Annotated in this window: 47 protein-coding genes and 1 pseudogene (1 of these 48 running past the window's edge); 28 read left to right on the forward strand and 20 right to left on the reverse strand. The window is 61.9% G+C overall.

The annotated features are described in order from the left end of the window. On the reverse strand, window positions 1–945 hold a 945-nt coding region (locus DWV00_RS12615; protein ID WP_342766979.1), incomplete at its 3' end, for a tyrosine-type recombinase/integrase. 178 nt (window positions 946–1,123) lie between these two features. Between DWV00_RS12615 and DWV00_RS34900 the strand changes: the two genes are divergently transcribed. Next, a complete protein-coding gene (locus tag DWV00_RS34900; protein WP_281272626.1) occupies window positions 1,124–1,255 on the forward strand; it encodes a hypothetical protein in 132 nt (43 codons plus the stop codon). A 194-nt stretch (window positions 1,256–1,449) separates the two neighbouring features. Beyond that, window positions 1,450–1,758: pseudogene (locus DWV00_RS12620) on the forward strand (IS3 family transposase); the annotation flags it as partial. A gap of 250 nt (window positions 1,759–2,008) precedes the next feature. On the opposite strand, the gene DWV00_RS12625 reads toward DWV00_RS12620, so the two are convergent. Next, window positions 2,009–2,908: a WYL domain-containing protein gene (locus DWV00_RS12625; protein WP_115533939.1), complete on the reverse strand. Its 900-nt coding sequence runs from the start codon at window positions 2,906–2,908 to the stop codon at window positions 2,009–2,011. Between the two features lie 161 nt (window positions 2,909–3,069). Between DWV00_RS12625 and DWV00_RS12630 the strand changes: the two genes are divergently transcribed. The 18 genes from DWV00_RS12630 (at window position 3,070) to DWV00_RS12710 (ending at window position 22,769) form a co-directional block, all read left to right on the forward strand. Beyond that, the gene (locus DWV00_RS12630; RefSeq protein ID WP_342766980.1) at window positions 3,070–4,515 is read left to right on the forward strand and encodes a DUF3375 domain-containing protein; all 1,446 of its coding nucleotides are present in this window, start codon (window positions 3,070–3,072) and stop codon (window positions 4,513–4,515) included. After that, window positions 4,499–5,236, forward strand: a complete 738-nt coding sequence (locus DWV00_RS12635) for a DUF4194 domain-containing protein (protein ID WP_115533940.1) — start codon at window positions 4,499–4,501, stop codon at window positions 5,234–5,236. Before DWV00_RS12630 ends, DWV00_RS12635 begins: the two co-directional genes overlap by 17 nt. After that, on the forward strand, window positions 5,233–8,586 hold the full coding sequence (locus DWV00_RS12640; RefSeq protein WP_115533941.1) for an ATP-binding protein: 3,354 nt from the start codon (window positions 5,233–5,235) through the stop codon (window positions 8,584–8,586). The genes DWV00_RS12635 and DWV00_RS12640 overlap by 4 nt, the downstream gene beginning before the upstream one ends. Next, window positions 8,561–9,817 (forward strand): Wadjet anti-phage system protein JetD domain-containing protein, encoded by a 1,257-nt coding sequence (locus tag DWV00_RS12645; RefSeq protein WP_115533942.1) that lies wholly within the window; start codon window positions 8,561–8,563, stop codon window positions 9,815–9,817. Before DWV00_RS12640 ends, DWV00_RS12645 begins: the two co-directional genes overlap by 26 nt. 165 nt (window positions 9,818–9,982) lie before the next feature. Continuing rightward, window positions 9,983–10,156 carry a hypothetical protein gene (locus DWV00_RS34010; RefSeq protein ID WP_181885441.1) on the forward strand — a complete coding sequence of 58 codons (174 nt, stop codon included), beginning with the start codon at window positions 9,983–9,985 and terminating at the stop codon, window positions 10,154–10,156. Between the two features lie 123 nt (window positions 10,157–10,279). Then, window positions 10,280–10,729 carry a hypothetical protein gene (locus tag DWV00_RS12650; RefSeq protein ID WP_245964853.1) on the forward strand — a complete coding sequence of 150 codons (450 nt, stop codon included), beginning with the start codon at window positions 10,280–10,282 and terminating at the stop codon, window positions 10,727–10,729. 87 nt (window positions 10,730–10,816) lie between these two features. Continuing rightward, window positions 10,817–11,542 (forward strand): GntR family transcriptional regulator, encoded by a 726-nt coding sequence (locus tag DWV00_RS12655; RefSeq protein WP_115533943.1) that lies wholly within the window; start codon window positions 10,817–10,819, stop codon window positions 11,540–11,542. Between the two features lie 169 nt (window positions 11,543–11,711). Further along, on the forward strand, window positions 11,712–12,695 hold the full coding sequence (locus tag DWV00_RS12660) for a substrate-binding domain-containing protein (RefSeq protein WP_115533944.1): 984 nt from the start codon (window positions 11,712–11,714) through the stop codon (window positions 12,693–12,695). A gap of 69 nt (window positions 12,696–12,764) precedes the next feature. Further along, entirely contained in the window at window positions 12,765–13,145 is a 381-nt protein-coding gene (locus tag DWV00_RS12665; protein ID WP_115533945.1) for a VOC family protein, read from the forward strand. Window positions 13,146–13,230: 85 nt separating this feature from the next. Further along, entirely contained in the window at window positions 13,231–13,773 is a 543-nt protein-coding gene (locus tag DWV00_RS12670; protein ID WP_115534296.1) for a tripartite tricarboxylate transporter TctB family protein, read from the forward strand. 12 nt (window positions 13,774–13,785) lie between these two features. Next, window positions 13,786–15,330 (forward strand): tripartite tricarboxylate transporter permease, encoded by a 1,545-nt coding sequence (locus tag DWV00_RS12675; protein WP_115533946.1) that lies wholly within the window; start codon window positions 13,786–13,788, stop codon window positions 15,328–15,330. 30 nt (window positions 15,331–15,360) lie between these two features. Then, window positions 15,361–15,933, forward strand: a complete 573-nt coding sequence (locus DWV00_RS12680; RefSeq protein ID WP_115533947.1) for a chromate transporter — start codon at window positions 15,361–15,363, stop codon at window positions 15,931–15,933. Continuing rightward, window positions 15,923–16,456: a chromate transporter gene (locus tag DWV00_RS12685; protein WP_115534297.1), complete on the forward strand. Its 534-nt coding sequence runs from the start codon at window positions 15,923–15,925 to the stop codon at window positions 16,454–16,456. Before DWV00_RS12680 ends, DWV00_RS12685 begins: the two co-directional genes overlap by 11 nt. A gap of 46 nt (window positions 16,457–16,502) precedes the next feature. After that, window positions 16,503–17,504, forward strand: a complete 1,002-nt coding sequence (locus tag DWV00_RS12690) for a tripartite tricarboxylate transporter substrate binding protein (protein WP_115533948.1) — start codon at window positions 16,503–16,505, stop codon at window positions 17,502–17,504. Window positions 17,505–17,699: 195 nt separating this feature from the next. Continuing rightward, entirely contained in the window at window positions 17,700–18,716 is a 1,017-nt protein-coding gene (locus tag DWV00_RS12695) for a YncE family protein (protein ID WP_115533949.1), read from the forward strand. A 74-nt stretch (window positions 18,717–18,790) separates the two neighbouring features. After that, entirely contained in the window at window positions 18,791–19,945 is a 1,155-nt protein-coding gene (locus DWV00_RS12700; RefSeq protein ID WP_115533950.1) for a porin, read from the forward strand. A gap of 831 nt (window positions 19,946–20,776) precedes the next feature. Then, window positions 20,777–21,676, forward strand: a complete 900-nt coding sequence (locus DWV00_RS12705; protein ID WP_115533951.1) for a hypothetical protein — start codon at window positions 20,777–20,779, stop codon at window positions 21,674–21,676. Window positions 21,677–21,818: 142 nt separating this feature from the next. Then, the gene (locus tag DWV00_RS12710; RefSeq protein ID WP_115533952.1) at window positions 21,819–22,769 is read left to right on the forward strand and encodes a hypothetical protein; all 951 of its coding nucleotides are present in this window, start codon (window positions 21,819–21,821) and stop codon (window positions 22,767–22,769) included. Between the two features lie 163 nt (window positions 22,770–22,932). On the opposite strand, the gene DWV00_RS12715 is transcribed toward DWV00_RS12710, so the two are convergent. Then, window positions 22,933–24,117, reverse strand: a complete 1,185-nt coding sequence (locus DWV00_RS12715) for an HAF repeat-containing protein (protein ID WP_115533953.1) — start codon at window positions 24,115–24,117, stop codon at window positions 22,933–22,935. A 485-nt stretch (window positions 24,118–24,602) separates the two neighbouring features. On the opposite strand from DWV00_RS12715, the gene DWV00_RS12720 reads away from it, so the two are divergent. Next, a complete protein-coding gene (locus tag DWV00_RS12720; protein WP_115533954.1) occupies window positions 24,603–25,286 on the forward strand; it encodes a heavy metal response regulator transcription factor in 684 nt (227 codons plus the stop codon). Continuing rightward, a complete protein-coding gene (locus DWV00_RS12725) occupies window positions 25,286–26,743 on the forward strand; it encodes a heavy metal sensor histidine kinase (RefSeq protein WP_115533955.1) in 1,458 nt (485 codons plus the stop codon). The genes DWV00_RS12720 and DWV00_RS12725 overlap by 1 nt, the downstream gene beginning before the upstream one ends. Here the strand turns inward: DWV00_RS12725 and DWV00_RS12730 are convergent. Genes DWV00_RS12730 through DWV00_RS12740 form a run of 3 tightly spaced genes read right to left on the reverse strand, consistent with a single transcriptional unit; the run spans window position 26,682 to window position 32,708 of the window. After that, window positions 26,682–28,160 (reverse strand): efflux transporter outer membrane subunit, encoded by a 1,479-nt coding sequence (locus DWV00_RS12730; RefSeq protein WP_115533956.1) that lies wholly within the window; start codon window positions 28,158–28,160, stop codon window positions 26,682–26,684. The two genes, DWV00_RS12725 and DWV00_RS12730, sit on opposite strands and share 62 nt — an antisense overlap. A 21-nt stretch (window positions 28,161–28,181) precedes the next feature. Beyond that, window positions 28,182–29,402 (reverse strand): efflux RND transporter periplasmic adaptor subunit, encoded by a 1,221-nt coding sequence (locus DWV00_RS12735; protein ID WP_115533957.1) that lies wholly within the window; start codon window positions 29,400–29,402, stop codon window positions 28,182–28,184. Window positions 29,403–29,432: 30 nt separating this feature from the next. Next, window positions 29,433–32,708 carry an efflux RND transporter permease subunit gene (locus DWV00_RS12740; RefSeq protein WP_115533958.1) on the reverse strand — a complete coding sequence of 1,092 codons (3,276 nt, stop codon included), beginning with the start codon at window positions 32,706–32,708 and terminating at the stop codon, window positions 29,433–29,435. 269 nt (window positions 32,709–32,977) lie between these two features. Here DWV00_RS12740 and DWV00_RS12745 point away from each other — a divergent pair, with 269 nt between their 5' ends. After that, window positions 32,978–33,295: a DUF4148 domain-containing protein gene (locus tag DWV00_RS12745; RefSeq protein WP_115533959.1), complete on the forward strand. Its 318-nt coding sequence runs from the start codon at window positions 32,978–32,980 to the stop codon at window positions 33,293–33,295. 90 nt (window positions 33,296–33,385) lie between these two features. On the opposite strand, the gene DWV00_RS12750 is transcribed toward DWV00_RS12745, so the two are convergent. The 9 genes from DWV00_RS12750 to DWV00_RS12790 all read right to left on the reverse strand — a co-directional run bounded on the left by DWV00_RS12750 (window position 33,386) and on the right by DWV00_RS12790 (window position 42,887). Then, on the reverse strand, window positions 33,386–33,859 hold the full coding sequence (locus DWV00_RS12750; protein ID WP_115533960.1) for an ExbD/TolR family protein: 474 nt from the start codon (window positions 33,857–33,859) through the stop codon (window positions 33,386–33,388). Beyond that, window positions 33,856–34,605 carry a MotA/TolQ/ExbB proton channel family protein gene (locus DWV00_RS12755; protein ID WP_115533961.1) on the reverse strand — a complete coding sequence of 250 codons (750 nt, stop codon included), beginning with the start codon at window positions 34,603–34,605 and terminating at the stop codon, window positions 33,856–33,858. Before DWV00_RS12755 ends, DWV00_RS12750 begins: the two co-directional genes overlap by 4 nt. Before the next feature lie 4 nt (window positions 34,606–34,609). Continuing rightward, window positions 34,610–35,785 (reverse strand): pyrroloquinoline quinone biosynthesis protein PqqE, encoded by a 1,176-nt coding sequence (gene pqqE, locus DWV00_RS12760; protein ID WP_245964877.1) that lies wholly within the window; start codon window positions 35,783–35,785, stop codon window positions 34,610–34,612. A gap of 1 nt (window position 35,786) precedes the next feature. Next, the gene (pqqD, locus tag DWV00_RS12765; protein WP_115533963.1) at window positions 35,787–36,068 is read right to left on the reverse strand and encodes a pyrroloquinoline quinone biosynthesis peptide chaperone PqqD; all 282 of its coding nucleotides are present in this window, start codon (window positions 36,066–36,068) and stop codon (window positions 35,787–35,789) included. Then, complete coding sequence (pqqC, locus tag DWV00_RS12770) at window positions 36,065–36,784, reverse strand: pyrroloquinoline-quinone synthase PqqC (protein ID WP_115534298.1); 720 nt, start codon at window positions 36,782–36,784, stop codon at window positions 36,065–36,067. Before pqqC ends, pqqD begins: the two co-directional genes overlap by 4 nt. A gap of 14 nt (window positions 36,785–36,798) precedes the next feature. Further along, window positions 36,799–37,728 (reverse strand): pyrroloquinoline quinone biosynthesis protein PqqB, encoded by a 930-nt coding sequence (pqqB, locus tag DWV00_RS12775; protein ID WP_115533964.1) that lies wholly within the window; start codon window positions 37,726–37,728, stop codon window positions 36,799–36,801. Between the two features lie 68 nt (window positions 37,729–37,796). Beyond that, window positions 37,797–37,871, reverse strand: coding sequence for a pyrroloquinoline quinone precursor peptide PqqA (gene pqqA, locus DWV00_RS12780; protein ID WP_006410019.1), 75 nt, complete (start codon window positions 37,869–37,871; stop codon window positions 37,797–37,799). A 387-nt stretch (window positions 37,872–38,258) separates the two neighbouring features. Then, a complete protein-coding gene (locus DWV00_RS12785) occupies window positions 38,259–40,310 on the reverse strand; it encodes a sigma-54-dependent Fis family transcriptional regulator (protein ID WP_115534299.1) in 2,052 nt (683 codons plus the stop codon). Between the two features lie 213 nt (window positions 40,311–40,523). Continuing rightward, window positions 40,524–42,887: a TonB-dependent receptor gene (locus tag DWV00_RS12790; protein ID WP_115534300.1), complete on the reverse strand. Its 2,364-nt coding sequence runs from the start codon at window positions 42,885–42,887 to the stop codon at window positions 40,524–40,526. Between the two features lie 836 nt (window positions 42,888–43,723). Here DWV00_RS12790 and DWV00_RS12800 point away from each other — a divergent pair. From DWV00_RS12800 to DWV00_RS12820, 5 genes are all read left to right on the forward strand, one after another. Further along, window positions 43,724–45,451, forward strand: a complete 1,728-nt coding sequence (locus tag DWV00_RS12800) for a methanol/ethanol family PQQ-dependent dehydrogenase (RefSeq protein ID WP_115533966.1) — start codon at window positions 43,724–43,726, stop codon at window positions 45,449–45,451. Window positions 45,452–45,580: 129 nt separating this feature from the next. After that, window positions 45,581–46,852, forward strand: coding sequence for a c-type cytochrome (locus DWV00_RS12805; RefSeq protein WP_115533967.1), 1,272 nt, complete (start codon window positions 45,581–45,583; stop codon window positions 46,850–46,852). 11 nt (window positions 46,853–46,863) lie between these two features. Then, the gene (locus tag DWV00_RS12810) at window positions 46,864–48,249 is read left to right on the forward strand and encodes an RNA polymerase sigma factor RpoD/SigA (protein WP_115533968.1); all 1,386 of its coding nucleotides are present in this window, start codon (window positions 46,864–46,866) and stop codon (window positions 48,247–48,249) included. A gap of 541 nt (window positions 48,250–48,790) precedes the next feature. Beyond that, a complete protein-coding gene (locus DWV00_RS34580) occupies window positions 48,791–49,156 on the forward strand; it encodes an energy transducer TonB (RefSeq protein WP_245964856.1) in 366 nt (121 codons plus the stop codon). Window positions 49,157–49,393: 237 nt separating this feature from the next. Then, window positions 49,394–50,920, forward strand: a complete 1,527-nt coding sequence (locus DWV00_RS12820; RefSeq protein WP_115533970.1) for an aldehyde dehydrogenase family protein — start codon at window positions 49,394–49,396, stop codon at window positions 50,918–50,920. A 124-nt stretch (window positions 50,921–51,044) separates the two neighbouring features. Here DWV00_RS12820 and DWV00_RS12825 read toward each other — a convergent pair whose 3' ends face one another. From DWV00_RS12825 to DWV00_RS12845, 5 genes are all read right to left on the reverse strand, one after another. Continuing rightward, complete coding sequence (locus tag DWV00_RS12825; protein ID WP_115533971.1) at window positions 51,045–52,118, reverse strand: porin; 1,074 nt, start codon at window positions 52,116–52,118, stop codon at window positions 51,045–51,047. A 178-nt stretch (window positions 52,119–52,296) separates the two neighbouring features. After that, complete coding sequence (gene acs, locus DWV00_RS12830; RefSeq protein ID WP_425452760.1) at window positions 52,297–54,270, reverse strand: acetate--CoA ligase; 1,974 nt, start codon at window positions 54,268–54,270, stop codon at window positions 52,297–52,299. Between the two features lie 152 nt (window positions 54,271–54,422). Continuing rightward, window positions 54,423–54,647: a hypothetical protein gene (locus DWV00_RS12835; RefSeq protein WP_115533973.1), complete on the reverse strand. Its 225-nt coding sequence runs from the start codon at window positions 54,645–54,647 to the stop codon at window positions 54,423–54,425. A 275-nt stretch (window positions 54,648–54,922) separates the two neighbouring features. Next, entirely contained in the window at window positions 54,923–56,821 is a 1,899-nt protein-coding gene (locus tag DWV00_RS12840) for an ABC transporter ATP-binding protein/permease (RefSeq protein ID WP_115533974.1), read from the reverse strand. Further along, on the reverse strand, window positions 56,818–57,671 hold the 3' portion of the coding sequence (locus tag DWV00_RS12845) for an extracellular solute-binding protein (RefSeq protein ID WP_115533975.1). Its footprint extends 22 nt past the window's final position; the window shows 854 of its 876 coding nt (coding positions 23–876); the start codon falls outside the window, past its right edge; its stop codon occupies window positions 56,818–56,820. Before DWV00_RS12845 ends, DWV00_RS12840 begins: the two co-directional genes overlap by 4 nt.

Consider the following 57,671-nt stretch of genomic DNA (forward strand, 5'->3'; position numbering starts at 1 on the left):
CCCCCCGCGGCCCGAGGCCCTTAGCAAAGCCTCCCGCAGCCCCTGATCGGAAACGTGCGTGTAGATCTCAGTCGTAGAGATGCTCTGATGGCCAAGGAGCTTCTGCACGTATCGAATATCCAGCCCCGCCTCGAGCCATTGGGTCGCACACGTGTGTCTGAGCATATGAGGTGTTACGTGGCGAGCGATGCCAGCCGTGTGGCTCAGCGCGTTCAGCTCTTTACGTACCGTCGCTGTGCTGAGAGGCGCACCGGAGCCCGAAACAAAGAGGCGGTCGTTCGTTGACGCCACACGATGCCGATAGGCCAAATACTTTTGCAATTTCCGGTACAGCGGCTTTTCTAAGAGATAAACGAGACGCTGCCGATTTCCCTTGCCATGGATGAGTATGGATGAGCTAGACAGGGAGACGTCTTTGAGCGAGATTGCGACGAGTTCTCCGACTCGAATGCCTGTGTCAAGCAGGAGGTGGGTCATCGTCTTAGTGCGACATTCGTCGAAGTCGGACGTAGGACCTATGGCTAACTGTCGACGAAGCGCCTGGCTATCGCTTCGGTCGAGCGCTCGCGGAAGTCGCCGCGGCAGGCGTATGCGCTCGTTTAGCGATTCGAATGGGTCATTGGCGAGCAAGTGTTCTCGGTTGGCCCATTTGAAGAATAGCTTGAGGCTTGCGAGGCGGCGCTTGATCGTTGTTTCTTTCAAGTTTCGATGCTCGCGCATCTCCGCTAGGTAGCCCCGCAGGTGATCGGTCTTGATGCTCTTCATTCCCCTTCGTTGGCCGAGATAACCTAGCATGTCATCTATGTCGCCACCGTACGCTCGTAGAGTGTTTTCGGACAAATTGATCGCTAGTCCGCAGTGGCGTAAAAATTTTATTTTGGATTCCGTAAGGGTCATGAGTGCCTCGTGATAGGGCGAAGTTGATAAAAGGTTTCCCCCCAGCATGTTAGTGCTCTGCTTGCGTGCATCCAGCCGATCGTGATCGTCGTGTTACCGAAGACTCCTTTCGTCGAGTGGGTGAGTCGAGTCGCTCGCCTTGGGCGAGCCGTCGGGCTTATTTGCCCAAGTGGGCGTGATGTAGTTCACCGATACACCGTGGAACTTCGTCGCGTTCCGATCGCTCGTGCCGCATCTCGAGTGGTCCAAAGACTTTCCCGATACGTCGCTCGCCGTGCTCGGTACGACCGTCTGGCTGTATCTGCTGTTCTCGCAGGCGGAGCAGGAAGTCGAGGCGTTGCATGAAAGCATTGCGTAGCGGCCGGACGCCGGGACCGAGGCGATCCGTGAGCCACCTGCGCAAGACACTTAAGTGGGTATTCCGCTCCAACGTGACCGAGCATTCCGATTGGTCGTGACCAGTCATTCCGGGCGAGCGCAATCGATTTCCGGAGCTTTCCGAAATCCGCGGTCAGGATGCCGGAATTGGAGGTCACGTTCACCGGAGTGCGCAAATACGGCAGCATTCGCTGCGGCGAGCGGCTGGCCGACGCCGGCATCGAGCCGTCGGTCGGCAGCCGAGGCGACAGCTACGATAGCGCGCTGGCCGAAATGATCAGCGGTTTGTACAAAGCGGAACTGATTCATCGCCGAGCGCCGTGGAGACCGCGTGGGTCCTCCGTACTGGCAGCGCTCGAATGGGTCGCCTGGTTTAATCATCGTCGGCTAATGGAATCGCTCGGCTACACCTCACCCGCTGAAGCTGAAGCAAACTACGACCGGCAACTCTGCAATACGGTTGCAATGCCGGCATCAACCTAAATCAACTAGCCTCCACGATTCTCGGGGCGATTCAGGGTGCTTACGTCGTTCGTCGGCTAGCCGATGTCGCGGAGGCTTATCGTGGTCGTGCACCAGAGGAGAGGCCGGCCCCGTAGTGCCAGTTATGCGTGCGAATGAGGAACAGCGCGTCGCAGGCAAAGCTACCGCAGAGGACTGGCGTCCAGCTTCGCCGCCTCTACCGATGAAGAAGTCCATCCGGTTTCTGCAAAGAGACTCACATCATTTAGGCTTAGCTCAACATGTACTTCTCGACCTCCGCCCGGTTCTTTAGAACGATCTGCTGAACTTCCGGTTTGGCTATGCCTTCGAGGTCTAGGCGCAGGTGTCGCAGAGCGTAGAAGAGGAACGCTTGTCTGCAATAGAACTCGACTTGCCCGCTCTTCATTCCAAAGTCAAGTTCAATGGCAAGCCTGTGCGACTTGCTCAGTTCGGGATGCGGAATCAATACCAGCGGCACTATCGTCCGCCACTTCACATCGTCGTCCCGGCTTGCGGCAGCCGGCTCAAAGCCATCAACCTCCAGCATACGCGCAACAACGAAATCAAGAAATTGATTGCGCGTGTGACAGAAGGCGCGCGCGTGCCAGCGAAAGCCATCGTGAGCAAGGGCATGCGGAGAAATCGTACGCGGGATCGGTTGTGGTCGCGTCATCGACTGGTACAACACGCGTATCGCACAGCGTTCGCGAATGGCTCGAAGAAGCGCGATTAATACATCGATGCGGAATGTTCGACCTGGATGTGGCACTGTTGCGACCGGAGGAGCCCAAGTAATGAAACTGCTTTGGTCGGAGTCCAGTCCGGACGCGTGCGACAACAACTCGTTGAGATAGCGACTGGAGTCGCTTGAAGGATACAGCGGCTTGAAGTCGGCAGACGCGATGTAGACCCGGGAGCTGCGGTCGTAATTCAAGTTAGTCGACGCCAGCTCCGTATATTTAGCGATGTCGAGCGACGCTTGAGGCACTGAAATGCCAAAGAAGTCGGTAAGGTCACTGCGGTTGAGACGGCCATCCCACTGAAGTCGAAAGTCAATGAATTCCAGGCGGCGGTCCTGGCTCCAACGACCAGGGGCGCGGCTACTGGATGACCCTGTTGGGGCCGACGTGGTGGGCAAGCTTTCAGGCATGTCGGGATTCTCTCATGAGTAGGAAAAAACGTGAGAATAAAAACTAGACGCATATAAAAAGTAGTCGTATAGTGGATCCAGCAGCTAGCCTTGGAGGTCCGGATGGATAGCGTTACTGGTTATCGTTTCATCGGGAGATGGGCGTGAAGGCGCTTCGGGGCGTGGCAGCCCTGCGCAATCTGCGCGACCAACCCCTTTGGCGCCTGCTGGCGGCCACGAAGGCACCGGTGGTAATTGCTTTGCTCCAGTCGCTTTTCACGGACACCGACAAGGCGTTACCGAGTTCGGTGCTGCATGAGCGCCTGGGTCGTGACATCGAATCGCTTCGCTCAACTGGCGAAGACCTCCCCCAGACTCCTCAAGCGTATGTCTCCGAGTGGCTCAATCAAGGCTGGTTGACGCGCCGGTTTCCCATCGGGGCTCCCGAAGAAGAGTACGAATTGTCGGCGGAAGCACTTACCTCGGTGCGTTTTGTCACGGGACTTTTGAAGCCAAGAACGACCGCCACTGAAAGTCGGCTTTCAGTGGTCATTCACCAACTGTCGCGACTGGCTGAAGAGACAAATACCAACCCTGAAGCACGCTTGGCAGCCCTGCGCGCTGAACGCGAGCGGCTCGACAAGGCGATCGCTGATGTCGAGCGCGGCGGCGTCAGGATTCTGCCACCTGACCGCGCAATCGAGAGTGCACGCGAGATCATCGCTTTGGCTCAAGAGCTTGCGGCCGACTTCCGGAGCGTTCGTGACGAGTTCGAGCGATTGAACCGGGGGCTGCGGCAGAGCTTGATGGAGAACGAAGGTAGCCGCGGCGATGTACTTGAACAGCTCTTTGCTGGCGTTGACCTTATTGGCGAGAGCGATGCAGGTCGCACTTTCAACGCATTTTGGCGTTTACTGACCGACAGCGAGCAAGCAGCCATCCTTCGAGAGTCGTTGGACGAAGTGACGAGCCGCCCCTTTGCGCGGCAGTTGGAATCGCACGAACGCAAATTCTTGCATGGGCTGACGGGCGCTTTGTTGAACGAAGGCCGAGGGGTGCACGATGTGTTGCAGCACTTTGCACGAAGCCTCAAGAGCTTCGTGCAGAGCCGCGAGTTTCTTGAGCATCGGCGCCTGCACGGTCTACTGAAAGAAGCGACGCAAGCAGCACTCCACGCTAAGAATGCGGTGCGCCCCAATGAGCTGATTGGTTTCGAGCTCATGCAGTCCAGCGGTCGCATCCGGTCAGTATCGCAGTGGGCGCTCTATGACCCCGCGCAACGAGTGACCGATTCGTCGATGCCGATTGCAGAGCCCTCTGAGCTGGACCTGGAAACGGTGAGCGAGCTAGTGCGGCTGTCTGAAATCGACTTTCGAACTCTCAAAGCCCACTTGCGGACCATTCTCGAACTCCAGTCGCAAGTCACCATTGGTCAAACACTCACTGAGTTTCCGTCGGAACAAGGCCTCGGGAGCGTCGTTGGCTATATCGCCTTGGGTGCCAAGCACGGCGAGGTCACTGACGGCACCGAGGTCGTCTCATGGGAGGGCGGCGACGCGACCCAGCGTCGCGCCAAGATTCCGACCATCTACTTCATGAGGGAGCGCTATCTTGAACTCCTTGACTGACTCTACCAATGAAAACATCGGTGATGAACCCACGCTCGATACTTCTGTTGCTGAGACTGCGACGTTCCAAGGCGACACCGGAGCGCTTCCAATTGATACCAGGCGGGTACTGGTGCAGCTGCTTCTGGGTCCTTCCGTGGACGCTCGGCGTCAATCAAAACTCTGGCCAGTGCTGCTTCGCGATGAAGCCGTCATCCGTTCTCGCATGCATGACCTCTTTCTTGAGGTCGTTATTGACCACGAGCAGAGAGTCGCGTTCACGCGACAGGTCGTCTCTGAGGGCATCGAGGTCCCCATCCTTCTTCGCAAGGCGTCGCTCGCCTTCTTGGATACGGCGTTGCTGCTCTTCTTACGACAGCGGTTAACGCAGGCCGATGCTCAAGGTGAACGGGCTGTTGTGTCGCGTGATGACATGCAAGAACACTTGTCCGTGTTCGAACGGGTGAGCAACCTCGATCACGCAAAATTCGAAAGGCAAATTGTCAACGCCATCGACAAGGCAAAGAAGCTCAGCCTGCTGCAGTTCATTCGCGGCTCCGGTGAAAGGTACGAAGTCTCACCGACGCTCAAGCTGCTCTTCTCTGCCGAAGAAATTCAAGACCTGACGCGAACCTACGCAGCTCTGGCGTCCTCGCATCACAAGATGAACGCGGACGATAGCAATACCACCGACGACGATACATCGGCCAACAATGCCGAAAACGAGGAGGACTCGCTGTGAACTTTGACCAGCCCGTGTTGTTAGATGGCAGCGGTGACCAGTTCCGTCTTACTCGGATACAGACGTTCAACTGGGGAACCTTCTCCAACGTATTCGATTTCTCCATCCCGAAGGAGGGCTATCTCTTCGTGGGACCGTCTGGTTCAGGGAAGTCCACGGTGCTGGACGCTCACGCGGCGCTGTTAACGCCGCCAAAGTGGTTGGACTTCAACGTTGCCGCGCGTGAAGGTGAGCGGCATGGGCGTGACCGCAACGGCATGACCTACCTGAGGGGCGCGTGGGCGCAGCAAACAGGAGACGGCGGCGAGTACGTTTCACAATACTTGCGTGGCGGCACGACCTGGTCCGCCATCGCCGAGACCTATCGCGATGGGCAGGGCCGGGTAGTCGTGCTCGCCCTAGTCCTGTGGGTCAAGGGTAACTCTACGGCGTCAGGCGATGCCAAACGGCTGTACCTCACCCTCGAACGTGAGTTCGAGATTCAGGAGCTAGAGTTCTTCGCTAAGAATGAGTTCGACACTCGTCGTTTCAAGCGCGACTTGATCGATGCAAAGGTGCACACCGAATTCAGCGCGTATCAGGAACGCTTTCGCCGTCTGCTGGACATCGACAGCGAGCGCGCCCTCCGTCTTCTGCATAAGACGCAGTCTGCGAAGAATCTCGGTGACCTCAACGTGTTCCTGCGGGACTTTATGCTGGATGACCCGGAGGCGTTCAGCATCGCCACTAGCCTAATCAACGAGTTCGGGGAACTGAACGAGGCGCACCAGGAGGTGGTGGCTGCCCGTAAGCAAATCCAAGTGCTAAAGCCGGCGCGGGAAGATCACCTCGAGCTTGAGCGTGGAAACAACGACTGCAACGGGCTGCAGGCAGTCCAGACCGCCATTGACCAGTACCGAGAGTACCGTCGCAAGGTTCTGGTAGACGAGCGGATTGCAGAGCTGGAGGTCGAAAGGGAAGCATCGCGGCAGGAAATCCAACGGCTCTCGCAGATCGCCGATGACGAGCTCGCCAAGCTGACGGACCTACAACGTCAAAAGCTAAACATGGGGTCCGATGTCCTGCTCCGTCTCGAAGACAATATCAAGGCGACTGAGGCGGAGAAACTCGTCAGGCTGAGTAGACGAGACCAAGCCGCAGCCGCATGCAACGTCATGGGATGGTCGGTGCCCGACAGCGTGGTCTGGTTTGTCCAGCGAGTCGAGGCTGCCAAGCAGCGTGTTCTCAAGGCTCATGACCTCAAGAAGGAGGTAGAGGAGCGTAAGGACCAGCTCAAGGCGGACTATCGGCAGGCTAGCGAAGAATTCACCATGGCGGTAGCAGAGGTCAAAGCTTTGGAGCGTCAGAGGTCCAACCTCCCGGCACGGCTTGTCGATTTGCGTGAGCGCATGGCCCGCGACCTTTCGATACCTGAGACGAAGCTTCCGTTCGCGGGTGAACTCGTGGAGGTACGTTCTGATTCTACCGAGTGGCGGGGCGCCATTGAGCGCGTTCTCGGTGGTTTCGCGCGCTCCATCCTCGTTGACGACAAGCTCTACCCCGCGGTCTCTGCTTACCTGAACGAGCGCAACATTGGCGAACGACTGGTGTACTTTCGGACAGTCCCGCAGACATCCGGACGCACGCCCGGTCCCGACTCTCTGGTGCGCAAGCTCAACTTCGCGCAGGGGGATTTTGGTGAATGGGTGCGCGAAGAACTGAAGCGCTCGTACGACCTTGAGTGTACCGACACCTTGCCGGCCTTCCGTAATGCCGCTCGCGCCTTTACTCGTGAGGGCTTGGTCAAGCACAACACGGTGCGGCACGAGAAGAACGACCGCCACTCGGTCGGCGACCGCAGCCAGTGGGTGCTGGGCTTTGACAACAAGGACAAGCTCGCTCTGTACAGAAGCAAGGCAGCGGAGCTTGGCGGACGCATCACTGAACTGCAACTGGCTCTAGACAAGATTGGAGATGAAGAGCTCCTCCAGCAAGAGCAGCTCTTGCACTGCCAGAACCTGTCGAACCTGACCTGGAGTGAGGTCGATGTCGGAGCGCTTCTCGTCCGCATCGACGACTTGACGACACGCCTGAAGGCGGAGCGGGACGCTAGGCCGGACCTTGCTATCCTAGATGACCGTATCAAGACACAGGAGGGTGTTCACTCTAAGGCTGCTGGCACGAAGAGCGAAGAGGATGCCAACGGTCGCTCCATCAAATCCGAAATCGACAAGCTAAATGTCAAGCTGGTCGAACTGGCTCGTTTGTGGCCGACTTCTGGCAGACAACCGGCGTTCGCTACCCAAATTGCAGCTAGGTATGCGGCCACCGGCAAGGAGGTTAATCTCGACAGTCTTGACCATGTGACCGGGCAAGTGGATCGGGGCCTCAGCAACGAATTGCGCGCGATTGAAACTCGCTTGGGCGAGTTGCGCAATGCCATCGTCCAGCGCTTCGTGGACTTCAATCGCTTATGGCCTGCGGTTGCCGGTGGTCTGGACGCTACGCTGGCCAGCGCTGACGACTATTTTGCAAAGCTCAAGCGTCTGGAAGACGACAACCTTCCAGCGTTCGAGGACCGATTCTTTGGGTTGCTACGCGAGCAGAGTGACCAAAACCTCACTCTGCTGGCCACCAAGCTCGACGAGGAGCGCTCGGCGATTCGCTCGCGCATGGAGCTGGTTAATGAGAGCCTGGAGACGGCGCCGTTCAACCCAGGTACGCACCTTGTCATCGAAACAACCGACAAGTCTCTCGAGGAGGTGCGGCTCTTCCGCGCAAGCTTGAAGGAGTCGCTCAGCCACTCGTTCTCGACCGACCGGGATCTAGCCGAAGAGCGCTTCAAAACGTTGGCTGCGTTGGTCAAGCGCCTCGCCAGCCAAGAAACTGTTGACAAGAACTGGCGAAATCTGGTGCTGGACGTCAGGCAGCACGTGGAATTCGTTGCTCGCGAGCTTGACGAGGGCGACGTCGAAGTGGATGTCTACCGCAGTGGTGCCGGCAAGTCGGGTGGGCAGCGCCAGAAGCTGGCCGCTACCTGTCTGGCTGCGGCGCTGCGCTATCAGCTTGGCGGTCAGGACCGAGCGCTTCCGAGCTACTCCACCGTGGTGCTCGATGAAGCTTTTGATAAAGCAGATGCGGAGTTTACTGCGATTGCGATGAACATCTTTAAGGCGTTCGGATTCCAGATGGTAGTGGCCACCCCTTTGAAATCCGTGATGGCACTGGAACCCTTCATCGGGGGAGCATGCTTTGTGCATATAAAGGACCGCAAGAAGTCTGCAGTCATACCCATCGAGTACGACAGTGAGTCTCATCGCTTAAAATTGACTCAGGACGTGCGCAATGCCGAAGAAACTACTGTCTCCTGAATCGGCACACGACTTCCTTGCTCGTCGCTTCAATAACCAGCACCAGAACTGGCTCGCAGGGGAGGGAGCTTGGCCGCTGGTCGTCGCGCTGGGTGCACCTACTGACACGGACATCGCCGAGGATGCTTCGGCGGTTAGAACGTGGGCCTTTGCTTGGCAGTCGAGAAGCGGTCCGGGCGAGGTTATCTTTGAGGAGCGCCAATTCGCTCGGTTTGGCAGGCACCGCTTTCCTGTCAGACTGAGCTTCGCGGATGCGACTGCCGTTGCGACTGCAGTCGGTCAGACCAGACGTTGGGAAACGGCAACGGGGCGCTACCAGCAGATGCTAAGTCGCTGGCCCACGCTCGCACAAAGCAAAGTCTTGGCGTCGAAGTTCGATGTGTTAGCCGACTACTTGCCAGAAGACTTCGAGCGATTGGTGACCCTCTTGACATGGCTACAAGCGAATCCCGATTCCGGACTCTACCTTCGGCAGCTTCCCGTGAAGGGGCTCGACACAAAATGGTTGGAGAAGCGAGCGGGCTTAGTGGCAGGGCTTCTTCGGTCGTTGCGCGAAGTCAGTGTGGATGAAAGCGACTTCCATGCGCTGTTCGGCCTGAGGAAGCCTGCGCACAGGGTCCGAATCCGACTTTTGTGTCCGGCATTGCGCGAACGCGTCGGCGGCCTCTGTGACATCGAGGCACCTATAGGTGAACTTGCGGCGCTGCCCATTAAGCCCAAGGCAGTGGTTATCGTCGAGAATCTGGAGACGGGTGTGGCACTCCCTGACGTTTCGGGTACGGTGGTAATCATGCGCCTCGGTAACGCGGTGAGCGCGTTGCATGTCCTAGGATGGCTGCAAGGGTCGCAGGTTGTCTACTGGGGCGACATCGACACCCACGGTTTCGCAATCCTAGACCGCGCGCGGAGGGTCCTGCCACAGCTCCGGTCGGTGCTTATGGACGAAGCGACACTGGTTGCGCATCAGCCGCTTTGGGTGCAGGAACCCTCGCTGTGTGCTAACGCCGCGTTTGCTGAACTGACGGTCGAAGAGCGCCGTGTATACGACAACCTGCGTGCTGATTGCTGGGGGCCGCGCGTCCGCCTCGAACAGGAGCGCCTCGACTGGGCTACTTCGATGGCGGTGCTAATGCAGGCTCTCGAATGTCGGACAAACGTTGAGGAAGGGTTAGGGCCATCTGCTGCTCCAAACTGGAGTGACCCCTTAGAGTTGGACGATTTGACAGAGTAAAACTCGGACTTCGGCGTCCCAAAGAAGCTCGCCATCGCAGCGTTGCAACGGCAGACAGAGGGGTCTTCCCAAACATTTACCAAGGCCTACCGCCGTACTGGAAATTGTGCGGCGCCCACGGTACCCTCCCTAATTCGTGGGAAGAATAACTAAGAGAGGGCCTCAGTGTCGAAACTCAAGTTCGATGGCGTCGCGCATCAAATCTCGCTCGTTGACTCGTCGGGCAACACCGTCGGGACGTGGGCGGCTTACAACAACGTCGACAGCCACGCGACGATCCGTCACGTCGCGAACGGAAGCCACACGGTCCAGGAATCAGCACATCCGACGACGCGATGAGCGCGATCAGCGGATTGATGGCGCGGGACGCCCTCACGGCCGTCGAAGTGACCAACAACAGCGCGCCCCTGGCTCACGCAGCATCTCACCGAAACCGGAATCACAGTCTTCAGGGGCGCCCTCGTGGATAAGCGCAAGCGCAATTGGCTCTCAACGGGAATCGTTGCCGCGTTGGCCTCAGCGTGTCTGACCACGGTGCCGATGGCGCAAGCCAAGGTGTGCTCGGAGCGCGACGCCACAGCCGCAGATGCGATGGTCGATCACCTCGACAGTTGGTCGCAGGTGAACGTTACGTTCACCAAGTATGGGCACTGCGATGATGGCGAGATCGCCGAGGGCAACTCCGAGGGCATTGCTCGGCTGTTGGTCGATCACTGGGAAACGCTGCCTCAGCTCGGCGTGCTGATTCGACGCAATCCACGGCTGAAGGCATTCGTTCTCCGTCACATCGACTCGACGCTCGATACGGTCGACCTCACCAAGATTTCCTCGCTGGCCACCTCATCTTGCCCGCCTGGTATGGGCGCGCTGTGTCATGACTTGGGGACTGTCGCATCAAAGGCAGGCCACTAACGATCCCGAAGCTCACTCCCCGACTCCCGAAATCGTCAAAAAGTAAAATGTTGACATTTCACAATCCGACTCCTAGACTTCGCTTCCATGGACACCGATCACACCTCCACCCCCGTTTCCCTGGCTGACTTCCGGGCGAACACGCTGACCAATGTCGTTCAGCGCGAGATTGAGCGCATGATTTTGAGCGGCGAGCTGAAGCCGGGCGAGCGCCTAAACGAAAAGGCGGTCGCGGATAAGCTCTCCGTGAGCCGTGGCCCGGTGCGGGAAGCGTGCCGAGCGCTGGCCGAGCTGGGTCTCGTCTACCAGATCCCTCAGCGCGGCGTCTTTATTCAGGAAGTCACACGCGACGACGCAATCGAGGTCTACGACCTCCGGGCGGGTTTAACCGCACTGGCGTCCTCGCTACTCGCCCCGATCCTGACGCCCGAGATGGCCCAGCAACTCGACAGCTACGTAGACCAGATGCAAGACGCCGCCGAAAAAGGCGACTTTTCCCGCTTCGATCCGCTGAACCTCGAGTTCCACGATTACATCGTGCGTTCAACGGGCAACTCCCGGTTGATCAAGCTCTATCGCGGCTTCGTCAAAGAGTTTCATCTGTTCCGCGTCCACGGCATGGTGCAGCGTGGCGCGCTGCTCGAGTCGAACGAGGAGCATCGGCAGATCGTGAGCGCGTTGAAGTCGCACGATTCCCGCCTCGGTTACGAGAACAGTTTCACCCACGTGTCGAAGGGCAAGGAGCGGATGCTCATCGCATTGGACAACATGGCGAAAGCAGGCTCACGCGACGCAGGCGACAAAATAGCCTGATTGAAGACCGCGGCGCGCCGGCCGGTCTCGAAAGGCGCAACGCGGCTTCGCGGTGCGAATGATTTCGTTAGTACTACTGATTAATTTGAATTGATTCGATTTCGTTTGGCTCGCCGACGTGACGAGCGTGCAGGCTGGATCCCCAATCAAAACATCGTACTAGACCGCTATGCTCGAACTATCGCTGGCTTGCCAGAACACGGACCGCACCCGAGCGTTGCTCGAGAACCGGGTCACCATCGACGGAGTGAAAATCCACTTCGTGACCGGTCCCGCCGAAGAATTGTTTCAGCGTGCGTTTCGACATGCGGAGTTCGATATCTCCGAGTTGTCGCTGGGCACGCATTTGCTGACGACGGCGCGCGCGGCAAGCCATTACATCGGCGTGCCGGTGTTCCTCTCGCGAGCGTTCCGGCACTCGGCGGTCTACATCCGCGGCGATAGAGGAATTGATTCGGCCGATGCGCTGAAGGGGCGTCGCATCGGTGTCCCGGATTTCCAGCAAACGGCCGGCATTTGGGTGCGCGGCATGCTTGCCGACGAATACGGCATCGGCAATCGCGATGTGCGATGGGTGATCGGTGGTCTCGAACAGACAGGCCGAGCCGCACGCGTTCCGTACACGCTGCCCTCCGATATCCAAGTCGAGCCGATCGCGCCCGACCAAACCTTGTCCCGTCTGCTCGATGCCGGCGAGATCGATGCGGTGATCGCCCCTAAGCCGCCGTCGTGTTTCGGGCGAAACGAACACGTGCGTCGGCTGTTCCCCGTGCCTCGCGAAGTCGAGCAAACCTGGTTTCGCAAGACGGGAATCTTTCCGCCGATGCACACGCTGGGCATCCGCCGCTCCCTCGTCGAAAAGCATCCGTGGCTTCCGGTCAATGTGTACGCCGCGTTCAAGAAGGCGCGCGATCTCGCGCTGACCGAGCTGCAAATGACCGACACCTTGCGCGTCATGCATCCGTGGATCACCGAGGAGCTTGACCAGGTGAGGGCACTGATGGGGCATGACTTCTGGCGTTACGGCGTGAAAGAGTGCCGCGACGAACTCGATACGTTGCAGCGCTACGCGCTGAGCGACGGTTTGATCGAGCGGCCCGTACCGATCGATGACCTATTTGCACCGAGCACTTCCGAGGCCTTTAATTTTTAGTCGAGCGGACCTTCAACAACAACGGCGATTTCTTTAACCGGCAACACCTTACTTCTGATGGAGAGTCACATGTCGCGCATTGTTCACCTTGCTGTCAAAGTCGATGACCTCGAGGCAGCCACCCTTTTTTACACTGAGGTATTCGGCTTCAAGGAGGTGAAGACCGGCCGTAACCGCGAGCACATTTCGCGTCACATGACGGACGGCCACATCGACTTCACCCTCATGAAGTACGACAGCGAAGATTCCCACGAAGCGCAGTTGGCCGGTCCCGGTCCGAGGCTGCATCACTGGGGCGTGACGGTGGACGATCAAGAGACCGCCGCGGAAAAGATTCGCCAGTACGGCGGCGAGATCCTTTCGGCGAAGGGCGAAGGCGCGCTGAAGTTCCGCGCACCGGACGGCACGATCGCCGAAGTCGTAAAGCCGGGGCGCTATAACGAGCAGTGACCGCGTGAGGTGGTTCGCCCCGAATCGATCGTCAGGCAAGGCCATCCTCGCGATGGCGTTGCCGGCGTCGAATGCTGGAGGAGACATGAAGAGCATCAACAAAGATGTATGGCTCGCGCTCGGCGTCATTGCGCTTGCCGGCGCCTACCTGATCATGGATATGCGCTTGCCCGAGGTTCGCTTGAGCGATCCGTTGGGCCCCAAGGTCTTTCCCGCGTTGGTGGGCATCGGTCTCATCGTGTCGGCGCTGTTGTTGCTGCGGGAGACCGCGGCCAACCGCCACGAACGCTCGCCACGCGTTGCCGAACCACCGGCCGCAAAATCATCCGATGCGCCCGCCGTCCCGGACTATTCTCAAACCGAGCAAAACGAACAAGCCGAGCAATCGAAGCACCACGCGTTCGTTCTCGTCGGCATGCTGGTATGGACTGGCGCCTACTACGCGTGCTTTGAGCGCCTCGGCTACCTGGTCTCGACCACGGGATTCCTGTTCGGTCTACTCGCCTATTTCAACCGCAAACGCCTCAAAACGAATCTTGCGATCGCGCTGGGCGTGACGGTCGTTCTTGATCTGCTGTTTGCTCAGCTTCTCGGTGTTCCGATGCCGACGGGTCTTCTTCCTTTTTGAGGTAGGCGGGACATGAATAGCTTGGATGGAATCGTGCATGGGCTAGCGATCGCCGCTACGCCAACGCACTTGCTCTATACGCTGATCGGCGTGTTCATCGGCACGTTGATCAGCCACTTGCCGGGCATCGGCCCCTCGGCGGGTATCGCCTTGCTGATTCCGGTCACGTTCGGCATGGATCCGACCACGGCCTTGATGATGCTGACCGGTATCTACTACGGGTGCATGTATGGCGGCGCGGTCACGGCGATTCTGCTCAACACGCCGGGCGACGCGGCAGCGGTGATGACGGTATTGGATGGCTATCCGTTAGCAAGGAAGGGCAGAGCGGCGGCTACGCTGGCGATCGCCGCGGTCAGTTCGTTCATCGCCGGCATGATCGGCGTGACGGCACTCTCGTTCGTCGCGGCACCGCTCGCGGCCTTCGCGCTGCATTTCGGGCCGGCCGAATACTTCGCGCTGATCTGCTTCGCGCTCTCCACGGTGAGTGCGCTGACCGGCAAGTCGCTGGCGAAAGGGATGTTGGCGGTATTCCTCGGGCTCGGGTTGGCCACGGTCGGCATCGACCTGCAAAGCGGGGTGGCGCGTTTCACGCTCGGCTTCGTCCAGTTGCAGGATCGGGTGAATTTTCTGGTGGTGGTCGTGGGGCTGTTCGCCATCGCGGAGGTGAGCCGAATGGTGGAGGGCGCGCTCGGCGGCACGCTGCATACGGTGAAGGTGGACGGCAAGCTTTGGTTCACGCGCGCCGAATGGCGGCGCGCACGGCCGGCGATCTTTCGCGGCTCGTTCGTCGGATTTCTCTGCGGTGCCGCCCCCGGGCTCGGCGGCACGCTTTCCGCGATGCTCTCTTACGTGCTCGAGAAGAAGCTGTCGAAGCACCCCGAGGAATTCGGGCATGGCGCGATCGAAGGCGTCGCCGCGCCGGAAGCAGCGACCAATGCCGACACCTGTGGGGCATTCGTGCATCTGCTGGCGCTCGGCGTGCCCGGTTCGGGCGCGACGGCGGTCATCATGGGCGCGTTCATCATGTATGGCATGCAACCGGGCCCGATGCTCTTTCATACGCAGCCCGATCTGGTCTGGGGCCTCATTGCGAGCATGTATATCGGCAACATCATGCTGCTCGTGCTGAACCTTCCCCTCGTCGGCATCCTGTCGCGCATCCTCTATATCCCGCCGCGCGTGCTGTTGTGCGTGATTCTCGTGATTGCGTCGACGGGCGTGTATTCGTTCAACAACGACACGTTCGATCTGTTCCTCGCGCTCTTTTTCGGCGTGGTGGGCTATGTGTTTCGCAAGTTCGACATTCCCAAGGCGCCGCTGTTGTTCGGGTTGATTCTCGGTCACACGCTCGAACAATCGTTTCGCCAGGCGCTGACGATTTCGAACGGCGATCCGACGACGTTCCTGCGCAGCCCGATCGCCGCGACCTTGCTCGGGTGTGCTGCGGTGAGCATTGCGGCGTCGCTCTGGAGCCGACGCAAGGAGATGGTCGCGCTGTCGAACGAGCTGCGCGATCGGGTTCCCGATCATCAGTTGGCGGACGAGCCGCGTTGAGCGTGGCGGTTTCGGACAAGGCGAATCGACATGGACACGGCATTGGAAGCGGGCGCGGCAAAAGTATCGCTACGAGACATCGTTTCGGTGTTTGCGCGCGTGGGCTTGACCAGTTTCGGCGGCGGGTTGTCGGCATGGATCTACCGGGAGGCCGTCACCGAGCGAGGCTGGCTCAGCAACGACGAATTTCTCGGTGCGCTGACGCTCGGGCAGATCGTGCCCGGCTCGAACGTGGTCAACCTGTCGATCTACATCGGCTACCGGCTGCGCGGCGCCCTCGGCAGTGTCTTGGCCGCCGCTTCGCTGCTCTTGCCGCCGATGGTTGTCATTGTCGTCTTCGCATTGATGTATCGCGAACTCAGTGAACTCGTCTGGCTGCACCGGTTTCTTGAAGGCGTCGCGGCTGCGGCCGTCGGTATGACGGCGTCGGTGGGCGTTCGGAGCGCCAAGAAGATTCTTTCCCGGCAGCGCGTGATGCTCGTGCCGATCGTCGCGGTATTGATTGCGATCGGGATCCTGCGTTGGCCGCTGGTGCCCGTTGCGCTCGTCGTTGGCGCGGCCGGTTTGACGCTCGCGTACGGAGGTGAACGTCGTGCGCGATAACGTCTACTTGCAGCTCGTTGCCGTGTTCGCGCCGCTCTCGTTGCTATCGATCGGCGGCGGACAGAGCATCGTCGCGGACATCAACATGCAGGCGGTCACGTTGCATCACTGGGTGACGCAGACGGATTTCGTCGAACTCTTTGCTCTGTCGCGCGCAGCACCGGGGCCCGGCGCGCTGCTGACGACGCTCATTGGATTGAGAGCCGCGGGGGTGATCGGTGCCATCGTCGCTTCGGTGGCTTTGTTCGTGCCGTCGTCCATCTTGGCCTACGCCGCCACGGCGGCCTGGACGCGACACGATCGGCATCCGTGGCACGGCGTGATCGAACGCGGCCTTGCGCCCGTCGCAACGGGGCTCATGCTCGCGAGCGCGTTGACGGTGCTGCGGGCCTCGCCGTCGACATGGATTTCATCCGGACTCGCCGGAATCGCATTGCTGGTTTTCTTAACGAAGCCACGGTGTCATGCGCTCATCGTCCTGTTCGGCGCTGGTTTGCTCAACGTGGTCATCGGGTATTGGTAAGGCGGCCTGCGCCGCGAATGATGGATTCATTTGGAGGAGACAACTCATGGCAGGGAAGAAGCTAACGTACCGCGCGATCGTGGCGACATGCATTGCGCTATTGGGAGGGCAAGTCACCGTTGCGCGCGCGGCGGACAGTTGGGCGCCGCGTCGGCCCGTCGAGATCGTCGTCCCGAGCGCACCCGGCGGCGGCCTTGATCTCGTGGGCCGGACATTACAAAGCGTCATCCAGCAGGAGCACCTTGCCAGCAAACCGATCACGGTGGCGAACCGTCCCGGCGGCGGGGGAACGGTGGGGCTGGCCTACATCAACTCCCATCCGGGCGATGGCGATTACGTAAGCGTGCAGGCGCTGCCGTTGATTACCAATCGAATCACCGGACAAAGCACGATCGGTCTCGACGACGTGACGCCGCTCGCGGTGCTCGTCACCGAACAAGTCGTGTTCTCCGCGCCCGAGGATTCGCCGGTGAAGACCGGCCAGGATTTGCTGCAAATGCTGAAGAAGAATCCGGCGTCGGTCAGCTTCGCGGTTTCGAGTTCGCCGGGCGGTCAGAGTCACGACGCGGCGGCGCTCGTCGTCAAGGCTGCCGGCGCGAATCCGACGAAGCTGAAGATGGTGTTCTTCGATTCGGGCGGCGAAGCGGTGACGTCGCTGATGGGTGGGCACGTCACGGTGGCGGCGACCCCCGCGGGCGTTGTACTGGGGCCGAGCCAAGCGAAGCGCATTCGCCTCATTGCCATCTCGGGCGGTAAGCGCGAACAGGGCGCGCTTGCGAACGTGCCGACGTGGAAGGAGCAGGGCGTCGATGTCGATTTCACGACATGGCGCGTGCTGGTGGGGCCGAAGGGCATGACGCCCGCCCAGATCGCCTGGTGGGACAACGTTTTGCAAAAAGCGACGTCGTCTCCCCAGTGGGCCGCGGCGGTCAAACGCAACTTGTGGACCGCCGACTATCAGGACAGCAAGGAAACGAGAACCTTTCTGCAAAACGAGCGGGGGCGCTTGACGCCTTTGCTGGGCGAACTCGGTCTTGCGAAGAACTAGACGTCGGTCGATGTAGCTCGAGGTGGTGGGGTGGGAAGCACGTAAGGCACAACAAGAAGGAGGCCTCGCTCACGGAGTGGGAAGGGGCCGATAGGTTGATTCGACGCTAGCCTCTCAATTTATTAGTAGTACTAACAAAAAGCACAGATACAAATCGCGCCAAGGATGAGATCAATGAAAACGATAGGAGACACCATGCAGCCTCTCTTCAAAACAGCGTGCCTGGCCATTGCGGCAGCATGCGTCATCGCCGGACCGATACAGGCGAACGCAAGCACGAACCCGGATACGGATGCGACCGCGTCGACGCACTACAAGCTCGTCAAAACCATCGATCTGCCCGGGAAGGGCGGTCACGGCGACTGGGTGGTGTTCGATCCGGCCACTCACGAAATCTGGGTTGTGCAATCGCCTGACCATGCCGTCGTGGTGCTCGATGCGGATACGCTCGCGGTCAAAGCGACGATCCTGGGCATCCAAGACGGAAACGGTATCGCGCTGAACGACAAGTTCGCATTCGTGGCGGACGCCAAGGCCAACAAGCTCGTCGTGATCGACAAGCGAACGTTCAAGCAAGTCGCTGCTGTCGATACCGCGGGCAAGGCCCCGGACGGCGTGGCGCTCGATACGAAGAACTCGCGCGTGTACGTGGCCAACGACGACAGCGACACCGAGAGCGTCTTCATGGACCAGCCGCCGTTCACACGAGTGGGGACCATCGCGCTGACGCCGCAACCGGCCAAGCACGGCCCCGACGTCAATCTCTATGAGCCCTCGCTCGGGCGCATTTACCAGCCGGTGGACAATGTCGTCGATGTGATCGACCCAGCCGCGCAGAAGGTGGTCGCGGTGTGGAAGTTTCACCTCAAGAAGGATGCCAAGCCGATGGTCTACGACAGCCAAGGCAAGCATCTGATCATCGGCAGCCGCGACGAGAAGGTCCTGATCGTCGACCCCGACGGCAAGCTCGTCGCGACCGTTCCCTTCGAAGGCGGCAACATCGACCAGACTGCGATCGATGTCGGCGCGCGGCGGATTTTCCTGGGTGACAAGTCGGGTGAAGTGGATGTCATCGATCTCGACACGCATCAGGTTGTCGACCATCTGCATACCGAAAAGAACGTCCATACCCTGGCCGTCGACCCACGCACGCATCGAATCTTCGTCTACCTGAACGAGAGCAACAAGGTAGACGTGTTCGAACCGGTCTGACGCATTTCCATGTTGTTCCCGAATTCGAATCGTCCGAATCATATATTTAGGAATACTAAGGAATAGGAGATGTTATGGAGACGCCAATCAAATTCCGATCTATTGCTGTCGTGCTCGCCACGCTGCCTTTGGCATCGCTCGCTCAAGCGCAAAACAGCGTGACGCTGTACGGCGAGCTCGACGATGGGATTGCCTACTACAACAATGTCGGACAGCATTCGCTGGTGGAAATGCAGGGTGCTGACCTGACGGCCAACAAGTGGGGGCTCAAGGGTAATGAGGATCTGGGCGGTGGAAACAAGGCGATCTTCACCTTGGAAAATGGATTCAACATCAACAACGGGAAGCTGAGCCAAGGCGGGCGGGAGTTCGGGAAGAAGGCCTTCGTCGGTCTCGCTAATTCCCGGCTCGGGACAATCACGCTCGGGCGGCAACTCGATTCGACGGTGGACCTCGTTCAGCCGCTGACCGCCGACGTCTACGGTCCGGCGTTCACGACGCCGGGGGATGCCGACAACAACGACAACAGCTTCCGGCTGCAGAACGCGGTCAAGTACGAGAGTCCGCTCTTGGCCGGCTTTCAATTCGAGGTGATGTACGGGCTTGGGGGCGTGGCCGGCAGCCTCGCATCGCAGAGTTCTTCTTCCGCGGCGTTGAGCTATAAGCAAGGAGGATTCAGCGTGGCGGCCGGATATGTGTTCGCTCGAAACGATGGCCCAGGCGGGGCGTCCACCGCCGACGAAACACAAAATAGCGCCGTGACGCCGTTATACGGGAGCACGGCTTTCGTCGGATCGCGGATGATCGTTCACGCCGCGGCTCAGTACGAACGTGGCGGCCTCACGGCTAATATCCGCTACAGCAATGCGCAGTGGAAGCCGTATGGGACTTACGCCGCTTTCAATCGAACCGAAACGTTCAATACAGCCGCGGCTTCACTCGGCTATTTCATTACGCCAGCCACTGAGGTCAACGTCGGCTACACGTTCACGAAATCGAGCGGGGCATCCTCGGCGACCTACAACAACGTCGCCGCGGGGTTCCAATACCTCCTGTCCAAGCGCACCACGCTCTATACGGTCGCTGCCTACTCGCATGCAAGTGGAACGACCTTCAGCCAAGATGGAGAGAGCATCGTGCCGGCCGGAGGCACCGTAGGCGACTTGGCGTCCAGTTCGAGCACGCCTAGCCAGGTTGTGTTGATTTTTGGTGTGACGACGAAATTCTAAGATGCTGTAAAAACTTTCTCGTGTGCTCGATCCGCCGATGCGGACGGGCCGCAGCCGCTTATCCGCGAAGCACGGGTGCGCTCCTTGCTTCTCGCCTTGCGTTTCCCTGAACGAACGCTCTTCAACAGGCGGTTCATTAACACGCATGTCTGCGCATCGCGATACCGGGAGTGACACCCGCAGCGTCGTGCGGACGCTGTCTCACTCCTGGGCCACCGGCAGTGGCCCTGGCCTGGCGAACGCGCAGTGGCTAGCCGTCAGCTAATTTTGCCTACGTGGGCGCGGTGTCGGTCGCCGATACACGATGGCCCTTCGTCGCGTTCCGATCGTGCAGTTGAGCGTCAAACCGCCCGTCGTCGGCGAACTGCGCGCGCTGGGCGCTGCGCGTAGCTAGCTAGCTGGGTGGCGGCGATGGGCATGAGCCTCGTAGTGGGAGCGTGGTTCGCGTCTAAGGTGCTTTTGTGAGGTTGGTGTGGTTTGTTACTCGGACATCGTCTGATTTTTTGGGGGGACTGAACTGCGGGGGAGCGTTGATGGCAAGCTGGCCTACTGCGTCGTGTTGTGGTGATCGAACACGGCGTACCGGTCGGCGTGGGCCTTTCAACTGCGCGCGTGTGATCCATTTAGGAATAATGGGGGTCCTGTGAAGGCCTTTCGCAGCAAGCGTCTCGATGATGTACTCAAGGATCCGAAGGCCTCTGAGCAGCTTCGGCTATTTCTAGCTTCGGCGTCGCTCATCCAACCGAGCAGCGTCGAAATCACGGTGAAGGACTCAAACGGAAACACGGTCTGTTATCTGCCGAGGCTCGTCCGTGTAGGCGGATGGAACGCATGAACGTAGCATTTCCAGCTCTATTCCTCTTCCTCGTTGCCCTGCCTGGTTTCCTCTTCCGCCAGTTCTTCCAGCGCAACGAGGTGCGCACGGCAAATCACGCGCCGTTTGGCGCAGTCGCGCTCAAAGCGCTTCTTTGCGCGGCGTTGTTCAATGCACTCGTCGCGAGCGCGGTATGCCTGGCGGGTTATGAGATCAAACTTCGCGATGTCATTCATCTGCTCGTCGGCGGTGCCGCGCCGCTCAACCATATTGAGGACAGGCTGATCTGGCTAGATCTTCATCCGGTTACCGGTCTTGGCTATTTCGCCCTCACCAATGGTTTGGCGCTCGTTTCAGCACTTCTTCTCCGATGGTTGGTCCGGCGCTGGGAACTTGATCGAGTGGGAAGCCCATTTGCGCGCGCCGCGCGAGGCGATGCGCCCTGGTACTACTTGTTTGCTGGGCTCGACCAGCCAAAGAATCAAGCTGCCGATGGCGCGACGGTGGCGGCCGTAGTCGAATATAAGGAGGGTTCCTATCTCTACACCGGTCTGCTCGACGGTTACGAGGTCAACGAGCAAGGGCAATTGGATCGTCTTCTGTTGCTGAAGGCTCAACGTCGAAGATTTGAGCACGATCGGGAGTACGACGCGGCTGCCCAAATGTACCAGGACGATAAGACACGCTTCTATCCAATTGGGGGCGATGTCTTCGTGCTCAGGTACGACGATGTGAAAACGCTCAACGTTACTTATCTATCGCTGCATAAGAAACGACAATTTGGCGGGCAGACGCCGGTTCAAGTTGATCTCGGTCTCAGCACGATCATGCATCGGACGGGAGGCAGGAACGAGACATCCAAGCATATATCGGCGCGTCAACGCACGGATTTTCCACGTCTTGTAAACGCTGACTGAGCTCGCTCCAGCGGAGAACCGCTTCGGCATTAAGTTGAACATGACCATCAATTCGCATATGCTCGCCGGCGTGCCTCCATGACGCCAATTGTGAAGAGGCGCTCAAACTGATTGCGGATATCGTTAATCCAACCGTAAGAATATGAACCGCCAATTCGCCCCGCTACTCGTTGCTCTCGCGACGACGTTACTCACCGCCACCGCCCAAGCCGCCGGCACTGCCCACTCTCTGGACCAGGCCGCCTCGAAACTCAAAACCCCTGAGGCCCGCGCAGCTTTCAACCAGGACATGGGCAACACGCCCGAGCCTGACGGCTTCGGCACGCACTTGCCGGCAGGTTTCACAAAGCAAGCCGTCATCGCCCAAGTCGCTCCGGGGCAAGACGCCGCCCGTGCCGTCCTAGTCGGTGTCAAACCGTGGCCGCAACGCGCTAACGCGTACGTCGCGATTGTCTGCGTCGCCACGACCGACAAGATCGCCAAGGAAGAAACGGAATTCCGACCGGCTCAACAATGTGACGGTGTCGACTCGACTAGCGACAACCCAACTGCCTCACAAGATCTCGTCTGGCTAGGCGTATTCGAGCGCGGTACGGACGGCGCGCCGAAATTGATCGCTCGCACCGAGCAGCCCCTCGATCACGGGGTCGACTGGGACGCAACGAACCTCCAAGCCCCGGACAACCTCCCTGCGGACTCAGGCAAAGGCGGGTCACTCCCCGAGCAATGGTTGCGTTTCGATCTTGCGCCCTATCAGTTGCGCGCGGGTGACTACGCTTTCGGTGTTCGCGCCGGCTGGTCTGTCTCGTACTCCGGCGGTGGCGGCGACTTCGAAGCGCTCTACCTGTACCGAATCGACGGCGCCGCGATCCGCTTGGTTTTCGCTCAGCCGATGATGTACTACCGCAATATCGCCGGCGATTGGCACAAGGACGGCACGCGCGACCATGACATCGAGGACGGCAGCAATACGCTGTCGGTCCTGCCCACCGCTACGAATGGTTTCCGCGATTGGCAACTGCGTCAGCATGGTGGCAAGTGGCGTAAAACGTTTCAGTGGTCCGCTCAAGACGGCGCGTACGTTTCACGCTAAAAGCCGTGTCGGCGCGTGATGATCTCGCGCGCCGGTCCAAACAAATATCTGTACATCAAGGCGCGAAATGTCCACGTCTCGTAGTTGGTGGCTAGGCTCTCCCCAGCAGGAACTCGCAGCGGGTCGGCGCGTGTTTCTCTAGCGCGCCGGCCCATCCTGGTTTCTACTTCGTCCAAAGCACCGCGTGGAACGCCCCAGTCGCGTTAAGCGCGTCTCCCACCACCTGCCCGTTATCGCTGATCCCGAGTGCCTCGCTAAAATCCCCACCGGGAAGCGTACCGAGATCATTCATCACACCGCCCGAATACAAGAAGGCGTGTTCAACCGCCCCTGCATCGTCCGACACGCCGACGATATCCCCTCTTGAATTAATCGCATTCGCGACGCTGTAAGTCCCTCCAGGCAGCGTCCCAAGATCGATCATCTGCCCGTTCTGATACAGAAACGCGTGCTGGGCCCCGCTAGCGTTATCCGCATACCCAACGATCTGTCCGTTGTTATTCGTCGCCGTTGCCTGGCTGAACGTCCCGCCGGGAAGCGTGCCCAAATCGGTCATCACACCGTTCTGATCTGAAAACGCGTGCGTGGTGAACGGCGGCCCGGTCACGATGCTCGAGAAGCCCACCACTTGCCCGCGATTGTTGATCCCCATCGCCTGGCTGGTGTCGCCGCCAGGCAGCGTGCCGAGATCGTTCATCACTCCGTTGTCGAACAGAAAGCCGTGCGGATTCCCATCCGCGGCGTAACCGTAGCCTACGATCTGGCCGCGATTATTGATCCCTGTCGCTTCGCTGCTGAGGTTGCCCGAAAGCGAGCCGAGGTCGGTCATTGTGCCCTTGTCATAGATGAAAGCGCGGTCTGCTCCGGTGTTGCCATGGATTGTCGAAAGTCCAACGATTTGGCCGCGCTCGTTGATCGCCATCGCCTGACTATCGTTGCCTCCAGGCAGCGCGCCGAGATCGGTCATCGCGCCCTTGTCGTACAGGAACGCGTGAAACAACCTGTGCGGAGGGCTGAACGGGATGATCCCGCTTGCAGGGGCGAGGGCGGAGAAGTTCGAATACCCGACTACCTGTCCGCGGCTATTGATGCCGGTAGCGTAGCTATTGAGCCCGCCGGGCAGCGTCCCGAGATCATTGATCGTCAGATTTTGCGCGATGGCCGATTGTGACGCGGCGGCGGCCAACACGCCGAAAACGGAAAGCGCGCGGGCAATGTAGTGCCTTGCGGATTGGCGAGGTGGCGTTTTCGTAGCGGAAGTAATCGAAGTCGTGGAAGTATCGGAGAGGCCATTTCCGATTGCAGCAAACAAGTCGAAGCGAACCGCAAGGCGTGAGCGAGCAGTCATTTGTTAGCTCCTTGATCGTGAGGCTCTGGGGTAACCCGTCTTCAGGCGCCTTCGCGGCGATCTGCTCCACGAGCGATTTTCGAGTACGACTCAGGGGCTGTTGACTTCCCAGCGAGTACGGCTTGACGGGGCTCAAACCGGAGCGGCTAATGCGAGCAACATGCCAAGTCCGGTGGCGATTGGGGGAGTGGAACGCCGCAGGTCAGCGGAGGCTGTATTTCCCGGCGGAATGCATAGGTTTTGTTGCAGGGGAGAAAACTTTTCGTGAGATAACAGGCATGGTGGAAGCCTCGCTCCACCCGAGGGAACAAGCAGGGGCTTCAAGAAGCGGCATTTGAACGAAGCGCCGTACTTAGCGTAATCGCCACACCGTTCGCCGCTCAAGAATATGTTTCAGTTATGAAACGCGGGAAGGTGCGAGCACGACCGCAATCCCCCCACTCGCCTTAAAATCTCCCCATCGCCCCCCGAACGCGGACTTCTCCATGCGCATCCTGGTCATCGAAGACGAGTCCAAAACCGCCGCCTACGTCAAGAAGGGGCTGGAAGAGTCGGGCTATAGCGTCGACGTGGCGAACGACGGCGCCGACGGCCTGATCCTCGCGCAGGAGGAGCATTACGACGTCATCGTCCTCGACGTCATGCTGCCGACGATGGACGGCTGGGCCATCGTCAAGACGCTGCGCGCCACCCGCACCACACCGGTGCTGTTCCTCACGGCCCGCGACGACGTTGCCGATCGCGTCCATGGTCTGGAACTCGGCGCCGATGACTATCTCGTCAAGCCGTTCGCCTTCGTCGAATTGCTCGCCCGCGTGCGCACGCTCGCGCGTCGCGGTCCGCCCCGCGAAAGCGAAATGCTGAAGGTCGGCGATCTAGAAATCGACGTCATGCGGCGCCGCGTGCGCCGAGGCTCCACGCGCATCGATCTGACGCCGCGCGAATTCGCGCTGCTGCAACTGCTCGTGCGCCGCCAGGGCGAGGTACTGAGCCGCACGCAGATCGCCTCCTATGTCTGGGATATGAATTTCGACAGCGACACGAACGTGGTCGAGGTTGCGATCCGTCGCCTGCGCGCCAAAATCGACGACGATTTTCCGGTCAAGCTGATCCAGACGGTGCGCGGCGTCGGCTACGTCATCGCGGCCAACGAGGCCGAGGCCGATTGATGGCATCGCGTTCGCTGACCGCCACGCTCGCACTGGCCTTCGCCGGCACGACGCTGGCCGTGTTCGCGCTAGTGGGCAGCGTGCTGTACTTCGCGCTCGATCGTCAGGTCAAGCAATCCGACGATCTCGACATCGTCCTCATCGCGCGCCATACGCGGCGGCTCGCGCAGGAACTCGCCTCGATCGACGACCTCCGCCGTCACGCCGACCGTCTGACAAGTCAGGTGCTCGGCATCTCCGCGCTGTCGATGGAGGTGCGCGATACCGGCCAGCAAGTCCTCGTCGATCACGATCCCGATGACATCGAGGATCCCGGCGCACCGTTGCCCGTGCTGTCACAGCGCATCGGCGCCACGCAGCGGATCGTGCAAAGCGACATCGCCGAATGGCACACGTCGCGTAACGTGCCGGTACGCGGCCTGGCCACCGATGCCGTGCTCCGCGACGGCACATCCGTCACGCTGATCATCGCGCGGAACATGACCGACCGCCTGCATTTGCTCGATTACTACCGCGAACGCTTGTACGTGACCGGCCTGGCCGGCGTGCTGCTCGCGTTCCTGATGAGTTGGCTGCTGGTGCGCGAATCGCTGCGGCCGTTGCGGGAGATTGCGCAAAAGGCGGGCGCGGTGACCGTCGACCGGCTCGGCGCCCCCATCGAAGCGGACAACGTGCCGAGCGAACTCACCGCGCTCGTCGCCTCGCTGAATCGAATGCTCGATCGGCTGCACGGCGGCTTTCAGCGCCTGTCGCAATACACCGCCGATCTTGCCCACGACATGCGCACGCCGCTGAGCAATCTGCGCGGCGCGACGGAGGTCGTGCTCTCGCGTCCTCGGTCCCCTGATGAATATCAGGCTGCGCTGGCCTCGAACCTCGAGGAGTGCGACCGCATCTCGCGCATGATCGAAAGCGTGCTGTTCCTCGCGCGCGCGGAGCATCCGCAGTTCGAAACGCGGCTGCGCGATCTTGAAGCCGAGAAAGAACTCGAACTGATCGCCGACTACTTCGAGGGGCTAGCCGAAGATGCGGGCGTGCATCTGCGTACGACCGGTCACGCGCAGCTGCGCGCCGATGCCGAACTGTTTCGGCGGGCGGTCAACAATTTGCTGGCCAATGCATTGCGCTACACGCCGCGCGGCGGCGAGATCAATCTCATCGCTGAAGAATCGCCCGACTCGGTGCGTGTGACCGTCGCCAATCAGGGCACGCCGATCCCGCCCGAACTGCTCGAGCGGGTGTTCGACCGCTTTTACCGCGTCGACCCGTCGCGTAAGCGCGGAACGGAAACCGGTACGGCCGGTTCGACGGGTCTCGGCCTCGCAATCGTGCGGACCATCATGGATCTGCACGGTGGCCAGGCGCATGCCGAAAGCGATACTGTCAGCACGCGCTTCATTCTGACGTTCCCGAAGTCGTTCCCGACGTCTTCGCACTCGCCGTCGTCCCGTCCGTAAGCGACGCGCGATCCCAATCGCCGCCCAGCGCCTTCAGCAGCGCGACGCTCGCATCGATGCGGCGCGCTTGAATCTGATCGAGGGTGCGCTCGTTGCCGAGCGCGATCGTCTGCGAGGCGACCACGTCGAGATAGCTGACGGCGCCTGCTTGGTAGCGGTTCGTCGTGAGCTGCAGCGACTGCTGCGCAGTGGCGGTGGCGCGCAGCTGGGTATCGGCTTCGCTAGAAAGTGTTTGCAGCGACGACAGGTCGTCCTCGACTTGCTGAAACGCGACGAGCACCGTCTGACGATAGTCGGCGACCGTTCCGTCGTATTGGGCCGTCGCGCCTTTCAGCGTTGCGTCGCGGCGGCCGCCATCGAACAGCGTCCCCGCCAATTGCGAGCCGATCGACCAGAACAGGCTCGGTGCCGTCAGCCATGGCGAGAAGAAGGTGCTTTCGAGGCCGGCTGTCGCCGACAGCGTCAGATTCGGATAGAACGCTGCGCGCGCTTCGCCGATCTTCGCGTTGGCAGCCGCCACGCGCCGCTCGGCCGCGGCAATGTCCGGGCGGCGTTCGAGCAATTGCGAAGGCACGCCGACTGGAATTTGCGGCAATGCAACGGCTGTCGTGGCGGAAGGCAGCGAGAACGACGACGCCGGCACACCAATCAGCGTGGCGATCGCGTGCTGCAGCTTCGCGCGCTCGACGTTAAGGTCGGTGTCCTGCGTGCGCGTGCTGTCGAGCTGCGTCTGCGCTTGGGCAACCGCCGATGCATCGATTGCGCCGTCGGCGAGCTGCTGTTGCACGATCTTGAGCGATGCGGCGTAGGCGGCGACGGTGTCGTCGAGCAGCTTCTTCTGGATGTCGAGCGCGCGCAGATCGAAGTAGTCGGTCGCCAAATCGCTCGCCGTCGACAGCCGCACGGATTGCAGGTCTGCCTCGCTGGCCTGCGCGGTGTCGCGCGCGTCGACGGTCGCATCCTTGACGCGGCCGAACAGATCCGGCTCCCAGCTTGCGGCAACACCCGCGGAATAGTCTGGCACGGTCTGTCCGGCCAGCGAGTGCCCGAGTACGTTCTGCGACAAGCGTGTGCGCGATTGCGCGAGGCCGGCCGTCACCGTGGGGGTGTAGCCGGCGCTCTGGTAGTCGACCATCGCGCGCGCCGCTTGTAGCTGCGCGACGGCTTTTTTAACCGACTGGTTCGACACGTCGATGCGCGCTTCAAGGCGATTCAGTGCTGGATCGTTGAACAGCGTCCACCACGGGCCCCGTGGGTTGGTGTCGGCGGGCGAGGCGACCGACCAGCCCGCCGACGCTTGCGGCACGGTCGCATAGTGATCGGGCACGGCCATCGACGGCTTTGTATAGGGCGGCAGCGTCGAGCATGCGGTTAGGACGCATGCGAGTCCGATGACGGATACACGGGTGAGCTTCATACCATCTCCTTCGATCTGCGATCAGCCTTGCTTGCCCGCCGGGGCCGGGGCCGGGGCGGGGGCCTGAGCCTGAGCCGACGCGGGCGCCGGCGTAGCAGCGACACGCACCGCTTCGCCGTCGACGATCGCGTCCCCTGGGTTGTCGATGACGCGTTCGCCGCCGCTCACCCCGGTTGCGATTTCGACGAACGTTCCGAAATCGCGGCCGATCGTGACGCGTCCGAGCCGCACCTTGTTGTCGCTGCCGACCATCGCCACAGTCACGCCGTCCGGTCGGAACAACAGCGCACTCACGGGCAACTCGAGTTCAGGATGCGTCGTTTGCAGCGCAAGATGCACCTGCGCGTAGGCACCCGGCATCAGCGCGTTGTCGCCGTTGTCGACGTCGATTTCAACGCGCAACGTGCGGCTGACGGGGTCGATCGCGCCCGCGCTGCGCGCCACCGTGGCTGAAAACTGGCGCCCCGGGTATTGCTGTGTCGTCAGATAAACCTGAGTGCCCGGCGTGACATAGGCCGCATCGTCCTGCGGCACGTTCACAAAAATCCGCAGCTTGTCGGTCTGCTCGATATGAAAGAGTTCGCCCGGGTTGCCCGCGAGGCCCGGTGATCCACCCGCGGTGACGAGCGCGCCGACGTCGACATTGCGCGCCGTGACGACGCCGTCGAACGGCGCGGTCACCTTCTCGTACGACACGAGTTCGCTAAGCCGGGCGACATTCGCCTGGGCAGCTTCGAGGGCGGCGCGCTTCGCTTGCATGTCGCTCGTCTTCGTCTCCGCATCCTGCTGCGAGACGGATTGCGTTTGCAGCATCGTCTGCCACCGCTTTGCCGTACTCGCCGCATAGTCGTAGTTCGCTTGCGCCGCCGCTTCGTCGGCTCGCGCCTGCTTCAGTTGCGCATCGAGCTCGGGCGTTTCGATGTCGGCCAGCGTCTGGCCGGCTTTGACCTTCGCGCCGATATCCGTGTACCAATGCCGGATATAGCCGCTCGTACGCGCATAGATCGAGGCGTCGGCATAGGGCGTCACCGAGCCCGGCAGCAGCAGTTCCTGGGAGGTCGGCGCGCGGCGAGGCGCCACCACTTCGACGGTTGGTTCGCGCTGTGCGTCGACTTGCTTCGTGAGTGCCGCGCTAGCGGCAAGGCGCGGCACGATGCCGATCGCGAGCAGCGCCGCGGCGATGCAGGCCAATGCGATCGGCAACTTCAAACGGTGGCGCGACGGAGTATCGGACGTAGTCATGAGGAATCCTTGAGAGCGAGAGCTTTCGATTTATTGAGCGTGTTCGTCGGCCGCTTCAACGGTGGTCTGGTCTTTTTGATCTTCCTGGCTTCCCTGGCTTTTGCGGCGGGCGAGCCATGTGTGCACGAGGCCGAACACCACCGGCACGAACAGCAGCGTGGAGACCGTGCCGAGCGCCAGCCCGCCGATGACGGCGCGGCCGAGCGGGGCGTTCTGCTGGCCGCCGTCGCCGAGGCCGATCGCCATCGGCAGCATCCCGATCAGCATCGCGAGCGCGGTCATCAGCACCGGGCGGAAGCGGCTGAAGCCGGCTTCGAGCGCGGCGGCGAGCGGTTCGACGCCGCGGTTGAGCAACTCCCGCGCGGTGTTGATGACGAGGATGCTGTTCGCCGTCGCGATGCCGATACACAGGATCGTTCCCGTGAGCGCCGGCACGCTCAATGTCGTATGCGTGGAGAACAGCATCCATGCGATGCCGGCCAGCGAGCCGGGTAGGCCGCAGATGATGACGAGCGGATCGATCCACGACTGGAAGTTCACGACCATCAACAAGTAGACGAGGGCAATCGCGAACACGAGCCCGGCGCCGAGGCCTTCGAACGATTGGTTCATCGATTGCACCTGGCCGCGGATCACGATCGACGAGCCGGGCGGCAGTTGCGCGCGAGCCGTGTTGACGAGGCGTGTCACGTCCGATGCGACGCTGCCCAGATCGCGCCCTTGCGCGGACGCGAAGATATCGAGGACCGGCTGCACGTTGTAGTGCGAGACCACCGCCTGCTGCGAGCTGCGCGACACCGTGCCGAGCGTGCCCAGTTGGTTCTGCGGGTGATTTTGCGAATCGGCCGAGCTGCCGGTGCTGCCCGTGCCGCCGGTACCGCCCGTAGGCGGGTTCGTCGTCACCGGAATGTTCGCCAGCGTTTGCAGCGAGTGAATGTCGTACTGCGGCACGATGGTCATCAGCGGATAGCTGACGCCGTTTTTCGGATCGAGCCAAAAATTCGGCGTCGTCTGCGAACTGCCGGACAGCGAGATCAGCAGGTTTTGCGCGACGTCGTGCTGCGTGAGTCCCGCTTGCATCGCCTTGGTCCGATCGACGTTCACATCGAGGGTCGGCGCGTCGCCCGGCTGCTGGATGCGCGCGTCGACGAGGCCGCGCACGCTGCGCAACTGAGTGAGGAGATGATCGGCCACGACGCGGTTGGCGGCCAGTTGATTGCCGATGATCTGGATGTCGATCGGCGCGGGTAGCCCAAAATTCAGGATCTGACTGACGATGTCGGCGGGCAGGAACGCGAACGTGACGCCGGGAAACGACGCGTTCAGCACGTTGCGCAGCTTGGCGACGTACTCGGCGGTGGGGCGGTGGTCCGGCTTGAGCGTGATGAGGATGTCGGCATCTTCGGGCCCGATCGGCGCGGACGAATCGTAGGTCAGATTGATGCCGCTGATCGGCAAGCCGATGTTGTCGAGCACGGAGGCCTGCTCGGATTTCGGAATCACGGTGCGGATCTTTGCTTCGACTTCGTCGGTGATGCGCGCGGTTTGTTCGATGCGGGTGCCGGTCGGCGCGCGCAGATGCAGGCGGATTTCGCCGGTGTCGACAGCAGGGAAGAAGTTGCGGCCGGCGAACGGAATCAGCGCGAGCGAGGCGACGCAGAGCGTCAGATAGATCGGAATGAAGCGGCGCCGGCTGGCGATCGCACGTTGAAGCGCGGCGCGGTAGCCATTGCGCAGTGCTTCGAAACGATGTTCGAACGATGCTTGAAAGCGGATCAGCGCAGCGAAGCGTCCCCCGCTTGCGGGTTGTGTTTCCGATTGGGCGGACCGCGCGCGCATCAAGTACATGGCAAGCGTCGGAATCAGCGTGCGCGAGAAGAAGTACGACGCGCACATCGCGAACACCACGGCCTCGGCCATCGGCACGAACAGATAGCGCGCGACGCCCGAGAGCAGAAACATCGGCACGAACACGATGCAGATCGCCAGCGTCGAGACGAACGTCGGCACGGCGATTTCGCCCGAGCCGGTGAGGATCGCGTCGTGCAGCGATTCGCCGTTTTCGAGGTGATGCGTGATGTTTTCGATCGCGACGGTAGCGTCGTCGACGAGTATCCCGACCGCCAGCGCGAGGCCGCCGAGCGTCATGATGTTGATCGTCTGGCCGAGCACGGAAAGCGCGATCAGCGAGGTCAGCACGGAAAGTGGAATCGAGACCGCGATGATCAGCGTCGCACGCCAACTGCCGAGAAAGAGCAGGATCATCGCGGCCGTCAGACCGGCTGCGATCAGCGCCTCGCGCACGACGCCCGAAATCGCCGATTTCACGAACACCGATTGATCGGACAGCGGGGTGATTTTCAGCGCCTTCGGCAAGCCCGCGGCGATTTTCGGCAGCATCGACTTGACCTGCTGAATGATCGTCAGCGTCGATGCGCTGCCGGTTTTTTCGACTTGCAGCAATGCGGCGCGCTTGCCGTCGCTGCGGACGATGTTCGTCTGCGGTGCGTAGCCGTCGATCACGTGCGCGACGTCGCGGACATAAATGACCGTGCCGTTCACGGTCTTGATCGGCAGATTGTTGAGCGCCGCCACCGTGCGCGTGCTGCCGTTCATTTCGACGTTGTATTCGCGCGTGCCGATTTTGGCGGTGCCGCCGGGAAGAATCAGGTTCTGCGCGTTGATCGCGTTGACGACGTCGATCGGCGCCAGCCCCTTCGCTTGCAGCGCGCGCGGATCGATCTGAACCATGATCTGACGGACCTTGCCGCCGTAGGGCAGCGGCACGGCGGCGCCTTGCACGGATGCGAGCTGCGTGCGGATGAAGTTGTTGCCGAGGTCGTAGAGCGATTGCTCCGGCAGCGTGTCGCTCGACAGGCCGAGCTGCAGCACCGGCACCGTCGAAGCGTTGTACGTGATGATGTTCGGCGGCAAGGTGCCGGGCGGCAGCACGCGCAGGATGGACGCGGAGTTCGATGCCGCTTCCGCGATCGCGCGATTGATGTCGGCACCAGGGTGAAAGAAGATCTTGATGACCGAGACGCCGTTCAGCGATTGTGATTCGATGTGCTCGATATCGTCGACGTCGGACGTGAGCGCGCGCTCATAGGGCGACGTGATGCGGTTGGCCATGTCCTGCGCCGAAAATCCGTTGTACGTCCATACGATGCTGACGACCGGGATATTGATGTTCGGAAAGATATCCGTCGGCGTGCGCATGATCGCGACCGGCCCGAGGATGAACAGCAGGAGGGCAAGAACGATGAAGGTATAGGGGCGGCGCAGGGCGAGTCTGACGATCCACATGGCAATGTCTCGTGGGTGGCTTCATGTGGCGGGGAGTGTGGCCGGCGGGTATTTACCTGCTTCTGACCGTCGGATTACAAGTCTGCTATCTGGCGCCAAGGGGCGGGCACAGCAGGGCGGGGAAAGATAACGAACTTGTAATGAACGGGTCAGCTTTGGGACAGAGGTGCTTTTCGATAATGAACGCAACTCTTCATCGAAACCGATGGAGAGGTTCAAGGCCTCGTTCATGGTGAATGCGGCCGAAACGCTCTCGAAGGGAAACCATCATGAAAGCACTGATCAAGGCCGTCCTGATTGCTTGCACGCTGAGTGCGCCTGTGTTTGCGTTCGCGCAAGCGACCAATGCGCCGCTGACGCGCGCTCAGGTTCGTGCGGATCTGATCCGCGTGGAACAGGCCGGCTATCATCCCGATGCTAGCGACCCGAACTATCCCGACGATATTCAGGCGGCCGAAGCGAAGATCGCGGCGCAGGGGCAAGCGGCTGAGATGAATGCGGTGGGCGGCGTGCCGATGGCGAGCGCCTCGCAGGCCGGCTCGCCGGTAGCGTTGAGCGATACGCAGTCGCTCTTTGCGCATCCGTAAGCGTGCTGTGCAGGGTGCACGGGGCGGCGGATCGCGGTCGGGCTATTCGCGGCGGGAATGCGTCGTGCGGCTCGGCCGCTCAGCGCCCCTTCATTGGCGTGGAAGGGTTGGCGGATGTCCGGTACCGGATGAATTGGGCGGTGCGCATTCCTGATCGCAGGCCGCCGTTACGACCGACACCTGCGTGACTCCCGCACGCCCTACCACCGCAAGTATCTTCGCCACTTCTTCGAACGATTCCCGACGATCGGCGCGCAGGCTCACGCTCGTCTTGGCGTCGTGCGCGACTATCCGAGCGAGCATTGGCTGCAATCGAGCAGCCTCCACTGGCCGCCCGTCGACAAAGATTCGATTCGCGGCATCGAGGTTCACCGTCACTGCATGACTCCGCGGTACCGTCCCTTGCGCTGAAACGCTCGGCAACTCGACCTTGATCGCCTTCGTCATCACCGGCGCCACGACAAGAAAGATCGCGAGCATCACCAGCATGACGTCGACGAGCGGTGTCACGTTGATCTCGGCAAGCGGCGCTTGATGCCGACCGCCTTTCGTTCCCGAGATCACGCGGCCACCTCGCGTTCCGAGAACGCATTCATCGGCCCGATCGCATGGCGCGATATGCCTTCACCACAGCGAATCCGGAATCCGCTGCGCTCGGCAACGTCGACAAGCACAGCCCCGAACGCCTCCAATTCATCGATGCTCGTGCGAGTGTGGTGCACGAACGCGTTATAGCCGAGCACCGCCGGAATCGCGACAGCGATACCCAGCCCCGTCGCAATGAGCGCATCACCGACGGGCCCGGCGATATCGCCGATACTGCCGCCGCCGTCGGCTGCCACGCCATGCAACGCATAGATGATGCCGAACACCGTCCCGAACAGACCGATAAACGGCGCAACATTCGCGACCGATGCAAGCAGCGTCAGCCCGGATTCTTGCATCCGGCGTTCGCGTTGAATTTGCTGCGCGAGTGCGCGTTCGAGTTGGGCTCGGAGTATCTGCCGAACCGTATCAGGGGAAAGCGAGCGATCGGCTGCATCGAAGGGCGCGCCGACGCTCAACGCCGCCACCGCGGCGCGCGTGACTCGCGCCTTCGGACCTTTCGCATCGGCAAGCCCGATAGGCATCGATGCAAACGAGGCCTGTTCGAGCGCTTCGCCCCAGGTTCTATCGAATCGCCGATTCTGAATCGCCAGGCGCCAACACCCGCATCCCTTCTGCAGAATGACGATCCATGTAATCGCCGAAGCAACCCCAAGCAGACTCAATGCTGCATCGACGATGAGATGAATGGCGATCGGCGACATGGTCTTACTCCCGATTCGACGCGCGCCGTGGCGGCGTCATGCTGCGAAAGACGAGCGGTTGTTCATGGCCATTGCTGCCGGTCTGCCGCCGCGCAAATGCGACAACCCGTTCGACCTCACCGTGATGCGGCGACTTCGCACACACGGGATCGGCTGCGCGCGTATCGCCGGTCAGCATGTAGGCCTGGCACCTGCACCCGCCATGATCCGTCGTACGCTCGTCGCAGCTTTGGCAAGGCTCACGCATCCAATGCTCGCCGCGGAAGGCGTTGAACGCCGTACTCTCGTACCAAATCGACGACAGCGACGTCTCACGCACGTTCGGCAACTTAAGTCCCGGCAACGATCGAGCCGCATGGCACGGCAAGGCTGCCCCATCGGGCGCCACGCCGAGGAACACAGAACCCCATCCGTTCATGCACGCCTTGGGCCGCTTCTCGAAGTAATCCGGCACGACGAACAAAATCCGACACCGCGCTCCCACGAGGGCGCGATATCGATTCACGGTCTCCTCGGCCTCGCGCAGCGCTTCTTGCGTCGGCATCAACTGCTCGCGATTGAGCATCGCCCAGCCGTAGTACTGCGTGTTGGCCAGCTCCAGATATTCGGCGCCGATATCGAGCGCCATCTCGATGATCTGCGCGACATGCGGCAGGTTGTATCGATGCAGCACGCAGTTGAGCACCATCGGATACCCATACGCCTTGATCAACTGCGCGACCTTGCGTTTGAGGTCGAACGTCCGCGTGCTTGACAGAAAATCGTTCAGCTCGCGCGACGAGTCCTGAAACGAGAGTTGAATGTGATCGAGCCCCGCCTCTTTCAACGCTGCGATGCGGGCCTCGGTGAGGCCAACGCCGGACGTAATCAGATTCGTATAGAACCCGAGCCCGCGCGCATGGGCCACGAGCGCTTCCAGATCGTCGCGCACGAGCGGCTCACCGCCGGAAAACCCGATCTGCACGGCGCCCAACGCCCGCGCCTCCGAGATTACGCGCAACCATGCCTCGGTATCGAGTTCGGGCCCGTGACTCGCGAAGTCGACCGGGTTGTAGCAAAACGCGCAGTGAAGCGGACATCGGTAGGTTAGCTCGGCGAGAAGCCAAAGCGGCGCGGCCGCTGAAGCGGAAGCCGTCGGGGTGGTTGGTGCGGTCGGAGTGGTCGGAGCGGTCGCGGTCATCTCAATCCACCCACCCACGCTGCCGCGCATGATCGAGAAACCGGTAGACATCGGCCGCGAGATCCTGCGCGTGGAACAGATCCTCCAGCTCGGTGATGATCTCATCGAGTTCGCGCGTCCCGTCGCAGCGGACGAGTATCTGCCCCGCGCTAGGATTGAGCTTCACCATCCCCTCGGGATAAAGCAGCACATAAGCGTCCTGCTGCGCTTCCCACTGTAGCCGATAGATTGTTCGTAGACGCGGGCGCAACGGCGCGCCGCCGGCGGCGTTGTCGTAGTTCATTGCGCGTACGCCTTTTCGACGGAGTCGAGCATCGACCACAGGATGTCGAGCTTGAACTGGAGGATATCGAGCGCGCGCTGCTGCGCCTCGCGCGTCCGGAAATAATCGAGCGTGACGGCGAGCCCATGTTCCACGTCGCGCGAGGCGAGCGGAATGCGGCTGCGGAAATAGTGCAGCCCATTCTGATCGATCCAAGGATAGAGAGACGGCCACCCCGAGAGCCGATCCTTGTGAATTTGCGGCGCGAACATCTCGGTGAGCGAGGAACAGACGGCTTCCTGCCACGGCACCCGCCGCGCAAAATTCACATAGGCGTCGACGGCGAATCGCACACCCGGCACCACATGTTCGAGCGACCAAAGCGCGTCGCGCGGCAGCCCCACCGCATCGGCAAGGCACGCCCACGATTCGATGCCGCCGGCATCTTCGTCGTATCCGTCGTGGTCGAGGATGCGCTGAACCCAAAGGCGCCGCGTCTCTCGATCGTCGCAGTTGGACAGAATCGCCGCGTCCTTCAACGGAATATTGATTTGATAGTAGAAGCGGTTCGCCACCCAGCCGCGAATCTCGTCGGGCGTGCATTGGCCACTATTCAACCGCACGTTGAACGGATGATGGATGTGGTAGCGCCTGCCGAGCGAGCGCAAATTCGCTTCGAACTGCTCGGGTGTCCAAGGCGGTTCGTTCGATTGCGCAGCCCCGGTGCGCGCGGCGATGGTCGGCGTGGCGTTCACGGCTTCACCTGTAGTTCCATCCCGTCTTCCGCGATCTCGATGCCGTGTCCGCACACAATTGCGTGGGCGTCGGAGGCCGGATCCAGAATCGGGTTCGTGTTGTTGATATGAATGAGTACTTTGCGGGTGGTGCTCGGCAGCGTATCCAGCAGCGCGAGCATGCCGGGCCGGTCGTTCGCCGGGCATTGGGCGAGATGCCCCATGTCGGTCGCGTGTTTGGTCGACAGGCCGAGATCGATCATCTCGGTGTCGGTCCAGAACGTCCCGTCGACGAGGACGAGCTGAGCCGACTGCATCGCCGCCATCACCGTGTCCGACGCATGCACGAGCCCCGGTGCGTAGAAGACACGCTTTCCGGTCTCGACGTTTTCGATCAGGAGCGCGATGTTGTCGCCGGGGACGGGCGCGTTGCGATGCGGCGAGTAGGGCGGCGCAGCGCTTTCGATGGCGATCGGCGTGAAGCGAACCCGGGCCAACGGATCGATGCGAAACGACGCGCCGGGTGCGATCGGATGTTGCTCGACGCCGCAGTAGTGGCCGAGCAGCGGAATGAGCGGGAAGGCGCTCGACAAATCGTCGAGCACCGGCTGCGTGGCATAGAGCGGCAGCCGGCTCGTGCGCTCGCGCAGCATCAGGAGCCCGGTCACGTGATCGATCTGTGCATCGCAAAGCATGACGGCCGCGATGCCGCTGTCGCGCAGCGAGCGGGCCGGCTGGAGTTCGGGGTGCGCGCGAAGCTGTGCAAGCAAGTCCGGGGAGGCGTTGATGAGCACCCAGTCTTCGCCGTCCTCGCTGACCGCAATCGACGATTGCGTGCGAGGCTTGAGTCCGTCCGTGAATGCGCGTGCCCTCGAGCAGTTCACGCAATTGCAGTTCCATTGCGGCAGTCCACCGCCTGCGCCGGAGCCGAGAACCTTGATCAGCATGGCAATGCCCTCGGAGGCGTCCGCGCGTGAAGGGAGTCAACCTCACGCGCGGCGCGCTCACCTACGCGTTAGCGGTTGGCGATATACATCGTGATTTCGAAACCGAAGCGCAGATCGGTATAGGCGGGCGTGGTCCATTGCATGGCTGTCTCCTTGATTGATTGAACGTTGATGAAGCTGCGTAACCGCGGGTGTTTAGTGTGCGGCCGCTTCGTTAAAGCAAAGGCTATGCCGGTGGCGATGCGCGCTTCGGTTCAATGCAGGGAGGTGCGACGGACGGAGACGACGCGGCCGGTTTCGAAGGGCTGCATCATCGAAAAGATGAGCGAGTGACGTCGCGGGCGTCGCGAGTGCGGGTTGACATGGGCCGCCGGTGGGGGCAAAGCGGCCCGGCGCGACTCGTTGCGGTCGCAATCATGTCACAGTGGGTGTTTCAATCGGCGACACCCTGTCTCAACTTGCGACACTAGCGAGTGAGACACGAACACGTTTGGGGTGGGCGCAAAATATCGTAGAGGTCTGCGGGAAGCTCAGTCCTGCTCGTCGCGCTTCGCGGGCGCGAGATGAGGCATCTTGCGATAAAGCGTAGCCCGCGAAACGCCGAGCGCCCGCGCTGCGGCGGAGACGTTGCCGCCGTACTGCGCGAGCGTTGCCGCGATCGCTTGCGCGGCGACGTCCTGCAGCCGCGTGCCTTGTTGCGAAGATGATGACGAAGGCGGAGGCAAAGTCGAAGAAGAGGGCGGTTCAGCGCCTGCGCCGTTGGCGGTAGCCGTGGCCGCAGCGCCCCCCGATTGCGCTTGCAATTCGCCTTTCCGCAGATCGTCGAAGAAGTCGTCGGGCAGGTGGTCGCAGCGAATCTCGCCGTCTTCGTCGACCATGGCGGCCGCGGTGCGCAGCAAGTTACCGAGTTGCCGGAAGTTGCCGGGCCACATGCAATGCTCGAACAGCGCCATGACTTCGGGTGCGACGGTCAGACATTGGCCGTCGCCACCCGTCAGTGCTTCGCGTTCGAGCATCTTGCCGATGACCACCGCGAGATCCTTGCGTTCGCGCAGCGGCGGCAGCTTCACGATGAGCCCGTTGAGGCGGTAATACAGATCCTCGCGGAAGCGGTTCTGCGCGATCATCTCGCGCAGATCGCGGTGTGTCGCGCAGACGATGGCGATGTCGACGGGAATCGTCTTCGTCGATCCGAGCGGGTTGACGACACGCTCTTGCAGCACGCGCAGCAGCCGCACCTGCAGAGGGTAGGGCATATCGCCGATTTCATCGAGAAAGAGCGTGCCGCCGTGGGCCTGCACGATCTTGCCGACGGCCCCCTTGCGCCGGGCGCCGGTGAAGGCGCCTTCTTCGTAGCCGAACAGCTCCGATTCGATCAGCGTCTCGGGAATCGAGGCGCAGTTGACGGCGACGAACGGCCCCGAGCGCCGCGGCGATTCGTTGTGGATGGCCTGCGCGAGCAGCTCTTTGCCCGTGCCCGTTTCGCCGGTGATCAAGAGCGGGATGTCCTTGCCAATCACCTTGCGCACCTTCGCAATCACGGCCGTGACCTGCGGGTCGCCCGTATCGAGCTGCTCGAGGCGCAGCATGCGCAAGCTGTTGCGCGCCGCCTGTCCCGGGCACGGCTGACCTTGCGTGCTCGTTTCGCGGCGCGCTTCGGTCTGCCAGCCGCCGGACCCGAGCAGGGCGCGCCGGAACGTGATGCTCGCGCAGACGACGGCGCCGTTGTGCAGGTTCAGCGAGAGAATCGAGTCGCGGCTCGCGCGCAGGCGGTCGACAAGTTCGGCGCTCGTCATCCCGAACAGCGAAGAGAGCGTATGTGCGCGCAGCGCGGCGAGCGGCATGCCGAGCTGGAACTGGGCGCTGCGGTTCGCCGATAGAAAGCGTCCGTCGCCGGTGAAGGCGGCGATGCCTTCCATCAGCGTGCCGAGAAACTCGGGGCGGCTGTGAAAGGCGATCTGCAGCGTGTCGCGGAACGTCGAGGCGAACAGGTGATTCTCGATCATCTGCACGGACATCTTCGCGAGCGCCATCGTGTGCTGATGGTAGCTGCGGTAGTCGCCCGTCACGTCGAGCACCCCGATCAGGTCGCCGTACGGGTCGAGGATCGGCACGCTCGAGCAAGTGAGGAAGTGATTCGCCGCCAGAAAATGCTGGTCGCCATGGACGACGGTGGGGCTGCGCTCGGCCAGCGCCGTGCCGATCGCGTTCGTGCCTTGCCGGTCCTCGGACCATTGCGCGCCGGGGCGCAGCGCGACCTTCTCGGCTCGGGCCAGGAAATCGTCGTCGCCGATCGAATGCAGGATGAGCCCTTGCGAGTCCGTCAGCACGACCATGCTTTCGGTGTTGACGATCTGCTCGCGCAGCGTCTCCATCACCGGCATGGCGTGCGCGCAGAGGATGCGGTTCTGCTCGACTTTCAGTGCGAGTTCGGAGGCGGGCAGGACGTCGTAATCGGGGCGCACGCTCGTGACGAGGCCGAAGCCCTCCGAACGCTCGTGTGCCTTTTGAATGCACGGCGTGGGCCAGCCCGATTCGCCTCCGGCCACGGGTTGCGCGGGGCGATGAACGACGTTGCGCATTGTCTCCTCCTGATCGTGCGTCGGCACGCAGCCCACACGCTTTTGACTCCGACAAGAGCAAAAATTGCGCCAGCTAGCAACCGCAGTGCGATACCCTCCGGTCAAATTCCATGTGTGGTCTCGAAGGCATCGATCTAATACGATGACGCCCGAGCGCGCGAGCGAGTATCAGGGGATACCCCCGATATTCGTCCGCAGACCCGATTCGGCAGACTAATTCCACGCATATCGAACGCCTACCCATGCGCCTCTCGGCGCGCCCGGTCCCACGAATTGTTCGCTGACGGGGGCGGAACCGTCGAACGTATGGCCTGGACCGTTGAAGAAGTTCTGGCCGAGCACGCCGAAGCTCGCGTAGCGCTTGTCGAACACGTTCGTCACGGTGGCGAACACCCGCAAGCGCTTGGTCACCTGATAGGCGGTATCGAAGTCCACCAGGACGTAGCCTGCGATCTTGCCGTTCACGTCCTGATTGTTTTCGTCGCCCTGCGCATAGATGTCGCCGCGGTAGGTCACGTTCGTGCCGATCGTCCACTTCGGCGTGGCCGCGTAGTCGAGCCGCAGCTTGACGGTGTTCGCCGGAATCCCCGGGAGGTGATTGCCGGGCTGAACGGTGATGTTGCCGTTGGCATCGGCGCTCGAGTTGCTCGGGCTGCTTTCGGTCCAGCTCGACCGGTAGGTCGCGTCGATGTAGCTGTAGTTCGCCGTCACGCCGAGTTTGCCGAGTTGCGTATGGCCCGAGAGTTCGAAGCCTTGGCGGCGCGTGTTGCCGACGTTTTGGAAGAACCCTTGCGTCGCCGTGGGCGAGCTGATGAACTCGATGTCGTTATCGAGCGTCGTGCGGTAGACGGCGGCGCTCCACGTGGTTGCGCTCCCGATCCGGCCGCGCGCGCCGGCTTCGATCGTCTTGGAGATGACTGGGGACAGCGCTGGGTCGGCTACGAAGTCGTTCGGCAGCGAACACGGCGCGGTAGGGTCGGCGCACTCCAGTTCGATGGCCGTCGGGGTGCGCATGCCTTCGTTGTAGGTCGCGTAAGCCGTGAAGCCAGGCGTCGGGTTCCAGTTCAAGCCGATCGCCGGATTCAAGCGCGAGAACACGTGGCTGCCGTCGAGTTGCGGCTGCGTGCCGCTTTCGTCTCCAATCTGAGACTTCGCCCAGTTGTAGCGGCCCGAAAGCGTCAACGTCCATTGCTTGGTGAGCGAGAGCGTGTCTTGCAGATAGGCTGCGAGGTTGGCATCGCGCGTTTTGGCGTTCACCTGCTGGGTGTAGCCGCCGATGCCCACGGTCGCGCGCGAGGGCAGGAAATAGGCGTCCTGCTCCGATTCGGTGTAGTGCGAGTTCGCGAAATCGACCGCCACGCCCGCCACGAATTGGTTTTTCATGCCGCCGAGCTGGCCGAGCAAGGTCAATTGAAGGCTGGCGCCGTAGCTATCGGTGCCGACCATCGATTCCACATTGCTGCCTTGGAGTGTATCGATCGAGCCGTCGGACTGCACGGAACCGTAGTCGTTGTTGTTGTTGCTGCTGATGTTTTTGCTGACGAGGCGGCGGAAGTAGACGTTGCCGCTCAACTCCGTGCGGTCGTTGAAGAAGTGCTCGCCGGAGAGCGTCGTGTAGCCGACGCTGTTCAAGTTCTGATCCGGGAACGTGTACGCCTGCCGGAAATCGTCGAGGAACGAGCGCGGGATCGTCTGCGTGCCTTGCAGGTCGTTATCGGCGCCGCCCGCGGACAACGCGATCGTCGTATCGGCGTCGCTATAACGCAGCTTGCCGAAGCCTTGGCGCACGCGGCTGGAATTGCTCTCGCCCCAGCCGTTGTCGTTCGCCACGTTGCCGGTCACGTAGTAGTCGAGGTTGTGCCCGATGGTCCCGCCTTGCTCGACTTCGACGGTCTTGCGGCCCCACGAGCCGCCGGTCACTTCGACGTCTCCGCCCGGATCGTCCTTGCCGTTCTTCGTCGAAATCGCAATCGCGCCGCCGAGCGTGTTCAAGCCGAAGGTCGGGCTGGAGCCGGGGACGAGTTCGATCGTGTCGATGGCCTGTTGCGGGATCAAGTCCCAGTTCACGGCGTCGCCGAACGGCTCGTTGATCCGCACACCATCCATGAACACCGACAGCCCTTCGGGCGTACCGAGCAACGGCGAGGCCGAGAAGCCTCGATAGTTGATGTTCATTTGGTACGGGTTGCCTTGCGCGTCGTTGACGTCGACACTCGGCAGGTTCTTCTCGAAGTAGTCGGTCAGCGTCTCGCGATGCTGCTCGCTGAGTTCGTGCCCATGGACGACCTGCACGTTGGCCGCCACCTGTGAGAGCGGCAAGCCGATGCCGACGAGCGGCGTCGTGCCGACTACGACGACCGGCTGCAGCGTCGCGCTATAGGTTGCGCCATCCGACGCCGCGGGGCTCGGGGCTGCAGCAACAGGCAGCGCTCGCGCGGGACCGGTCTGCGCGGATGCGAAGGGCGCGAGCCCCGCAAGCGCGCTCGCGGCGAAGCAACCCGCAAGGCGCGTACGCCGGCTCGGCGGGCGTGGGTTATGTCGTTGCCCCGGATGAACATGATCGGTACTCCTAATCATCGGATTGCGGTGAAGCTGATCGATCGGCCTCATCATCGGATGACCGCCGTATGAGCGCCCATCGTCAAGCCGACGTGCTCCGGGGGGAACACCTGCCAGGCACCGTCGCTATGGCGGAAGAAGTGCAGTGAAATCGGGCCTCGGGGGCCATCGACCTCCACACGTACGCCTTGTCGGCTGTCGTCCCTGCTTGTGATCCGGGTGACGCGCACCGGTGTGGCGGGCGTGGGTGCCAGCCATTTCTCAACCATCATCCTGAGCCGCCTCATAGCCTCCTCCGTTCCTTGATCTCGTCGTTTTGGCTTTGCGCTCCTTAGTGCGAGATCCATGCCAATGCTTGTCCTTCAAGGCGCTCGCATTTCCGGTTACCCATAGGAATACGGCTTGATGCGGGATTGGGCTCGATGCGGAGGTCTCTCGGCGAACACAGTGTTTCGTTTCGCGACATCTGCACTGTCGAACGTGTTTCAGTTTTGGACGACCTGTCTCGAAGGGCAAATCGAGACCGATTGTCGCGGGGCATCGGCGGAAATCATCGGAAGACGGCCATGCGCGCTTCGCGCCGTATCGCGCTTGCGATGGCACACCCTTTGCATTCAGCGTCGACCGCGGCCATGGCTCGATCGTCGAGTCCTCACACTCGACCGAGCCGCGCCGCGATAAATCGACGAACCAAGCTTTGCATCGGACCGTAGCGGGTTCCGACGCGCCCACCTTGATCGAGTGTTTTGCACGAGAGCGGAGTGGACGCCAAGGCACCCGCTCCTTTGGATCACTTGGCAGGGGACCGGCGTCAGGCGCGAAGGCACCAGAGCCGGTCGATATAGGAGACACACATGAATAGCAGTTCCGCTTCGGCCAATTGGCAGAAGGCGCTCGCAGCATGCGCGCTCGCAGCCATCGGCTTCGCCCCGCAATTCTCGAACGCCGCCGGCGACTACCCCGCGGTCACCTTCGACCGGCTCGCGAACGCGAAGAGCGATCCGGGCTGGCTCACCTACTACCGCACCTACGACGGGCAGTCGCATTCCCCGGCGAAGCAGATCGATACGTCGAACGTGAAGGACCTCTCGCTCGCCTGGAGCTACAAGTTCCCGGCCGATCTGCAGCAGGGCTTCGAAGCAACGCCGATCGTCAACGGCAACTATCTGTTCGTCAGCACGCCGAAGGACAACGTCTACGCATTCGATGCGACCACGGGCAAGTCGCTCTGGAAGTACGAGCCGAACCTCGGCCCGGAGGCGTTCAAGACCGCATGCTGCGACGTCGTGAATCGCGGCGTGGCGCTTTACGGCAAGAACGCCTATATCGCGATGCTCGACGGTGAGATCGTCGCGCTCGATGCGCAATCGGGGAACGTCGCGTGGAAGAAGCGGATGTTCGATCCGGGCTTGGGCTATGCGTTCTCGCTCGCCCCGCTCGCGATCGACGGCGCGATCGTCGTCGGCAACTCGGGCGGCGAGTACGGTGCACGCGGCTTCATCGCGGCACTCGATCCCGACAACGGCAATGTGCTGTGGAAGCGCACGACGATTCCGGGCCCCAAGGAGAAGGGCGGCGACACCTGGCCCGATGGGATGCAGGAACATGGCGGCGGCGCATCGTGGCTGACGGGCACGTTCGATCCGGCCACGAAGACGCTCTTCTGGGGTGTCGGCAACCCGGGGCCGTGGCTCGCGAAGCTGCGTCCGGGCAGCAACCTCTATTCGGATTCGCTGCTCGCGCTCGACCCGAAGACGGGCGACATCAAGTGGCACTACCAGTACACGCGTAACGACACGTGGGACTACGACGGCGTGAATACGCCGATCCTCGCGAACGTCAAATACGACGGCAAGGACTACGACGCGATCATCCACGCCGACCGCAATGGCTTCTTCCACGCGATCGACCGCACGACGGGCAAGCTCATCTACGCGCATCCGTTCGTGAAGGCGATGTCCGTCACCGGTTATACGGCCGAAGGCGATCCGATCGAGGATCAATCGAAGTATCCCAACGCGGGCACGACGATCAACACGTGCCCGAGCTTCCTCGGCGGCAAGAACTGGTGGTCCATCTCGTACGACGCGGCCAAGCATCTGGCATTCGTGCCGACGCTGCATGCGTGCATGAGCCTCTCGGGCAAGTCGGTGAGCTACATGGAAGGTCTGCCGTACCTCGGCGAAGGCTTCGAGATCCAGCCCGAACCCGGCAGCAAGGGCTATGGCGAGTTGCAGGCGATCGACGTGAACACGGGCAAGAAGGTCTGGAGCCACTGGACCAAGATGCCGTGGAACGGCGGCGTCGCGAGCACGGCCGGCGGCCTGGCGTTCAGCGGCTCGCTCGACGGTCACCTCTACGCGTTCGACGAAGAGACGGGCAAGGTGCTCTGGCAGAGCCCGAAGCTGGCGAGCGGCATCGTCGCGCAGCCTTCCGTGTTCGAAGCGAACGGGCAAGAGTACGTCGCGGTGCTGGCCGGCTACGGCGGCGCGAACCCGATCTGGGGCGGCCCGATGGCGAAGATCGCCGACAAGGTACCGCGCGGCGGCACGCTCTATGTGTTCGCGCTGCATCACGGCTGATTCACGCAGCCTTAGTTGCACCCTTAGTTAGTTAGCTTCATTCGGTAGCCTCATCTCCGAGCCTGTGTCACGGCCGCCCGCGCGGCGCGGCGGCCGTGACACGACGCGGCACTCATCGAAAGCACGATTATGAAAACGCACCTTCATCAGTTTGCGGCGGTCGCGGCGACCGTCGCCGGTCTGGCCACTGCGTCGTCGGCCTTGGCCGCCGAGCCGATCCACATCTGCACGTTTCCCGGCAGCCCCTCGGCCGCGCTCGACAAGGTCGTCGCCCAGGAAGCGTTCAAGACGGCCGGTATCGCCGCGACGTTCGTCGCGGATGGCATCCCCGGCGGCGACGATGACGACGGCGTCTCGTTGAAGGCGTTGCGCCGGACGCTCGGCCACGGCTGCGACGTCCTCGCAGGCTTTCCGCGTTCGTCCGTTGCCGATGCCGCGAGCGGCGCGATGCGGTTTTCCCGCGGCTATCTGCGCACGGACTATGTCAGCGTCGAGGCAAGCACGAAAACGCACGAGGGTGCCGGGCCGGACGTCGTCGCCGCGACTTACGGCAGCCCTTCGCAATTGATCGCAGTGCAAGAACAGCATGTGCGCTTCGATCTCGAGAATACGCCCGATCTCACCATCCAGGCCGTCGCAAGCGGCCGTGCGACACGCGCGATCGTCTGGTATCCGGCCGTGGTCGCCTACCAGCAAGCGCATGAGGGACAGCAGTTCGATGTCCGCAAGACGCGCTCGCCTTATTCCAACTGGCAGCTCTCCTTTGCTTTCAGCCAGGATGCAAAGGCGTTGCAGAAAAAGGTCGACCGGGCACTGGGCGCCATGGTGGCCGATGGACGACTCGACACGCTCACGCACGCGTGGGCATTGCCGGCGTCAATCCAAGCCGCGCAGGCCGCGCAGGCCGCGCCAGCTCGATTCGCCTATATGGACGGCCCCGTCGCCGCGGCGAGCCGCGGCATGTTGCGCGATGCAGCGTACTCGGCGCGAAACGCAGGGCACATCGTCAAGATCTCGGACGCCGCGGCGCCCGCTGCGGGCGCTCCGTCGTTCGACAACGCGCAAATCGCGCACGGCAAGAGCCTGTACGGCAGCAACTGCGCGAAGTGTCATGGCGCGAACATGCAGGGCATCACGGCCCCCGCGCTGAGCGGACCGGCGTTCGCGCCCGCAAGCGGCTCGCACCTGACGATCGGCGGCATCTACACCTACATGTCGACCAACATGCCGGCCGATCGCCCCGGCAAGCTCAAGGACGACGAGTACGCCGACATCATGGCGTATCTGCTGAGCGCGAACGGCTACGGCCCCGGCAAAGCCAAAATGACGGCCGACAGCGCGCGCGGCTCGACGACGTTGCTCAACGCCGGCCCGCTCGGCGTGGCCCACGCGGCGAAGTGAGCGCGTGATCGATGAGCATCTTGGCAAACGAGCCGCGAACCCGTCGCTCGGCGCCGAACGATTCGGTCTCGCTCTATCTGCGGGACATGGCCGCGACGCCGCTTCTCACGCGCGAGGAGGAGCTCGACTTCGCGCGACGGATCGACGCGGCGCGCGTCGCGAGCATGATGCAGTTCGCGGCATATCCGGCGGCGCTGGATGAGCTCGCGTCGATCAAGCAGGAGATCGTCGAGGGCAAGGCGGCGATAGGCAGCTATGTCGTCGGCCTCAGTCAAGAGGAAGGCGACGCGGGGCTGCGTGACGGGATGGCATCGGGCAGCGTCATCGAGCAGGAGGACTCGCCCGAGCGGCAGGCGGCAATCGTCGCGCAACTGACTCGCATCGACGAAGCCGCTTCGGCGCTACGCGAAGCGATGCGGCACGAGGGCTACGGCTGCGCGTCGTATCGCCGGGCGCGTCGCAAACTGCGCGCGAGACTGGCGACGCTCCGTTTCACCGCGCGCACGATCGAGCGCTTGACGCAGTCGCTCGCTTTGCGGCGAGGCGGCACGCACGCGCAGGACGCCGAGCGGCCGCACGATGGCGGCGGCTATGCGTTCGCGCTGCCGCCGGCGCTCGCCCGTCGTCTCCTTGTCCGCCTTCAAGTCATCGATCGCGGCGCGGCGGGTGCGCGGGTGCGTTTGCTCAAGGGCAACCTGCGCCTCGTCGTTTCGATCGCCAGGCGCTATACCGAGCGCGGGCTGCCGCTTGCCGATCTCGTGCAGGAAGGCAACATCGGCCTGGTAAAGGCCATCGAGCGATACGATCACCGGCGCGGCTTCAAGTTCGCCACCTATGCGACCTGGTGGATACGCCAGGCGGTGCTGCATGCGCTCGGCGATCAAGGACGGATGATACGGGTGCCCGTGCATACGGCCGATTCTCTGAGCAAGCTCAGCCGCATCACGCTCGATCATGTGCATCGCTCGGGCGGCCGGCCCACGCATGCGATGCTCGCGAAAAAGATGGGCATGCCGCTCGATAAGCTTCGCGACTTGACGAACATCGTCCGCGATCCCGTTTCCATGGAAACGCTCGCGGCGCCGGGAAGCGACGTGACGGTTGGCGAGTTCGTCGCCGACGACGACATGCCGACGCCCGAGGAAGTCACGATGGCGCGGCATATGCGGCGCGCGGTGCTGGCCGCCATCGACCAATTGCCGACGCGCGAAGCGAACGTGCTGCGGCTGCGCTTCGGGATCGGCGTCGCGGACGAATATTCGCTGCGCGAAGTCGGCAAGCAACTGAATCTATCGGCCGAGCGCGTGCGCCAGATCGAAGTGATGGCGATCGAGCGGCTTCGCGGTGCGCCCGGCTTCGCGGGCCTGAAGGATTACGTCAGTGTGAACGGGCATTGACGCGGGAAGGGCGGGTTGAGGCGGGGACCGATGGGCGTTGGCGGTGAATGGGATTCGCGCAATGATGACGCAAACGCATCGTGCATTCGATCGAGGTGAGCGCCGACGGCTCGGCGCGATCGCCGCGGTCGTGCTCGCCCTCCACGGCTTCGCGGCTTTGCATCTCTATCGGCAAGGTGTCGAATCGCATGCGGTTGCCGTGTCATCGGCCGCGCCCGTGTCGATCCGCTTCGTGGCCGCGATTCGAGCCGCGCCTTCCGCGGCGGCAACGGTTCGCCCCGCAGCGGCTGCAACCCCAGCGCCGAAGACGCCGCCAAGCAAAAGCAATGAGCGACCGGCTCATCGTCGAGAAGGCGCGGCGCACGAGGTTAGCCGCTCCGATGCCGACGTTGCGCGCACATCGAGGCCAAGGCCGAGGCAACCCGAATCGGTCCACAAGGAGTCGTTGCCGCGTGTAAGCAATGCGCTTTCGCCGGCTTCATCCGCTTCGCTCGCGGAGCCCCCATCGCAAAGCGCGGCGTCCTCGCACTCGAGTTCGTCCGTGGCGAAACAGCCGCCGAGCGCATCGGCGTCGTCATCGGCTATCCCGGAGCATCAAGCATCGGCGGTTGTAGCCTCCGAAGCGCAGACCGAACCCATCTTCAACGCCGCCTATCTGCATAACCCCGCACCGGACTATCCGCCGATGGCGCTTCAACGAAGGTGGGAGGGAACGGTGCTGCTGAAAGTGCGTGTCCTTGCCGACGGCCGCGCGGAGCAAGTCACTGTGATCACATCGAGCGGACACGCATCGCTCGACGATGCGGCCGTGCAAGCGGTGACGGCATGGCGCTTCATTCCGGCACGGCGCGCGGGGGAGGCGATTGACGGCTGGGTACATGTGCCGCTCGTCTTCAAAGCGGAGTGAGTACACGCTGCGTTAAAGCTAATGTGAATAAGCGGGGTGTTTTAAATTGAAACACCGGACGCACTGCATATCATAGTTGTACCGGAATGAAACACTTAAAATTCCGCGGAAATATCGCTGTTCACCGGATTTCAACGATTTCAATTTGGCATGCTTGTTGCCTAATGCAGCCGACAGCCGTTTGGCGCTGTGATGTGTTTTTCAGAAAACGCGATCGAAATCTAAAGGAGACGTGCGATGGACCTGTTTGACCTGAAACAACTCGGCCTGGACATTGAATTCCCGTACCGCAAGCAGTACGACAACTATATCGGCGGCAAATGGGTGCCGCCGGTCAGCGGGAATTATTTCGAGAACGTCTCGCCGATCAACGGCAAGCCGTTCTGCCGCGTTCCGCGCTCGAGTTCGGAAGACATCGAACTGGCGATCGATGCCGCGCATGCGGCGCGCCGCAAGTGGGGCAAGACCTCGACCACCGAGCGCGGCAATCTGCTCCTGGCCGTGGCTGACCGCATGGAGAAGAACCTGAAGCTGCTCGCCGTCGCCGAGACGATCGACAACGGCAAGCCGCTGCGCGAGACGATGGCCGCCGACCTGCCGCTCGCCATCGATCACTTCCGTTATTTCGCCGGCTGCATCCGCGCGCAGGAAGGCGCGATTTCGGAGATCGACGACAACACGGTGGCTTACCATTTCCACGAGCCGATGGGTGTCGTCGGCCAGATCATCCCGTGGAATTTCCCCCTCCTGATGGCCGCCTGGAAGCTTGCCCCCGCGCTCGCGGCCGGCTGCTGCGTCGTCATGAAGCCGGCCGAGCAGACGCCTGCTTCCGTGATGGTCCTCATGGAAATCATCGGCGATCTGTTCCCCGCCGGCGTCATCAACATCGTCAGCGGTTTCGGCAAGGAAGCCGGCGAGGCCCTTGCCACGAGCAAGCGGATCGCGAAGATCGCCTTCACGGGGTCGACGCCGATCGGCAAGCGCATTCTGCACGCGGCGGCCGACAACCTGATTCCGAGCACGGTCGAGCTGGGCGGCAAGAGCCCGAACATCTTCTTCGCCGATGTGATGGACCACGACGATGCCTACTTCGACAAGGCGCTCGAAGGCTTGGCGATGTTTGCGCTGAATCAGGGCGAAGTGTGTACGTGTCCGTCGCGCATTCTGATTCAGGAATCGATCTATGGGCGCTTCATCGAGAAGGCGATCGAACGCGTCGGCAAGATCAAGGCCGGCCATCCGCTCGATCTGCAGACGATGATCGGCGCGCAGGCTTCGCAGCAGCAGCTCGACAAGATCCTCTCGTACATCGATATCGGCCGCGGCGAAGGCGCGCAGTGCCTGACCGGCGGTGCGCGCACGGCGCCGCTGTCCGATCTCGGCGACGGCTTCTACGTTCAGCCGACGATGCTGCTCGGCAACAACAAGATGCGCGTGTTCCAAGAGGAAATCTTCGGGCCCGTGGCGTCGGTGATGACGTTCAAGGACGAAGCGGAAGCGATCGAATTGGCCAACGACACGTTCTATGGCCTCGGCGCCGGCGTTTGGACGCGCAACGGTACGCGCGCTTATCGCATGGGCCGCGAGATCGAGGCGGGCCGTGTCTGGACGAACTGCTATCACCTGTATCCCGCGCACGCCGCGTTCGGCGGCTACAAGCAGTCGGGCATCGGCCGGGAAACGCATAAGAAGGCACTCGAGAACTATCAGCAAACGAAGTGTCTGCTCGTCAGCTATCAAGCCGAGGCGCTTGGGTTCTTCTGATACCGATTTCGATCGACTCGTTGCCGCCTTATCGGCGGCATTTGCTCGAGCACCGCGGAAGCAATCGGTGCTCGAGCTTTTTTGCGTCTACTGCATTGACGGAGCTTGGTCCGGTCAGGACGCTTTAAAACGCGTGCCGCACGCCGACATCGACGCCGACGGTCGTGCCAGGCAGCCCGAACACCGTGTTGTCGCTGAGACCGAAGCCCGAGTTCATCGCGCCATGATTGTTGACCATGGCCACCTGCCCGTAGAGCTGGGTCCGCTTCGAGAGGCTGTAGACGGTGCCGACCGCGCCCATCACCGAATGGTTCGCCGTGTTGTTCCGATCACTGGTGAACCAGACGCCGCCGTTCAGATCGAGCGCCGGATTCAACTGATAGTCCAGCCCGCCGCTATAGACGTTGTTGCTGAACGATCCCGCCACTTTGTAGCTCGTGAACGAAGCCTTGCCCGTCAGCGCGCCGAACGTATAACCGACCCCGACCGTGCGGCCCACGAACGCGACGGTGCTAGACAGCGGCGTGATGGCCGTGCCGCCGCTGTTGCCGTCGTAGAGCGCCGCGTTGATCATCAGGCCGCCGTTCTGATAGGTCAGGCTGCCCGAGTACTGACGTCCCGCTTGGAAATTGCCCGCCTGGCCGCCGAGCGCGAGCATGGCGCTGCCGGTGAGCCCGGCGATGGTCGGGCTCGTGTACGAGATCGCGTTCGAATTGAACAGGCCCGTGGCGAGCACGTTATCGACGTAGCTGACGATGCCGCTGCCGAAGTGGGCCAGATTGCGCGGATCGGAGCCGTCGATTGCCAGGAAGAAAGGCGAGAACTGCAAGCCGAGCTTCGCTTCGCCGAAGCCGCCATCGAGCGCGACCCAGGCTTGCCGGCCGAAGTAGTTGCCGTTCGAATGGCTCAGTGCGCCGTTCGCGATGCTAATGCCGCTCTCGAGCTGGAAATTGGCCTTCAAGCCGCCGCCCAGATCCTCGCTGCCCTTCAGCCCGAACACCGTCGGGGTCAAGCCCGTATCCATGAACGAGAACTGATGCCCCGCGTTCTGTCCGGCATTCGCACCCGGTGTGCGGTTCGTGTACAGCAGCCCGGCGTCGAGATCGCCATAGAGCGTGACGCTGCTCTGGGCGAAGCTCGGGGCGCTCGCAACCGCGCCGAGCAAGGCTACTGACAAGACCATTTTTTTGCTACTCATCGTCTACCTCCGTGGGTGTTGATTTGGCTTTAATGAACGACTAATCCTATTGATTGGATAGGAGTGCTAATTAATCGGACGAATCCGACCATTTCCGGCACGAGGGAGGCCGTGCCGTATGACGGCATGGGGCGCGCACCGACGCGCTAGGCGCGCCGGCAGCGTCGGTGGCGCGGCGTTATCGCGCTTGACCCAATTGGTTGAGGATGTCGGGGTTTTCGAGCGTGGAGGTGTCCTGCGTGATCGCCTCGCCCTTCGCGAGCGAGCGCAGCAAGCGCCGCATGATCTTGCCCGAGCGTGTCTTCGGCAGGTTGTCGCCGAACCGGATTTCCTTCGGCTTCGCGATCGGCCCGATCTCCTTGCCGACCCAGTCTCGCAGCGCCTTGGCGAGCTGCTCGGCTTCTTCCCCTTGCGGTCGCGCGCGCTTGAGCACGACGAACGCCACGACGGCTTCGCCCGTCGTCTCGTCGGGCCGTCCGACCACCGCGGCCTCCGCTACAAGTTCGTGCGCGACGAGGGCCGATTCGATCTCCATCGTCCCGAGCCGGTGGCCCGACACGTTGAGTACGTCGTCGATCCGGCCTGTGATCGTGAAGTAGGCCGTGTCCTTGTCGCGCACCGCGCCGTCGCCGGCGAGGTACAGCGCACCGCCGAGCTCTTGCGGGTAGTAGCTTTTCACGAAGCGTTCCGGGTCGCCCCAGACCGTGCGTATCATCGAGGGCCACGGGCGCTTCACGACGAGGATGCCGCCTTGTCCGTCGGGCACGTCCTGTCCCGTTTCGTCGACGACGGCCGCCATGATGCCGGGCAACGGCAACGTGCACGATCCGGGCACGGTCGGCGTGGCGCCCGGCATCGGTGCGATCATGTGGCCGCCGGTCTCGGTTTGCCACCAGGTGTCGACGACGGGGCAGCGCTCGCCGCCGACGTGCCGGTGATACCACATCCAAGCTTCGGGATTGATCGGCTCGCCGACGGTGCCGATGATGCGCAGGCTCGAGAGATCGTGGCGCGCGGGATGCACGTTCGCGTCGGCTTCGGCGGCTTTGATCAGCGACCGGATCGCGGTCGGGGCCGTATAGAACAACGACACCCGATGATCGCCGATCATCTTCCAGAAGCGTCCGGCGTTCGGATAGGTGGGCACGCCCTCGAACACGACCTGGGTCGCGCCCAATGCGAGCGGGCCGTAGGCGATATACGTGTGGCCCGTGATCCAGCCGATGTCGGCCGTGCACCAGAAGACGTCCTCGCGCTTCCAGTCGAACGTCCACTTCATCGTCTGCGCGGCCCAGAGCAGATAGCCGGCGGTGCTGTGCTGAACGCCCTTGGGTTTGCCGGTGGAGCCGGATGTGTAAAGGATGAACAGCGGATGCTCGGCGCCGACCCATTCGGGCTCGCAAACGTCGGGCTCGTTTTCGACGATTTCGTGCAGCCAGCAATCGCGGCTTTCGCGCCATGCGACGTAGCCGCCCGTGCGGCGGTAGACGATCGTCGTCTTGACGGCGTCGCAGCCGCCCATGGCGAGGGCGTCATCGGCGATCTGTTTGAGCGGTAGCGTTTTGCCGCCGCGCACTTGTTCGTCCGCGGTGATGACGGCCACGGCGCCGACGTCGACGATGCGCTCATGAAGCGACTTCGCCGAGAACCCGCCGAAGACGACCGAATGCGTGGCGCCGATGCGCGCGCAGGCTTGCATGGCTGCGATGCCTTCGATCGACATGGGCATGTAGATGACGACGCGATCGCCGCGCTGGATGCCGCGCCGCTTGAGCGCGTTGGCCAGGCGCGAAACGCGCGAGAGCATCTGTGCGTAGGTGACGCGTGTGACCGTGCCGTCGTCAGCTTCGAAGACAATGGCTACGCGATCGCCATGGCCGGCGGCGACATGGCGATCGAGGCAGTTGTACGACGCGTTCAGCTCGCCGTCTTCGAACCACTTATAGAACGGTGCGTTGGACTCGTCGAGCACCTTGCCGAACGGCTTGCGCCATTCGAGCGCTTCGCGTGCGAGCCCGGCCCAGAAGCCTTCGTAATCGCGTTCGGCCTGCGAGGCCAACTCACGATAAGCCGCCATGCCGGAGATGTTCGCGCCGCTTTGTGCTTCGGCCGTCGGTTCGAAGCTTCGCTGCTTCTGAGGGGGCAATTCCATCGAGGTCACAGATGTCTCTCCGCTGATATCGTTCTAAATCAATGCGGCGCGACAAACGCAACTTGTATGCCAAGCGAGCGGAATCAGGCTGGACGTGCGTGGGCGCTAGGTCTGTGCGGGCGGCGCGCAACCGCGACGTCGTTGAGGTTGCTTCAGAATGTGACGATCCATTGTTTCATGGCGCGACACGGCGGTTCGTGCTGATAGAACGCACCGCTCAAATTGATCTCAACTGCGGCCATGCCGCGCGAGTCGCAATAGCGGAAACCTCGTGAAGGCAGTTCGTCGTAGCCATCTCGATTCACGTTCTCGATGTCCTTGCGAGCGTACCCGTGCTCCGCGTCGCTCGCTCGCGCCCGCCAGTAGGCGTTGCCCATGGCTGACCCGGGTCTGCCGGATTGGAACGATCGCATGGAGTTCAATGCCGAAGTCGCAGCGGTGGAGCTGTCCGGCGAGTCATGTTGATCATCCCTGGCGATCGGCTAATACCGTAGCTGGTAGGGAGTGCTGGAGCAGTACCGGTCCCTGCGGCGCTGACGCGGCTTCGGCTCCTCAGCTTTACTGTGGAAACAAAGAGCTTTCAAAAAAACCGCCTTCGGGCGGTTTTTTTGTTGTGCGGTCGGGAGGCCGCCGCCGGGATTCGGTGGCCTGCTCAAGAAGGCGAATAGGATCCGCACTGAGTGGCTACAGCCGGCGCTCGATCCTCGCCCTGTTTGGGCTCGCAACTCCACACCGACACCCCCGCAGGATCGACGATAAACGTTTCGACTTGGTCCTCGCGCAGCGGCATCTCACCGATCGACACGTCGAATTGTCCGTCCGCCGTTTTGATGCAGGCATAACGCTCGCCGTTGCGCAATTCGATCGAGTGGACCTTGGCTTTGAACGAGTTGGGTCCGGCGCCGGGCCGAATCGCTCGCGAAGCGATTCGCCACATCACATTCGCGCCCGCATCGATCGTTCGATTCGCTGTCTCGAGCATCAAGCCGTCATACACCTCGACCAAGCCGGAGGCATGCATCGTCCCCGCTCCGATATTGCGAAGGCCAAGCAACTCGGACACGCGCAGGCTCGCGGGCTGAGCGAACACCCGCTCGGTCGGCCCCGCCTGAAGCACGCGGCCTTGATCGATGACGAGCAGTTCGTCGGCCAGCAGCGCCGCTTCGTCCGGATCGTGCGTGACTAGAATCGTCACGGCGGAAATCTCGCGTTGCAGTTCACGCAGCGATTGGCGAAGCTGACGGCGGCGCGGCGTATCGAGCGCGGAAAACGGCTCGTCGAACAGCAGCAAATGACTGTGCCGCGTCAGCGCACGAGCGAGCGCGACACGCTGCCGTTGACCGAAGGAGAGTTGATGCGGCAAGCGATTGAGCAATGCGCCGAGCCCCAGATGATCGGTCCAATACCGCGCGCTCGCGGCATCGGCATCGATCGGAAACGCGAGTTGCTGCGACACGGTCATATGGGGAAACAGCCCGTAGTCCTGCGGCATGTATCCGATTTGCCGATGCTCGGGCTCTAAGCTGCCGAGGTCTCGTTGGCCGAGTGTCACGCTACCGGCATCGTTATGTTCGAGTCCTGCGATCAGCTTTAACGCCAGCGATTTGCCGGACCCCGAAGGGCCGATGATCGCGAGCCGCCGCGTTGACGGCGCCCACTGTACGTCCAGGTGGAATGTCCCGAGCTGCTTCTTCAAATCGACGGAAAGACGCGGATTGTCCTTCGCCTGCTTTCCAAGCGGCACCGGCGCGAGCACGGGTTCCGCGCCATTTTCGATGCGCTCGTCGGCGCCGCGGTATCGTGCGCGCGGGCTATAGGCCGAGAACACCGCGCAGGCAATCGCAATGGCCAGTGTGGGCAGCAGCAGCGGCATCATGGCGGGCAGGCCCTGCCCGCCGAAAAGGACGTACGTATAGACCGGCAGCGAATACGGGTGATAGGCAACCATCACCGTGGCGCCAAATTCGCCGAACGCCCGAAGCCAAGTGAGCGCGAGCCCGGCGCGAATCCCCGGCCATGCCGCCGGCAGCACGACGCGCATGAACCGGCTCATCGCATGATGGCCGAGCGTCGCGGCCACGTCTTCGAAGACGGGATCGACGGCCGAGAATGCAGATCGGGCCGCAACGATCAGGAATGGCGCGGCAACGAACGTCTCGGCCACGACGATGCCGGCGAACGAGTCCGTCAGCGCGCCGTTCAAGGCGTGCCCGATCGCGCTATACGGACCGACCAGAAACAATAGCAATATCCCGCTGGTCAGCGGGGGTAAGGCGAGCGGCAATTGCACGACGAAACCGAGCACGGCCATGGCTCGCGACGACGAACGTGCGAGCCAATAGCCGAGCGGTACCCCCGCGATCAAGATGATCAGCGCAGCCGTGCTCGCGCTCGCGACGGAAACGCCTACCGCCGACCAAGTCGAACGCCAATCGACGTTCGCCCAGTTCACGTGCGAGATTTGCGGCACGCTCGCGATGAACGGCAGGCATAAATAGATCGCGAGCAGGACGGCGAGCGGCAACAGGGGCCGTGCAACACTTCGCTTCATTGCTTCGATTCAACCGCCGTCTTCAGTACGGTCGGGACGGCTTGCGCATCGCCGCTGACCGTGGTTTTGACCACGTCGACACCGTGAGCCTTCAGCAGGTCGCGCCCCTGCGCGCTGAGCAGGAAGTCGACGAACTTCGCCGCGCCCGCGGCATTCGGAGCGTCGGAGAGCACCGTCAGCGTGTAATTGGCCTGAGCCTTGAGTTCCGGCGCGGGGGCCACGGCGGGAATCTTCAGATCGGACGTTTCCGTCGAATAGAAGAACCCGGCGTCGAGCTGGCCCGATTGCAGACGGCCGACCAGCGTTTCCTCAGGCAATACTTGTGCGGGGTTCTCTTCGTCGCCGAGCGTCTTCTGGACCAAGTCGGGCTTGCCGTACAACGTAGCGGCCTTCTTCATCAACTCGAGCGTGAACATCCCCTTCGGGTCGAGCTTCGGATCGGTGCGGCCGATATGGATGCCGGGTTCTTCCAGCACTTCATCCCAGCGCTTGGTTTGGAAGTCGTGAGCGAAGCGGCTCTGCGGGTTATAGCCGATCATCAGCGGCGACTTGGCGAACGTCACGTACCAGGTCACTTGATTGCCGTTGGCGGCGCCCATCAGGGCATCGTTGACCTTGGGGCTCGCGCTGATGAACACGTCGCCCTGGCGCAGCTTGCCCTTGAGTTCGTTGGCGATCTTCTTCGAGCCGGCGGCATAGCCTTCAAAGTGCAAGCCCGTCTGCTTTTCGAAGGCGGGGCCGACACCGTGTTCCATCAAATTCACGAGCGAGCCGGCGTAGAGCACTTTGACGGTGCCTTCGTCCGCGAAGCAGTTTTGAGCGGATACGACGCCCGCGAGCAACGCCACAC

Origin of the sequence: Trinickia dinghuensis (genome assembly GCF_003367175.1) — a bacterium.
Classification (GTDB): domain Bacteria; phylum Pseudomonadota; class Gammaproteobacteria; order Burkholderiales; family Burkholderiaceae; genus Trinickia; species Trinickia dinghuensis.

Excerpts from the sequence above, each read along its gene's own strand:
- DWV00_RS12625 (WP_115533939.1), bottom strand. The coding sequence starts at position 2,908 with ATGCCTGAAAGCTTGCCCACCACGTCGGCCCCAACAGGGTCATCCAGT.
- DWV00_RS12645 (WP_115533942.1), top strand. The coding sequence starts at position 8,561 with ATGCCGAAGAAACTACTGTCTCCTGAATCGGCACACGACTTCCTTGCT.
- DWV00_RS12655 (WP_115533943.1), top strand. The coding sequence starts at position 10,817 with ATGGACACCGATCACACCTCCACCCCCGTTTCCCTGGCTGACTTCCGG.
- DWV00_RS12660 (WP_115533944.1), top strand. The coding sequence starts at position 11,712 with ATGCTCGAACTATCGCTGGCTTGCCAGAACACGGACCGCACCCGAGCG.
- DWV00_RS12665 (WP_115533945.1), top strand. The coding sequence starts at position 12,765 with ATGTCGCGCATTGTTCACCTTGCTGTCAAAGTCGATGACCTCGAGGCA.
- DWV00_RS12670 (WP_115534296.1), top strand. The coding sequence starts at position 13,231 with ATGAAGAGCATCAACAAAGATGTATGGCTCGCGCTCGGCGTCATTGCG.
- DWV00_RS12675 (WP_115533946.1), top strand. The coding sequence starts at position 13,786 with ATGAATAGCTTGGATGGAATCGTGCATGGGCTAGCGATCGCCGCTACG.
- DWV00_RS12680 (WP_115533947.1), top strand. The coding sequence starts at position 15,361 with ATGGACACGGCATTGGAAGCGGGCGCGGCAAAAGTATCGCTACGAGAC.
- DWV00_RS12690 (WP_115533948.1), top strand. The coding sequence starts at position 16,503 with ATGGCAGGGAAGAAGCTAACGTACCGCGCGATCGTGGCGACATGCATT.
- DWV00_RS12695 (WP_115533949.1), top strand. The coding sequence starts at position 17,700 with ATGCAGCCTCTCTTCAAAACAGCGTGCCTGGCCATTGCGGCAGCATGC.
- DWV00_RS12700 (WP_115533950.1), top strand. The coding sequence starts at position 18,791 with ATGGAGACGCCAATCAAATTCCGATCTATTGCTGTCGTGCTCGCCACG.
- DWV00_RS12705 (WP_115533951.1), top strand. The coding sequence starts at position 20,777 with ATGAACGTAGCATTTCCAGCTCTATTCCTCTTCCTCGTTGCCCTGCCT.
- DWV00_RS12710 (WP_115533952.1), top strand. The coding sequence starts at position 21,819 with ATGAACCGCCAATTCGCCCCGCTACTCGTTGCTCTCGCGACGACGTTA.
- DWV00_RS12715 (WP_115533953.1), bottom strand. The coding sequence starts at position 24,117 with ATGACTGCTCGCTCACGCCTTGCGGTTCGCTTCGACTTGTTTGCTGCA.
- DWV00_RS12720 (WP_115533954.1), top strand. The coding sequence starts at position 24,603 with ATGCGCATCCTGGTCATCGAAGACGAGTCCAAAACCGCCGCCTACGTC.
- DWV00_RS12725 (WP_115533955.1), top strand. The coding sequence starts at position 25,286 with ATGGCATCGCGTTCGCTGACCGCCACGCTCGCACTGGCCTTCGCCGGC.
- DWV00_RS12730 (WP_115533956.1), bottom strand. The coding sequence starts at position 28,160 with ATGAAGCTCACCCGTGTATCCGTCATCGGACTCGCATGCGTCCTAACC.
- DWV00_RS12735 (WP_115533957.1), bottom strand. The coding sequence starts at position 29,402 with ATGACTACGTCCGATACTCCGTCGCGCCACCGTTTGAAGTTGCCGATC.
- DWV00_RS12740 (WP_115533958.1), bottom strand. The coding sequence starts at position 32,708 with ATGTGGATCGTCAGACTCGCCCTGCGCCGCCCCTATACCTTCATCGTT.
- DWV00_RS12745 (WP_115533959.1), top strand. The coding sequence starts at position 32,978 with ATGAAAGCACTGATCAAGGCCGTCCTGATTGCTTGCACGCTGAGTGCG.
- DWV00_RS12755 (WP_115533961.1), bottom strand. The coding sequence starts at position 34,605 with ATGTCGCCGATCGCCATTCATCTCATCGTCGATGCAGCATTGAGTCTG.
- pqqE (WP_245964877.1), bottom strand. The coding sequence starts at position 35,785 with ATGACCGCGACCGCTCCGACCACTCCGACCGCACCAACCACCCCGACG.
- pqqD (WP_115533963.1), bottom strand. The coding sequence starts at position 36,068 with ATGAACTACGACAACGCCGCCGGCGGCGCGCCGTTGCGCCCGCGTCTA.
- pqqB (WP_115533964.1), bottom strand. The coding sequence starts at position 37,728 with ATGCTGATCAAGGTTCTCGGCTCCGGCGCAGGCGGTGGACTGCCGCAA.
- DWV00_RS12785 (WP_115534299.1), bottom strand. The coding sequence starts at position 40,310 with ATGCGCAACGTCGTTCATCGCCCCGCGCAACCCGTGGCCGGAGGCGAA.
- DWV00_RS12790 (WP_115534300.1), bottom strand. The coding sequence starts at position 42,887 with ATGATTAGGAGTACCGATCATGTTCATCCGGGGCAACGACATAACCCA.
- DWV00_RS12800 (WP_115533966.1), top strand. The coding sequence starts at position 43,724 with ATGAATAGCAGTTCCGCTTCGGCCAATTGGCAGAAGGCGCTCGCAGCA.
- DWV00_RS12805 (WP_115533967.1), top strand. The coding sequence starts at position 45,581 with ATGAAAACGCACCTTCATCAGTTTGCGGCGGTCGCGGCGACCGTCGCC.
- DWV00_RS12810 (WP_115533968.1), top strand. The coding sequence starts at position 46,864 with ATGAGCATCTTGGCAAACGAGCCGCGAACCCGTCGCTCGGCGCCGAAC.
- DWV00_RS12820 (WP_115533970.1), top strand. The coding sequence starts at position 49,394 with ATGGACCTGTTTGACCTGAAACAACTCGGCCTGGACATTGAATTCCCG.
- DWV00_RS12825 (WP_115533971.1), bottom strand. The coding sequence starts at position 52,118 with ATGAGTAGCAAAAAAATGGTCTTGTCAGTAGCCTTGCTCGGCGCGGTT.
- acs (WP_425452760.1), bottom strand. The coding sequence starts at position 54,270 with ATGGAATTGCCCCCTCAGAAGCAGCGAAGCTTCGAACCGACGGCCGAA.
- DWV00_RS12835 (WP_115533973.1), bottom strand. The coding sequence starts at position 54,647 with ATGGGCAACGCCTACTGGCGGGCGCGAGCGAGCGACGCGGAGCACGGG.
- DWV00_RS12840 (WP_115533974.1), bottom strand. The coding sequence starts at position 56,821 with ATGAAGCGAAGTGTTGCACGGCCCCTGTTGCCGCTCGCCGTCCTGCTC.